47 protein-coding genes and 1 pseudogene (1 of these 48 running past the window's edge) are annotated in these 56,930 nt (G+C 73.2%); 30 read left to right on the forward strand and 18 right to left on the reverse strand.

Annotated features, from left to right (window positions below):
- Positions 1-223 precede the first annotated feature (223 nt).
- On the reverse strand, positions 224-970 hold the full coding sequence (locus tag ACIRFH_RS07425) for a hypothetical protein (RefSeq protein ID WP_403517800.1): 747 nt from the start codon (positions 968-970) through the stop codon (positions 224-226).
- A 60-nt stretch (positions 971-1,030) separates the two neighbouring features.
- Between ACIRFH_RS07425 and ACIRFH_RS07430 the strand changes: the two genes are divergently transcribed.
- On the forward strand, positions 1,031-1,813 hold the full coding sequence (locus tag ACIRFH_RS07430) for an adenosylcobinamide-GDP ribazoletransferase (protein ID WP_403517802.1): 783 nt from the start codon (positions 1,031-1,033) through the stop codon (positions 1,811-1,813).
- Positions 1,814-1,816: 3 nt separating this feature from the next.
- Here ACIRFH_RS07430 and ACIRFH_RS07435 read toward each other — a convergent pair whose 3' ends face one another.
- A complete protein-coding gene (locus ACIRFH_RS07435) occupies positions 1,817-2,602 on the reverse strand; it encodes an endo alpha-1,4 polygalactosaminidase (RefSeq protein ID WP_403517804.1) in 786 nt (261 codons plus the stop codon).
- Between the two features lie 241 nt (positions 2,603-2,843).
- Here ACIRFH_RS07435 and ACIRFH_RS07440 point away from each other — a divergent pair, with 241 nt between their 5' ends.
- The 7 genes from ACIRFH_RS07440 to ACIRFH_RS07470 all read left to right on the forward strand — a co-directional run bounded on the left by ACIRFH_RS07440 (position 2,844) and on the right by ACIRFH_RS07470 (position 13,572).
- Complete coding sequence (locus tag ACIRFH_RS07440) at positions 2,844-4,382, forward strand: leucyl aminopeptidase (RefSeq protein WP_403517806.1); 1,539 nt, start codon at positions 2,844-2,846, stop codon at positions 4,380-4,382.
- A 279-nt stretch (positions 4,383-4,661) separates the two neighbouring features.
- Positions 4,662-6,050: a dihydrolipoyl dehydrogenase gene (gene lpdA, locus ACIRFH_RS07445; protein WP_403517808.1), complete on the forward strand. Its 1,389-nt coding sequence runs from the start codon at positions 4,662-4,664 to the stop codon at positions 6,048-6,050.
- A gap of 64 nt (positions 6,051-6,114) precedes the next feature.
- Positions 6,115-7,905 (forward strand): 2-oxoglutarate dehydrogenase, E2 component, dihydrolipoamide succinyltransferase, encoded by a 1,791-nt coding sequence (sucB, locus tag ACIRFH_RS07450; RefSeq protein WP_403517810.1) that lies wholly within the window; start codon positions 6,115-6,117, stop codon positions 7,903-7,905.
- Between the two features lie 260 nt (positions 7,906-8,165).
- A complete protein-coding gene (locus ACIRFH_RS07455) occupies positions 8,166-8,789 on the forward strand; it encodes a GntR family transcriptional regulator (RefSeq protein WP_403517812.1) in 624 nt (207 codons plus the stop codon).
- Between the two features lie 371 nt (positions 8,790-9,160).
- Positions 9,161-11,863, forward strand: coding sequence for a pyruvate dehydrogenase (acetyl-transferring), homodimeric type (aceE, locus tag ACIRFH_RS07460; protein ID WP_403517814.1), 2,703 nt, complete (start codon positions 9,161-9,163; stop codon positions 11,861-11,863).
- Between the two features lie 67 nt (positions 11,864-11,930).
- Positions 11,931-12,911, forward strand: a complete 981-nt coding sequence (locus ACIRFH_RS07465; RefSeq protein WP_403517816.1) for a helix-turn-helix transcriptional regulator — start codon at positions 11,931-11,933, stop codon at positions 12,909-12,911.
- A gap of 127 nt (positions 12,912-13,038) precedes the next feature.
- On the forward strand, positions 13,039-13,572 hold the full coding sequence (locus tag ACIRFH_RS07470) for a DUF4240 domain-containing protein (protein ID WP_403518249.1): 534 nt from the start codon (positions 13,039-13,041) through the stop codon (positions 13,570-13,572).
- Positions 13,573-13,622: 50 nt separating this feature from the next.
- On the opposite strand, the gene ACIRFH_RS07475 is transcribed toward ACIRFH_RS07470, so the two are convergent.
- Positions 13,623-14,429 carry a peptidoglycan recognition protein gene (locus ACIRFH_RS07475; RefSeq protein WP_403517818.1) on the reverse strand — a complete coding sequence of 269 codons (807 nt, stop codon included), beginning with the start codon at positions 14,427-14,429 and terminating at the stop codon, positions 13,623-13,625.
- A gap of 78 nt (positions 14,430-14,507) precedes the next feature.
- Positions 14,508-15,005, reverse strand: a complete 498-nt coding sequence (locus ACIRFH_RS07480) for a GNAT family N-acetyltransferase (RefSeq protein ID WP_403517820.1) — start codon at positions 15,003-15,005, stop codon at positions 14,508-14,510.
- A gap of 60 nt (positions 15,006-15,065) precedes the next feature.
- On the opposite strand from ACIRFH_RS07480, the gene ACIRFH_RS07485 reads away from it, so the two are divergent.
- Together ACIRFH_RS07485 and ACIRFH_RS07490 are read left to right on the forward strand one after the other, a co-directional pair.
- Positions 15,066-15,968: a TIGR01777 family oxidoreductase gene (locus ACIRFH_RS07485; protein ID WP_403517822.1), complete on the forward strand. Its 903-nt coding sequence runs from the start codon at positions 15,066-15,068 to the stop codon at positions 15,966-15,968.
- Positions 15,969-16,390: 422 nt separating this feature from the next.
- Positions 16,391-17,773, forward strand: coding sequence for an NAD(P)/FAD-dependent oxidoreductase (locus ACIRFH_RS07490; protein ID WP_403517824.1), 1,383 nt, complete (start codon positions 16,391-16,393; stop codon positions 17,771-17,773).
- Between the two features lie 9 nt (positions 17,774-17,782).
- Here the strand turns inward: ACIRFH_RS07490 and ACIRFH_RS07495 are convergent, their stop codons facing one another.
- On the reverse strand, positions 17,783-19,246 hold the full coding sequence (locus ACIRFH_RS07495) for a regulator (RefSeq protein WP_403517826.1): 1,464 nt from the start codon (positions 19,244-19,246) through the stop codon (positions 17,783-17,785).
- Positions 19,247-19,503: 257 nt separating this feature from the next.
- On the opposite strand from ACIRFH_RS07495, the gene lipB reads away from it, so the two are divergent.
- The 4 genes from lipB (at position 19,504) to ACIRFH_RS07515 (ending at position 22,667) form a co-directional block, all read left to right on the forward strand.
- Positions 19,504-20,304, forward strand: coding sequence for a lipoyl(octanoyl) transferase LipB (gene lipB, locus ACIRFH_RS07500; RefSeq protein WP_403517828.1), 801 nt, complete (start codon positions 19,504-19,506; stop codon positions 20,302-20,304).
- A gap of 151 nt (positions 20,305-20,455) precedes the next feature.
- The gene (lipA, locus tag ACIRFH_RS07505; protein ID WP_403517830.1) at positions 20,456-21,421 is read left to right on the forward strand and encodes a lipoyl synthase; all 966 of its coding nucleotides are present in this window, start codon (positions 20,456-20,458) and stop codon (positions 21,419-21,421) included.
- 272 nt (positions 21,422-21,693) lie between these two features.
- Positions 21,694-21,897, forward strand: a complete 204-nt coding sequence (locus ACIRFH_RS07510) for a hypothetical protein (RefSeq protein WP_403518251.1) — start codon at positions 21,694-21,696, stop codon at positions 21,895-21,897.
- Positions 21,898-21,965: 68 nt separating this feature from the next.
- Complete coding sequence (locus ACIRFH_RS07515; protein WP_403517832.1) at positions 21,966-22,667, forward strand: DUF4191 domain-containing protein; 702 nt, start codon at positions 21,966-21,968, stop codon at positions 22,665-22,667.
- A 313-nt stretch (positions 22,668-22,980) separates the two neighbouring features.
- Here the strand turns inward: ACIRFH_RS07515 and ACIRFH_RS07520 are convergent, their stop codons facing one another.
- Entirely contained in the window at positions 22,981-23,448 is a 468-nt protein-coding gene (locus tag ACIRFH_RS07520; RefSeq protein ID WP_403517834.1) for an RDD family protein, read from the reverse strand.
- Positions 23,449-23,691: 243 nt separating this feature from the next.
- Here ACIRFH_RS07520 and glnA point away from each other — a divergent pair, with 243 nt between their 5' ends.
- The 5 genes from glnA (at position 23,692) to ACIRFH_RS07545 (ending at position 28,380) form a co-directional block, all read left to right on the forward strand.
- Entirely contained in the window at positions 23,692-25,101 is a 1,410-nt protein-coding gene (glnA, locus tag ACIRFH_RS07525) for a type I glutamate--ammonia ligase (protein WP_403517836.1), read from the forward strand.
- Positions 25,102-25,251: 150 nt separating this feature from the next.
- A complete protein-coding gene (locus ACIRFH_RS07530) occupies positions 25,252-25,512 on the forward strand; it encodes a hypothetical protein (protein ID WP_403517838.1) in 261 nt (86 codons plus the stop codon).
- 102 nt (positions 25,513-25,614) lie between these two features.
- Complete coding sequence (gene htpX, locus ACIRFH_RS07535) at positions 25,615-26,532, forward strand: zinc metalloprotease HtpX (RefSeq protein ID WP_403517840.1); 918 nt, start codon at positions 25,615-25,617, stop codon at positions 26,530-26,532.
- A 5-nt stretch (positions 26,533-26,537) separates the two neighbouring features.
- On the forward strand, positions 26,538-27,116 hold the full coding sequence (locus tag ACIRFH_RS07540) for a hypothetical protein (RefSeq protein ID WP_403518253.1): 579 nt from the start codon (positions 26,538-26,540) through the stop codon (positions 27,114-27,116).
- 79 nt (positions 27,117-27,195) lie between these two features.
- Positions 27,196-28,380, forward strand: a complete 1,185-nt coding sequence (locus ACIRFH_RS07545; RefSeq protein ID WP_403517842.1) for a winged helix DNA-binding domain-containing protein — start codon at positions 27,196-27,198, stop codon at positions 28,378-28,380.
- A gap of 282 nt (positions 28,381-28,662) precedes the next feature.
- On the opposite strand, the gene ACIRFH_RS07550 is transcribed toward ACIRFH_RS07545, so the two are convergent.
- From ACIRFH_RS07550 to ACIRFH_RS07575, 6 genes are all read right to left on the reverse strand, one after another.
- The gene (locus tag ACIRFH_RS07550) at positions 28,663-31,242 is read right to left on the reverse strand and encodes an FtsX-like permease family protein (RefSeq protein WP_403517844.1); all 2,580 of its coding nucleotides are present in this window, start codon (positions 31,240-31,242) and stop codon (positions 28,663-28,665) included.
- Positions 31,239-32,006 carry an ABC transporter ATP-binding protein gene (locus ACIRFH_RS07555; protein ID WP_403517846.1) on the reverse strand — a complete coding sequence of 256 codons (768 nt, stop codon included), beginning with the start codon at positions 32,004-32,006 and terminating at the stop codon, positions 31,239-31,241. The genes ACIRFH_RS07550 and ACIRFH_RS07555 overlap by 4 nt, the downstream gene beginning before the upstream one ends.
- 23 nt (positions 32,007-32,029) lie before the next feature.
- Positions 32,030-32,470: a hypothetical protein gene (locus ACIRFH_RS07560; RefSeq protein ID WP_403517847.1), complete on the reverse strand. Its 441-nt coding sequence runs from the start codon at positions 32,468-32,470 to the stop codon at positions 32,030-32,032.
- Positions 32,471-32,640: 170 nt separating this feature from the next.
- Positions 32,641-33,315, reverse strand: a complete 675-nt coding sequence (locus tag ACIRFH_RS07565; RefSeq protein WP_403517849.1) for a response regulator — start codon at positions 33,313-33,315, stop codon at positions 32,641-32,643.
- Positions 33,315-34,547, reverse strand: a complete 1,233-nt coding sequence (locus ACIRFH_RS07570) for a sensor histidine kinase (RefSeq protein ID WP_403517851.1) — start codon at positions 34,545-34,547, stop codon at positions 33,315-33,317. Before ACIRFH_RS07570 ends, ACIRFH_RS07565 begins: the two co-directional genes overlap by 1 nt.
- Positions 34,548-34,742: 195 nt before the next feature.
- Positions 34,743-35,057 (reverse strand): hypothetical protein, encoded by a 315-nt coding sequence (locus ACIRFH_RS07575; protein ID WP_403517853.1) that lies wholly within the window; start codon positions 35,055-35,057, stop codon positions 34,743-34,745.
- Positions 35,058-35,230: 173 nt separating this feature from the next.
- On the opposite strand from ACIRFH_RS07575, the gene ACIRFH_RS07580 reads away from it, so the two are divergent.
- Positions 35,231-35,590 carry an arsenate reductase family protein gene (locus ACIRFH_RS07580; RefSeq protein ID WP_403517855.1) on the forward strand — a complete coding sequence of 120 codons (360 nt, stop codon included), beginning with the start codon at positions 35,231-35,233 and terminating at the stop codon, positions 35,588-35,590.
- Positions 35,591-35,640: 50 nt separating this feature from the next.
- Here ACIRFH_RS07580 and ACIRFH_RS07585 read toward each other — a convergent pair whose 3' ends face one another.
- Entirely contained in the window at positions 35,641-36,537 is an 897-nt protein-coding gene (locus ACIRFH_RS07585; protein ID WP_403517857.1) for an alpha/beta fold hydrolase, read from the reverse strand.
- A gap of 100 nt (positions 36,538-36,637) precedes the next feature.
- On the opposite strand from ACIRFH_RS07585, the pseudogene ACIRFH_RS07590 reads away from it, so the two are divergent.
- From ACIRFH_RS07590 to ACIRFH_RS07620, 7 genes and pseudogenes are all read left to right on the forward strand, one after another.
- Positions 36,638-37,078, forward strand: a pseudogene (locus ACIRFH_RS07590) (MarR family transcriptional regulator); the annotation flags it as partial.
- Positions 37,079-37,347: 269 nt separating this feature from the next.
- A complete protein-coding gene (glnII, locus tag ACIRFH_RS07595; RefSeq protein WP_403517859.1) occupies positions 37,348-38,379 on the forward strand; it encodes a glutamine synthetase in 1,032 nt (343 codons plus the stop codon).
- Positions 38,380-38,769: 390 nt separating this feature from the next.
- Positions 38,770-39,378 carry a winged helix-turn-helix domain-containing protein gene (locus ACIRFH_RS07600; protein ID WP_403517861.1) on the forward strand — a complete coding sequence of 203 codons (609 nt, stop codon included), beginning with the start codon at positions 38,770-38,772 and terminating at the stop codon, positions 39,376-39,378.
- Positions 39,379-39,438: 60 nt separating this feature from the next.
- Entirely contained in the window at positions 39,439-40,470 is a 1,032-nt protein-coding gene (locus ACIRFH_RS07605; protein ID WP_403517862.1) for an SDR family oxidoreductase, read from the forward strand.
- A 39-nt stretch (positions 40,471-40,509) separates the two neighbouring features.
- Complete coding sequence (locus tag ACIRFH_RS07610) at positions 40,510-41,772, forward strand: sensor histidine kinase (protein WP_403517864.1); 1,263 nt, start codon at positions 40,510-40,512, stop codon at positions 41,770-41,772.
- Positions 41,757-42,410, forward strand: coding sequence for a LuxR C-terminal-related transcriptional regulator (locus ACIRFH_RS07615; RefSeq protein ID WP_403517865.1), 654 nt, complete (start codon positions 41,757-41,759; stop codon positions 42,408-42,410). The genes ACIRFH_RS07610 and ACIRFH_RS07615 overlap by 16 nt, the downstream gene beginning before the upstream one ends.
- 294 nt (positions 42,411-42,704) lie before the next feature.
- On the forward strand, positions 42,705-44,183 hold the full coding sequence (locus tag ACIRFH_RS07620; protein ID WP_403517867.1) for a DUF1996 domain-containing protein: 1,479 nt from the start codon (positions 42,705-42,707) through the stop codon (positions 44,181-44,183).
- A gap of 72 nt (positions 44,184-44,255) precedes the next feature.
- Here ACIRFH_RS07620 and ACIRFH_RS07625 read toward each other — a convergent pair whose 3' ends face one another.
- Positions 44,256-44,684 (reverse strand): hypothetical protein, encoded by a 429-nt coding sequence (locus ACIRFH_RS07625; RefSeq protein WP_403517869.1) that lies wholly within the window; start codon positions 44,682-44,684, stop codon positions 44,256-44,258.
- A 136-nt stretch (positions 44,685-44,820) separates the two neighbouring features.
- Here ACIRFH_RS07625 and ACIRFH_RS07630 point away from each other — a divergent pair, with 136 nt between their 5' ends.
- From ACIRFH_RS07630 to ACIRFH_RS07640, 3 genes are all read left to right on the forward strand, one after another.
- Entirely contained in the window at positions 44,821-46,749 is a 1,929-nt protein-coding gene (locus tag ACIRFH_RS07630) for a hypothetical protein (RefSeq protein ID WP_403517871.1), read from the forward strand.
- A gap of 85 nt (positions 46,750-46,834) precedes the next feature.
- Positions 46,835-47,923, forward strand: coding sequence for a PDR/VanB family oxidoreductase (locus ACIRFH_RS07635; protein WP_403517872.1), 1,089 nt, complete (start codon positions 46,835-46,837; stop codon positions 47,921-47,923).
- 65 nt (positions 47,924-47,988) lie between these two features.
- Positions 47,989-48,705 carry a TetR/AcrR family transcriptional regulator gene (locus ACIRFH_RS07640; protein ID WP_403517874.1) on the forward strand — a complete coding sequence of 239 codons (717 nt, stop codon included), beginning with the start codon at positions 47,989-47,991 and terminating at the stop codon, positions 48,703-48,705.
- A gap of 1 nt (position 48,706) precedes the next feature.
- On the opposite strand, the gene ACIRFH_RS07645 is transcribed toward ACIRFH_RS07640, so the two are convergent.
- The 4 genes from ACIRFH_RS07645 to ACIRFH_RS07660 all read right to left on the reverse strand — a co-directional run.
- Positions 48,707-49,060 carry a 5-carboxymethyl-2-hydroxymuconate Delta-isomerase gene (locus ACIRFH_RS07645; protein WP_403517876.1) on the reverse strand — a complete coding sequence of 118 codons (354 nt, stop codon included), beginning with the start codon at positions 49,058-49,060 and terminating at the stop codon, positions 48,707-48,709.
- 49 nt (positions 49,061-49,109) lie between these two features.
- Positions 49,110-54,536: a pullulanase-type alpha-1,6-glucosidase gene (gene pulA / locus ACIRFH_RS07650; protein WP_403517879.1), complete on the reverse strand. Its 5,427-nt coding sequence runs from the start codon at positions 54,534-54,536 to the stop codon at positions 49,110-49,112.
- Between the two features lie 210 nt (positions 54,537-54,746).
- Positions 54,747-56,429, reverse strand: coding sequence for a glycoside hydrolase family 13 protein (locus ACIRFH_RS07655; protein ID WP_403517881.1), 1,683 nt, complete (start codon positions 56,427-56,429; stop codon positions 54,747-54,749).
- Between the two features lie 147 nt (positions 56,430-56,576).
- Positions 56,577-56,930 carry the final stretch of a sugar ABC transporter permease gene (locus tag ACIRFH_RS07660; RefSeq protein WP_403517883.1) on the reverse strand. 555 nt of this gene lie beyond the right edge of the window, so the window shows 354 of its 909 coding nt (coding positions 556-909); its start codon lies beyond the right edge, outside the window; its stop codon occupies positions 56,577-56,579.

The raw sequence follows: 56,930 nt of genomic DNA on the forward strand, positions 1-56,930 counted from the left end.
GGTACTTCTGCGGCCGACCGATTCCGCGCCGTTCCGAGGACGGACACCCCCCGGCGCGGCCCCGACCCACAGCCCACGCACCGCGCCACCCGCACAGGCCGCCGCAGGCACCCCGCACCCCCACCGAACCCGCACAGGCCGCCGCAGGCACCCCGCCCACGCGCCGCAGGCACCCGCAGGCACCCGCAGGCACCGCCCCACCACCGCCGGAGACATGACGCCGCTACAGCTGCGGCGGGTCCGGACGGCCGCCGATCCAGTTCTGGAGGGTGCGGCGGGGTACGGTCCAGCGGCGGTCGTGGCGGTAGGCGCGCAGGCGGGACTTGGCGCGGGCGCGCGGGCGGCGGCCGTAGAAGCGGCGGGCCCAGAAGGAGCCGGGGCGGGCCAGGCGGACGGCGCCGATCACGGCGATGAACGGGACGATCACGCCGAAGACCGCGAGCCGTACCTTGCCCTTGGCCAGGGAGAGGAGGGAGAAGCCGAAGTTGCCCGCGACGGTCGCGATGACGTTGGCGCGGTCCTGCAGCTCGCTCTGGGAGACGTTGTCGACGCCGAACGGCGTGAATCCTGCGAGGACCAGGCCGACCAGGGCCGCGGTGACCACCACGACCTCCACGCTCTTGCGGCCGGCCTCGGTCCAGTAGACGTCGTCGAGGTGCAGGATCAGCGCGAACTCGTCCAGGACGAGACCCGTCCCGATGCCGAAGACCACCGCCGCGAGGGCGGGGCCGAACCCGTGCCGGTCGCCGGCGACCGCGCCGAAGCCGCCGACGACGGTGAGGACGATCCCGGGGACCACGTGGTGGATGTGCACCCCGCCCGCCTTGACGTTCCCGAACGGGCCCTTGCCCGCCCGGATCAGGCGGGTGACGACGCGGGTGATCACGAACGTCAGCACGAAGGCGCCGAGGGCGAGGAGCAACGGCAGCTTGCCCGGTTCGACGATGTTCCGCTGCCACCAATCTCCCATATGCGAACTTTAGTCCCGGGCCGCGGAAGCGCCCCGGTGACCGCCGGGTAGTCTGCGCCGGTGTTCAGGACCCCTTCCTCCCACGGCCTCCGGTTCGCGTTCGGCACCCTCACCGTGCTCCCGGCCCGGGTGACCCGCTGGGACCGTGGGGCGGCGCGCGGCGGCATGCTGTGCGCCCCGCTGGCCGGGCTGGTCGTCGGTGCCGTTTCCGCCGCCGTCGGGCTCGCCCTGCTGTTCCTCGGCGCCGGCAGCCCGCTCGCCGCGGTCGCCACCGTCGCCGTGCCCGCCGTCCTCACCCGGGGGCTGCACCTGGACGGGCTGGCCGACACCGCGGACGGCCTGGGCAGCGGGAAGCCCGCCGAGGACGCGCTGCGGATCATGAAGCAGTCGGACATCGGGCCGTTCGGCGTGATCGCCCTCGTCCTGGTGCTGCTGGCCCAGGTGGCCGCGCTGACGCAGGCGTACGACGACTCGTGGGCGCGGGGCGCGCTCGCCGCCGTGGTCTCGGCGACCGCCGCCCGGCTGGCGCTCACCCTGGCCGCCCGGGCCGGGGTCCCGGCCGCGCGCCCGGAGGGGCTGGGCGCCGCGGTCGCCGGGGTGGTCCCGGCGGGCGGGGCACTGGGCGCGGCCGTCGCCGTCACGGCCGCCGGGGCGGCGGCGGGAGCGTCCCTCGGGACGTGGGACGCGGTCCGTACGGCGCTCGCCGTGCTGGGCGCCGTCGCCGTCGCCGAACTGCTGCTGCGGCACTGCGTCCGCCGCTTCGGCGGGGTCACCGGTGACGTCTTCGGCGGGGTCGCGGAGGCGGCGGCCACGGCCGCGCTGGTCGCCTCGGTGCTGGGCTGACGCTCAGCAGGCCTCGCGCCACGCCCCCAGTTCGTACTTCTTGAGCATCGAACTCAGCCGCAGCTCACGGGACTCGGCGCAGAAACGGTCGGTGGGCAGCTCGTACTCGACATGGAAGACGGCCTTGTCCGCGTCGGTGAACGGCTTGTTGGCGGCGCACTCGCCGTGCTGGGCGCACTGCTCGTTGACCGCGAAGTCGAAGTCGTCCACCAGCTCCGGGATCTGGTCGAGGTCGTTCTTCAGGCCGACGGCCATGCCCCGGTCGTGGGCGAGCTTCGCGATCAGCCGGTTGTAGCGGAGCTGGTCGTCGGCGGTGAGCGGGAAGCCGGTCTCGTTCTCGTAGCCGTCCATGTTGTCCGGCTCGACGGCGTCGAAACCCTTGTCGCGGCACATGTCGAGGCGTTCGGCCATCAGCGGCTCCAGGACGTCCGTCGCCCGGATGTCCAGCCAGCGTTCGCCGTCCCAGCCGTTGCCCTCGCCCAACACCGACTCGGGGAACTCCGCCGCGTCGGGGCGGAAGTCCTCCCAGGCGCCGGTGGACACGTAGCAGACGACCTTGCGGCCGTCGTCGTGCAGGGCGGCCACCGTGGACGCGGTGTGGTCGAAGCCGTCGATGTCGTAGACCGGCACGTCGACGGTGGTGTCGAGCCTGCCGCTGAGCTGCCACTGCCAGGCGGTGCCGGGGCGCGGCTGCCAGGGGCCGGCGGCGCCCCGCCCGTCGTCGGGGGGCGACGACGAGCAGCCCGCGAGCAGCAGGAGCAGGGCCGTCAGCAGGGCCGGGCGTCTCATGGGGCGTACTCCAGGGATGGGGGCGGCATACCCCGCGATGATCTCGTACGTCCTCGGGGGCGCGGGAAACGCGGGGCGCGGGAGCGAGCGGACGGGGGTGCGAGCGTAGGCTCGTGCCGGGTGTTTGCCCGCCCGGGCAAAGACCGCCTCGCAGGAGGGATCTAGGGTCGGTTGTCGGGCCCGGTCGACCCACCCGCATTCGGCCATACAAGACTTCGTACGGAAGCGAGATTTCACCACCGTGACTGCTCTCACTCTCTCCACCGCAGCGGTGCCCGGCCTGCGGGCCGACGCCATCGTGATCGGTGTCGCCAAGGGTGCCCGCGGCCCCGTCGTCGCACCGGGTGCCGAGGCCGTGGACAACGCGTACGACGGCAGGCTCGCCGACGTGCTGGAGACCCTCGGTGCCTCCGGTGCCGAGGGCGAGGTGACGAAGCTGCCCTCGCCGTCCGGCTTCAAGACCCCCGTCGTGGTGGCGGTGGGCCTGGGCGCCGAGCCCGAGAAGGACGCCGGTTTCGACGCCGAGGCGCTGCGCCGGGCCGCCGGCGTGGCCGCCCGCGCGCTCGCCGGCGCCAAGAAGGCCGTCTTCGCGCTGCCGTTGACCGAGGCCGCCGACGCCGGCGCCGTCGGTGAGGGCGTGCTGCTCGGCGCGTACTCCTTCGACGCGTACAAGGAGAACGGCCGTCAGACGCAGGGCGCCGCGAAGGCGAAGAACGGCAAGGCGCCGCTCGCCGAGGCCGCGCTGCTCGGCGGCAAGCCCCGCGACAAGGCGTACAAGGCCGCGATCGAGCGTGCCGCCGCCGTCTCCGAGGAGCTGAACCGCGCCCGCGACCTGGTCAACACCCCGCCGAACGACCTGAACCCCGAGGCGTTCGCGGCGATCGCGCAGGCCGCCGCCAAGGAGCACGGCATCAAGGTGCAGGTGCTCGACGAGAAGGCGCTGACCAAGGGCGGCTACGGCGGCATCCTCGGCGTCGGCGCCGGTTCGGCGTCGGGGCCGCGGCTGGTGAAGCTGTCGTACACCTCGTCCAAGGCGACGAAGTCCCTCGCCTTCGTCGGCAAGGGCATCACCTACGACTCGGGCGGCATCTCGCTGAAGCCGGCCGGGCACAACGAGACGATGAAGTGCGACATGGCCGGTGCCGCCGCCGTGTTCGCCGCGGTCGTCGCCGCCGCGCGTCTCGGCCTCGACGTCAACGTCACCGGCTGGCTGGCGCTGGCCGAGAACATGCCGTCCGGCTCCGCCACCCGCCCGGGTGACGTGCTGCGCATGTACAGCGGCAAGACGGTGGAGGTCCTCAACACCGACGCCGAGGGCCGTCTCGTCCTCGCCGACGCCCTGTGGGCGGCCTCGCAGGAGAAGCCCGACGCGATCATCGACGTGGCGACCCTGACCGGTGCGATGATGCTGGCGCTGGGCAGCCGTACGTACGGGATCATGGCGAACGACGACGCGTTCCGCGCCGCGGTGCACGAGGCGGCGGAGGAGGTCGGCGAGCCGGCGTGGCCGATGCCGCTGCCCGAGCACCTGCGCAAGGGCATGGAGTCCGCGACCGCCGACATCGCCAACATGGGCGAGCGGATGGGCGGCGGTCTGGTGGCCGGCCTGTTCCTGCGCGAGTTCGTCGGCGAGGGCATCACCTGGGCGCACCTGGACATCGCGGGTCCGGCGTTCAACGAGAGCGGGCCGTTCGGGTACACGCCGAAGGGCGGCACGGGTACGGCGGTGCGGACGCTGGTGCGGGTCGCCGAGCTGACGGCCGCGGGCGACCTGGGCTGACGTTCGCCCGAGGGCTCGGGGGTGCGGGGAGTTGTGCGGCAGCGGGTCCGTCGTTGCCCGCGCAGTTCCCCGCGCCCCTGACGGCGTCGCCCCACCGTCCCTCTCGAAGGAACGTGGGGCGTCTCACACACCGGCCCCACGTCTCGTCGGCCCCCGACAAGTGCGAAGATGGGGCTCGGCAGGACAGGGCCCCAACCAAGGGCCGAAGAACGAGCGGCCGGACACCAGCCGCCAGCCGGTCACCGACGACCGGCGGCGCACATGCATGGAGGACGTGACGTGGCGAACGACGCCAGCACCGTTTTCGACCTAGTGATCCTCGGCGGTGGTAGCGGTGGTTACGCCGCGGCCCTGCGCGGGGCGCAGCTGGGCCTGGACGTCGCCCTGATCGAGAAGGACAAGGTCGGCGGCACCTGCCTGCACAAGGGGTGCATCCCCACCAAGGCCCTGCTGCACGCGGGCGAGATCGCCGACCAGGCCCGCGAGAGCGAGCAGTTCGGTGTGAAGGCCACCTTCGAGGGCATCGACGTACCGGCCGTCCAGAAGTACAAGGACGAGGTGATCTCGGGCCTGTACAAGGGTCTGCAGGGTCTGATCGCCTCGCGCAAGGTGACCTACATCGAGGGTGAGGGCCGGCTGTCCTCCCCGACCTCGGTGGACGTCAACGGTCAGCGCATCCAGGGCCGCCACGTCCTGCTGGCGACCGGCTCCGTGCCGAAGTCGCTGCCGGGCCTGGACATCGACGGCAACCGGATCATCTCCTCCGACCACGCGCTCGTCCTGGACCGCGTGCCGAAGTCCGCGATCATCCTGGGCGGCGGCGTCATCGGCGTCGAGTTCGCCTCGGCGTGGAAGTCGTTCGGCACCGACGTCACGATCATCGAGGGCCTCAAGCACCTCGTGCCGGTCGAGGACGAGAACAGCTCCAAGCTGCTGGAGCGCGCCTTCCGCAAGCGGGGCATCAAGTTCAACCTGGGCACCTTCTTCGACAAGGCCGAGTACACCCAGGACGGCGTCAAGGTCACCCTCGCCGACGGCAAGGAGTTCGAGGCCGAGGTCCTGCTCGTCGCCATCGGCCGCGGCCCGGTCTCGCAGGGCCTGGGCTACGAGGAGGCCGGGGTCGCCATGGACCGCGGCTACGTCCTGGTCGACGAGTACATGCGGACCAACGTCCCGACCATCTCCGCCGTCGGCGACCTGGTCCCGACGCTCCAGCTCGCGCACGTCGGTTTCGCCGAGGGCATCCTGGTGGCGGAGCGCCTGGCCGGTCTGAAGACCGTCCCGATCGACTACGACGGCGTGCCGCGGGTGACGTACTGCCACCCGGAGGTCGCCTCCGTCGGCATCACCGAGGCCAAGGCCAAGGAGATCTACGGCGCGGACAAGGTCGTCGCCCTGAAGTACAACCTGGCCGGCAACGGCAGGAGCAAGATCCTGAAGACCGCGGGTGAGATCAAGCTCGTCCAGGTCAAGGACGGTGCCGTGGTCGGCGTCCACATGGTCGGCGACCGCATGGGCGAGCAGGTCGGCGAGGCGCAGCTGATCTACAACTGGGAGGCGCTGCCGGCCGAGGTGGCCCAGCTCATCCACGCCCACCCGACGCAGAACGAGGCGCTCGGCGAGGCCCACCTGGCGCTGGCCGGCAAGCCGCTGCACTCCCACGACTGACCTTCCCTCGGTCACTGGGCGCGACGACACAGACTTCCGCAATTCGTAAGGAGCAACCGAAACCATGGCGGTTTCCGTAACCCTTCCGGCGCTCGGCGAGAGCGTCACCGAGGGCACCGTCACCCGTTGGCTCAAGGCCGAGGGTGAGCGCGTCGAGGCCGACGAGCCGCTGCTCGAGGTCTCGACCGACAAGGTCGACACCGAGATCCCGGCCCCCGCCTCCGGCGTGCTGTCCTCCATCAAGGTCGCCGAGGACGAGACGGTCGAGGTCGGCGCCGAACTGGCCCTGATCGACGACGGTTCCGGCGCCCCGGCCGAGGCCCCGGCCGCCGAGGCCGCCCCGCAGGCCCAGCAGGTCGCCGAGCCGGCCCCCGAGCCCGCACCGGCCGCTCCCTCCACCGAGCAGGCCGCCCCGGCCCCGGCTCCGACCGCCGAGGCCGCCTCGGGCGGCGGTTCCGCCCAGGGCACCGACGTGGTCCTGCCCGCGCTCGGCGAGTCCGTCACCGAGGGCACCGTCACCCGCTGGCTGAAGTCGGTCGGCGACAGCGTCGAGGCCGACGAGCCGCTGCTCGAGGTCTCGACCGACAAGGTCGACACCGAGATCCCGGCCCCCGCCTCCGGCACCCTGCTGGAGATCGTGGTCGGCGAGGACGAGACCGCCGAGGTCGGCGCCAAGCTGGCCGTCATCGGCGAGGCGGGTGCCGCCCCGGCCGCCCCCGCGCAGCCGGCCGCCCCCGCGCAGCCCGAGCCCGCCCCGGCCCCGCAGCAGGCCGCCCCGGCATCGGCCGCTCCGGCCGCCCCCGCCGCTCCGGCCGCCCCCGCCGCCCCGGCTCCGCAGGCGCCCGCGCCGGCCCCGGCCGCACCGGCCCAGCCCGCCGCTCCGGCTGCTCCGGCTGCTCCGGCCGCCGCCCGGCCGGCGGACGACGGTGCCTACGTCACCCCGCTGGTGCGCAAGCTCGCCGCCGAGAACGGCGTCGACCTGTCCACCGTCAAGGGCACCGGCGTCGGCGGCCGTATCCGCAAGCAGGACGTCACCGCTGCCGCCGAGGCCGCGAAGGCCGCCGCTCAGGCTCCGGCCGCCGCTGCCGCCGCCGCGCCCGCCGCGAAGAAGGCCCCCTCCCTGGAGGCCTCCCCGCTGCGCGGCCAGACCGTCAAGATGCCGCGCATCCGCAAGGTCATCGGCGACAACATGGTCAAGGCGCTGCACGAGCAGGCCCAGCTGTCGTCGGTCGTCGAGGTCGACGTCACCCGCCTGATGAAGCTGCGCGCCAAGGCGAAGGACTCCTTCGCGGCGCGTGAGGGCGTCAAGCTCTCCCCGATGCCGTTCTTCGTCAAGGCCGCCGCCCAGGCGCTGAAGGCCCACCCGGTCATCAACGCCAAGATCAACGAGGCCGAGGGGACCATCACCTACTTCGACACCGAGCACGTCGGTATCGCGGTGGACTCCGAGAAGGGCCTGATGACCCCGGTCATCAAGAACGCCGGTGACCTCAACATCGCCGGCATCGCCAAGGCCACGGCCGAGCTGGCGGGCAAGGTCCGCGCCAGCAAGATCACCCCGGACGAGCTGTCCGGCGCGACCTTCACCATCAGCAACACCGGTTCGCGCGGCGCGCTGTTCGACACGATCATCGTGCCGCCGGGCCAGGTCGCGATCCTCGGCATCGGTGCCACGGTCAAGCGTCCGGCCGTCATCGAGACGGAGGAGGGCACGGTCATCGGCGTCCGCGACATGACGTACCTGACCCTGTCCTACGACCACCGCCTGGTGGACGGCGCCGACGCCGCCCGCTACCTGACGGCGGTCAAGGCGATCCTGGAGGCGGGCGAGTTCGAGGTCGAGCTCGGCCTGTAATCCCCCTGCCAGTGGGCCCCCACGGTGCCCCCGCCCGGAGCTTCCCGGGCGGGGGCACCGTCGCGTTCCGGCGGCAGCACGCTGTGTAAGTCTCGTCTCACCTGCGTAAAAGCGCGCCTGCGCGCCCCTCCCGGGCGCCGCGACGGCCGTATTGTCTAAACGTCAACGCCCCGGGGTCCCGCCCGCCGCCCGACCACCGCCCCTCAACGAGACCCTTCGGGCCGCAGCATAGAATCCGTGCCCCCTCCGAAGGAGCCCTCATGACCGCGCCCGTCGTCCACTCGCTGCGGGAACAGATCCGTGAGCACATCCTGGAAGGGATCATCAGCGGACGCTGGCAGCCGGGCGAGCGGATCGTGGAGCGGCGGATCGCCACCGAGCTGGAGGTCAGCCAGACCCCGGTGCGGGAGGCGCTGCGCGAGCTGGAGTCGCTGCGGCTGATCGAGTCGGCGCCGAACAAGGGCGTGCGCGTACGCAATCTGACCGCCGCCGACCTGGAGGAGAGCTACCCGGTCCGGGCGGGTCTGGAGGCCATCGCGGCGGAGCTGGCGGCGGACCGGCTCGCCGAGGACTGCTCGGTCCTGGAACCGCACGTGGCCGCGCTCTACGAGGCCGACCGGGTGGCCGACGGGACGGCCCAGGTGCGGCACACGGTGGGCTTCCACCGGGAGCTGGTGCGGGCGGCCGGCAACTCGGTGCTGCTGCACACGTGGGAGGGGCTGGGCATCGAGGTGTTCACGGCGCTGTCGATACGGTGGCTGGGAACGGTGCAGCAGTCGTACGCGGAGGAGCACGAGGAGCTGGTCGCGGCGTTCCGGCGCCGGGACCCGCGGATCGCGGACCTGGTCAAGTCCCACGTCCTGGGCTGCGCCCCCCGCGCCTGACACTCCGTCCCCGCCGCCCCTTCCCGGCCCTTGGGGTGCGCCCCCAGCTCCCGGTCCGCGCGGGTCCCCGCGCCTTCGGAGGGGCGGGGACCCGCGCGGTCGGCCACGGCGCGACCACTCGAGCCGTACCACGCTCACCTGCACAAACACCCACCGGACAAGGTCACCCGGTGCCACCACCGAAGGCACCCCGTGCCGACTTTCTCGAGATCGAGAGGTTTTAGCCCTCAACCCTTTGATCGATCATCGATCAGGGAGTTACAGTCACCGACGGGCTTGCATCCGAGCTCCAGCCCTGTCCTGCCAAAGACCTAGGGCACCCCCGAACCCTTGACTTGAGGGAACCCCCTTCGACTGAGGAAGGCGGCGACATGACCGACCCCAACGCCATCCAGCCGAGCGAGCTCGACCAGCTCCCGGACCGCGACCCCGAGGAGACCGCCGAGTGGCGGGCCTCCCTGGACGCCGTCACCAAGGCGGCCGGGCCGCACCGTGCCGCGTACCTGATGCGCCGCACACTGGAGCGCGCCGAGGGCGCCGGCATCGCCCTGCCGAAGCTCCTCGAGACGGACTACGTCAACACCATCCCCACCTCCGCCGAGCCCACCGTGGACGGCGACGAGGAGATGGAGCAGCGGATCACCGCCTGGAACCGCTGGAACGCGGCGGCGATGGTGACCCGCGGGAGCAAATACGGCGTCGGCGGCCACATCGCCACCTTCGCCTCCGCGGCCTGGCTGTACGAGACCGGCTTCAACCACTTCTTCAAGGGCAAGGAGGCGGACGGCTCCGGCGACCAGCTCTACATCCAGGGCCACGCCTCCCCCGGCATCTACGCCCGCGCCTTCCTCGACGGCCGGCTGAACGAGGAGCAGCTCGACAACTTCCGCCGCGAGGCCGGGGGCAACGGCCTGCCGTCCTACCCGCACCCGCGCCGCCTGCCCTGGCTGTGGGAGTTCCCCACCGTCTCCATGGGCCTCGGTCCGATCTCCGCGATCTACCAGGCGCGGTTCAACCGCTACCTGACCAGCCGCGGCATCAAGGACCTGACGAACTCCCACGTGTGGGCGTTCCTCGGTGACGGCGAGATGGACGAGCCCGAGTCCACCACGGCGCTCACCCTCGCCTCCCGCGAGGGCCTGGACAACCTGACCTTCGTCATCAACTGCAACCTGCAGCGCCTCGACGGTCCGGTCCGCGCCAACTTCAAGATCGTGCAGGAGCTGGAGGCCCAGTTCCGCGGCGCCGGCTGGAACGTCGTCAAGACGCTGTGGGGCACCGCCTGGGACGAGCTGTTCCAGCTCGACACCACGGGCGCGCTCGTACGCCGGCTGCGCGAGGTACCGGACGCGCAGGTGCAGACGTACCAGACGCGCGACGCCGCCTACATCCGCGAGGACTTCTTCGGCAAGGACCCGGCGCTCGTCGAGATGGCGAAGCTCCTGTCCGACGACAAGATCCTCGAGTGCTTCCACTACTCGCGCGGCGGCCACGAGTCCCGCAAGGTCTACGCCGCGTACCGGGCCGCGCTCGCCCACAAGGGCGCGCCGACCGTGATCCTGGCCCAGACGGTCAAGGGCCACACCCTCGGCTCCGGCTTCGCCTCCAAGAACGCCAACCACCAGATGAAGAAGCTCTCGGTGGACGAGTTCAAGGACATGCGCGACCTGCTCGGCCTGCCGATCAAGGACAGCGACTTCGTCGACGGCGTGGTCCCCTACGGCCACCCGGGCGCCGACTCCCCCGAGGTCCGCTACCTCCAGGAGCGCCGCGCCGCCCTCGGCGGCCCGGCCCCGGCCCGCCGCGTGCACCCGGTGGCGCCGCTGCCCGCGCCCGCCGACAAGGCGTTCGCGTCCTTCGACAAGGGTTCCGGCTCCCAGAACGTCGCCACCACGATGGCGTTCGTCCGCCTGGTCAAGGACCTGGTCCGCGACAAGGAGACCGGCAAGCGCTGGGTGCCGATCGTCCCCGACGAGGCGCGCACCTTCGGCATGGAGTCGCTGTTCCCGTCGCTGGGCATCTACTCGCCCAAGGGCCAGACGTACGAGCCGGTCGACCGCGACCAGCTGATGTACTACAAGGAGGCCAAGAACGGCCAGATCCTCAACGAGGGGATCACCGAGGCCGGTTCGATGGCCGACTTCATCGCCGCTTCGACGTCGTACGCGACGCACGGCGAGGCGATGATCCCGTTCTACATCTTCTACTCGATGTTCGGCTGGCAGCGCACGGCCGACCAGATGTGGCAGCTCGGCGACCAGCTCGGCCGCGGCTTCCTGATCGGCGCGACGGCCGGCCGCACCACGCTGACCGGCGAGGGCCTCCAGCACGCGGACGGCCACTCCCCCGTCATCGCCGCCACCAACCCGGCCGCGCTGACGTACGACCCGGCGTTCGCGTACGAGGTCGCCGCCATCGTCAAGGACGGTCTGCGCCGCATGTACGGCGAGACGGCCCCGGGCGAGGACCCGAACGTCTTCTACTACCTGACGGTCTACAACGAGCCGCTGCCGCAGCCGGCCAAGCCGTCGGTCCCCGGCGTCGACGAGGGCATCGTCAAGGGCCTGTACCGGTTCAACACGGCGGAGTCGGCCGGCCTCACCCCGGTCGCGAACGCGCCGCGCATCCAGCTCCTGGGCTCCGGCACGGCGATCCACTGGGCGCTGAAGGCGCAGCGGATGCTGTCCGAGGAGTGGGGCGTGGCCGCCGACGTGTGGTCGGCGACGTCGTGGGGCGAGCTGCGCCGCGACGCGCTGGAGGCCGACGAGGCGCTGCTGCGCGGCGAGGAGCGGGTGCCGTACGTCCGCCAGGCGCTCCAGGGTGCCGAAGGTCCGGTGCTGGCCGTCTCCGACTACATGCGCCAGGTCCCGGACCAGATCGCGCAGTGGGTCGAGCAGGACTGGTCCTCGCTGGGCGCCGACGGCTTCGGTCTGTCGGACACCCGTGAGGCCGCCCGCCGTCACTTCGGCGTCGACGCCGAGTCCATCGTGGTCGCGGCCCTGGCCCAGCTCGCCAGGCGCGGCGAGGTCCAGGCGACGGCCGTGAAGGAGGCGCGCGAGCGCTACGGCATGTGAGGCTCTGACCCGAGATGGTCTGTGAGGAGGCCCCCGCTTCGGCGGGGGCCTCCTGCATGATGTGGGCATGCGCGCTGCCCGCCTCATCAAGATGGTGCTGCTGCTCCAGTCCCGTCCGGCCATGACCGCCGCCGAGCTGGCCCGGGAGCTGGAGGTGTCGGAGCGGACCGTGACGCGGGACGCGCAGGCGCTGTCGGAGGCGGGCGTGCCGGTGTACGCCGAGCGGGGCCGGGCCGGGGGGTACCGGCTGATCGGCGGGTACCGGACGCGGCTGACGGGTCTGGCGCGCGGCGAGGCGGAGGCACTGTTCCTGTCCGGGGTGCCGGGGGCGCTGCGCGAGATGGGACTGGAGGACGCGGCGTCGGCGGCCCGGCTGAAGGTGTCGGCGGCGCTGCTGCCCTCGCTGCGGGACGCCTCCCGCACGGCGGCGCAGCGGTTCCACCTGGACGCGCCGAACTGGTTCCGGGAACCGGAGACGCCCGGGCTGCTGCCGGCGGTCGCGGACGCGGTGTGGGACGACCGGCCGCTCACCGCGCGCTACCGGCGCGGCGAGGAGGAGGTCGTCCGGGAGCTGGAGCCGTACGGACTCGTGCTGAAGGCGGGCGTCTGGTACCTGTGCGCGCGGGTGCCGGACGGCGGCTCGTTCCGGGTGTACCGGATCGACCGGTTCACGGCGGTGGAGCCCGGCGGGGAGCGGTTCGAGCGGGACCGGGAGTTCGACCTGCCCGCGTTCTGGGCGGAGCGTGCCGAGCAGTTCGCGCGCTCGATCCTGCGGGCCGAGGTCGTGGTGCGGCTGTCCGAGCGGGGACTGCGCGCGCTGCCGCACGCCGTCGAGGCGCTGTCCGCCCGGGCGGCCCTGGCGGCCGCCGGTGCGCCGGACGCGGACGGGTGGGTGACGGTGACCCTGCCGGTGGAGTCCGAGGAGGTCGCCCTCACCCAGCTGAGGACGCTGGGACCGGAGGTGGAGGTGCTGGCCCCCGGGGAGCTGCGGGAACGCTTCGCCCGGGACGCCCGGCGGCTCGCCGCGCTGTACGGGGACGAGCCCTGACCGGACCCGGCGACCCACCACGCCGTACGCGGACGAGCCCTGACCGGACCCGGCGACCCACCCGGACATGACGATCCGCTCCGCTCCACGTGCGGGGCACCCCTTCAGGGCCGATGCTGGACCCGTGATGGACGAGACGGAGTTCTGGGAGCTGATCGACGCCGCCCGGCGGGGCGCCGACGGTGATCCCGAGGAACAGGCCGACCTGCTCCTGGAGCGGCTCCTCGGGCTGGACCCGGACCTCGTCCTGGACTTCGCCCGCCACTTCGAGGCCCGCTACAACCGGGCCTGCACGTGGGACCTGTGGGCCGCCGCGTGGGTGCTGCTCGGCGGGGCGAGCGACGACGCCTTCGACTACTTCCGGTGCTGGCTGATCGGCCAGGGCCGCGAGGTGTACGAGGGCGCGGTGCACGATCCCGACTCGCTCGCCGAGCTGCTGGACGACTTCGACGAGGAGCTGGACGGCGACGGGGAGGAGCTCGGTTACGCGGCCGACGAGGCCTACGAGCAGCTCACCGGCACCGTCGCCCCCGACCTCGGCATCGCACCCGCGCCCGCGGAACCGCGGGGCACCCCGGTCGACCTGGAGGACGACCGGGTCCTCGCCGAACGGCTCCCGCGGCTGTGGGAGCGCTTCGGGGAGCGGTCCCGGGAGGGCTGAGACGCCCCGCCGCCCGGACGGTGCGACGGGGCCGCCCGTCCGCGGCCGGGTCAGCCGGTCCTGCCCTGGAGGCGGGCGGCGAGTTCCCTGATGTGCGGGAGGCGGGCGATGAGGGCCTCTCCGGGGCAGCTCGTCCGGTACCCCTCGCCGTGCCCCGCGACGGCGGGCAGGGTGGCGGTGGTGCCGGCGGCGTACCGGCTGAGGCCGTTGCTGGAGACCAGGCGGACCGTTCCGCGCGGGTCGGTGTCGGCCGGGCCCAGTTTCCAGGCGGCCAGCGCGGCGATCGCGTCGGTCAGCGCGTCCGGCACGGGGACGCCGGCGGTGAAGGTGCCGAGGGCGGCGATGCCGGTGGTGCGGTGGTTGAAGCCCTGGGTGTGGGCACCGGTGACGGGACGGTCGATGCCGCCGGCGCGGCCCTCGTAGACGGTGCCGCAGCGGTCGACGACGAAGTTGTAGCCGATGTCGTCCCAGTCCCGGGCACCGGTCTGGCCCGTGTAGATCCCGCGGAGGATGGCCGGCACGTCGGCGCAGTCGTAGCCGTTCGGCGTGTCGGTGTGGTGGACGAAGACGGCGCGGACCTCGTCGTCGTAGCGCGGGGCCGGCTGGGCGCGGGCGTCGTCGCCCAGCCAGACCGAGCGGGGCACGACGGGCGGCCGGGGGGCGGTGTGCCGGGGGGCGGCGCCGGGGACGGCCGAGCGGGCGTCCGGCCCGGCGGCCCGTTCCTCGTCGCCCGCGCACAGCGCCAGCGCCGCGACGGCGACGAGGCCGGGCAGGCAGCCGGACAGCACCCGGGCCGGGACCGGTATGCGGTCCGCACGCCGTCCCCGGGGGTCGCGCGGACCTCGCAGGACACGCATGGTCCCACTGTCCGGTGGATCCGGTCCGTCCGCGACGCGAGCCGTGCCGGCCGATGGAACCGTCCGCGCCCCGGGTCCTCAGTGCAGCGGCTGCCCCATCAGCACGTCGTCGACGTACGCGCCGTCGAGGAAGAACTCCTCCGGATGGACGCCCTCGACGGTGAAGCCCTCGGACTCGTAGAGCCCCCGGGCCGCGGTGTTGTGGCCGAGGACGCGCAGGGTGATGCGGCGGGCGCCCAGGCGGCGGGCCTCCTCGACGGCGGCGCGGACGAGGGCCCGGCCGACGCCGTTGCCGCGGGCCGCCTCGGCGACGGCGAGGCCGCGGATCTGGCGGACGTGGGCGTTGGAGGCCAGGGGCGTGGGGAAGCCGAGGCGGACGTAGCCGACGAGGGTGCCGTCGAGCTCGGCGACGAGGTGGTCGGCGGGGCCCGCGTGCTCCCGGAAGAAGGGGTCGTCCGGTCCCGGCGGGGGCGCGACGGCGTGCTGGTAGGACCAGGTGGTGCGGTCGAGCACGCGCAGCGGCTGCTCGTCCTCGGGCCGGGCGGGACGTATGTGCGGAACTGGCATGGCGGTCACTGTACGGCGCGTGTCCGCGGTCGGACCGCGATTTTCCGGTGGGCCGGGCAGGATGGGCGCATGGACTCGGAACGTTCCCGTATCGCGGTGGCCGGCGCGTCCGGTCTCATCGGCAGCGCGCTGGTGCGGTCCCTGGCCGCGGACGGCCACGAGGTGGTGCGCCTGGTGCGCCGCGCCCCGCGGGGCGCGGACGAGGTCCGGTGGGATCCCGCCGCCGGACGTGTGGACGCGGCCGGGCTCGAGGGGTGCGACGCCGTGGTCGACCTGGCCGGGGCGGGGGTGGGCGACCACCGCTGGACCGAGGCGTACAAGGCGCGGATCCGCGACAGCCGGGTGCGGGGCACGAGGGTGCTCGCCGAGGCCGTCGCCTCGCTGGAGCGACCGGTGCGGGTCTTCGTGAGCGGCAGCGCGATCGGCTACTACGGGGACACCGGCGGGCGGGCCGTGGACGAGAGCGCGCCCGCGGGCGAGGGTTTCCTGCCGTCGCTGTGCGTGGAGTGGGAGGGCGCGGCGGCACCCGCCCGGGAAGCGGGCGTGCGGACGGTGTTCGCCCGGACCGGACTGGTCGTCGCCCGGCACGGCGGGGCCTGGGGGCGGCTCTTCCCGCTCTTCCGGGCGGGGCTCGGCGGACGGCTGGGCGACGGCTCGCAGTACTGGTCGTTCGTGGCGCTGCACGACGAGGTGGCGGCGCTCCGGCACCTGCTGGACCGGGACGACCTGTCCGGTCCCTTCAACCTCACCGCCCCGCACCCGCTGACGAACCGTGAGATCACCGCGGCGATGGGTCGGGTGCTGCACCGGCCGACGCCGTTCGCCGTGCCCGCGCCGGTGCTGCGGGCCGTGCTCGGCGAGATGTCCGGTGACGTCCTGGGCAGTGCCCGCGTGCTGCCGGCCCGCCTCCTGGAGTCGGGGTTCCGCTTCGCGTTCCCGGAGATCGACGGGGCGATCCGGGCGGCGCTGTGAGGCGGAGCCGGACCCGAACCCCCGTGTGACCGTTTGCTGTCCGAACGGTGTCCCCATGCGACCGTCGTGCGACCGTGCCCTGCCCCTGTGCGACTCCCGATGACCGATACCGGTCCTAATCTCGACGTGAACTCGGGTATCCCTCAAGGCGGTTGGGGGCATGACGTCTCCAGCGGCCGCGCGGCCTCCGGGAGGTGCCGTGTGGATCGGATCGCAGGACATCGGCGGTTCCCCGGCAGCGCCGGTGGTCGGGGGCGTCGGAGGTCCCCCGCGCGAGCTCGTCGGCGCGTGGGGGAACGGCGGACGCGAGGCGGAGGAGGGAGCCGGCGCGGAGCGCCGGCGAGTGACGACAACGCCGCAGGCGGGCGTGGAAGGCCCCGTGTCTGCGGCACGATCCGAACGACACCCCCTAGGAGGGGCACGTGCTTGAGCCCGCGTACCAGGCGGACGTCGTCGTCGTGGGGGCCGGGATCGCCGGACTCGCCGCGGCGCATCGGCTGACCAGCGCAGGAGTGACGACCACGGTCCTGGAGGCCGCCCACGGGGTGGGCGGCCGGATGGCGACCGAGAAGGTCGACGGATTCCGGCTCGACAGAATCGGACAGCTGCTCTCCACGGCGTACCCGGAACTGCGTCTCACCCCCGCCCTGGACGGCCTCGCTCTGCTGCCGTTCGCGCCCGGGGTGCTGCTGCACAGCGAGGGACGCCACCACCGCGCGGGCGCTCCGGCCGGCGCGCGGGGCGCACGGGGCGCACTCCATACGGTGCGCGCCCTGGCGAGCGCCCCCCGGTCGGTTTCCGCGCCCCGGGTGCCGGGACGGCCCGCACCCGTCCCCCGGCCCCGGACGGGCGCCCCGCTGGGCACCGCCGTCGACCAGGCCCGGCTCGGCGCCGCGCTGACCCGTCTGGCGAGCACCCCGGTCGAACGGCTGCTGGCCCGCCCGGAGCTGCCCGCCGCCCAGGCGTTGACGGCCCGCGGGCTGCCCGCCCGCACGATCGACGGTTTCCTGCGTCCGCTGCTCGCCGCCCTGCTGCACGACCCGGACCTCACCACCTCCAGCCGGTGCGCCGACCTCGCGCTGCGCGCCTTCGCGAGCGGGCGGCCGGTGCTGCCCGAGGGCGGGGCGGAGACCGTGCCGGAGCTGCTGGCGCGGACGCTGCCGCCGGGTACCGTGCGCACCGGCGTCCGGGTCACCTCGGTCGCCACCAACGCGGTGACCACCGCCGAGCACGGCGTCGTCCGCTGCCGGGCCGTCCTGGTGGCGACCGACGCCCGCGCGGCGGCCGAGCTGCTGCCGGGCCTGCGGGTGCCGGACTTCCATCCGGTGACGGTGGTGCACCACACGACCGACGAACCCCCGGCGACCGGCGCGTCCCTGCTGCTCGACGCGGGCCGCGGCGGCCCGGTCGCCCACACGGCGGTGGTCAGCCACGTGGACCCGTCGCGCGCGCCGGCCGGCCGCGCCCTGGTCTCGTCGACGGTCCTCGGCCCCCTCCCGTCCGGTGTCGACGCGGCCGTACGCATCCACCTGGCCCGCCTCTACGGCACGTCGACCAGCCGCTGGGAGACCCTGGCCGTGCACCACACCGCCGAGGCGGTGCCCGCCATGCGCCCGCCGCACGATCCGCACCGGCCGGTGCGGCTGCTGGCGGGCCTGTACGTGTGCGGCGACCACCGCGACACCAGCACCGTCCAGGGCGCGCTGCACTCGGCCCACCGGGCCTCGACGGCGATCCTGACGGACCTGGGGGCGGGCCGGCCGATGCACACGGCCGAGACCCTGTCCACGGCGCACGCCGCCTGACCCGCGCCGTCACCCCAGCGCCGCCACCTTGTCCCGGTAGCCCCGCACGGGTGCCGCGTCCCGGTACGGCTCCAGACGCCGTTCGAAGTCGCGCACGTACTCCACCGCCCGCACCGACCTCATCTCGGCCGCCTGTCCGGCGGCCTCGGCGGCCAGCTGGCAGGCCTGGTCGAGTTCGCCCAGGCCGAGGCGGGCGGTGGCGAGGACAACCCGGCAGAACAGCCGGCTGCGGGCGTAGGCGGGGGCGCGCAGGAGCAGTGAGCGTTCGGCGTGCTGGGCGGCGGTGCGGTACTGCTGGAGGTCGCGGTGGCAGTGCCCGAACTCGTCGGCGAGCTGGGCCTCGTCGAAGAAGCGCGCCCAGTGCGGCACCTCGTCCCCGGGCCGGGCGGCCTCCAGGGCGCGCTCGGCGCGCACCAGCGAGGCCGTGCAGGCCCGCACCTCGCCGAGGACGCCGTGCGCGCGCGCCTCGGCGGCGTGCAGCAGCGTCTGCACGACCGGCGGCGCCGAGGTGCCGACGCCCTGCTGGGCGACGCGCGCGAGCTGCACGGCCTCGCGGCCGTGGCCGAGGTAGACGGCCTGGCGGCTCATGGTGACCAGCACGTACGCGCCGAACGCCCGGTCGCCGGCCGCCTGGGCGAGCCGCAGCGCCTGCACGAAGTAACGCTGGGCGAGGCCGTGGGCGGCGATGTCGTACGACGTCCAGCCCGCGAGCCGGGTCAGGTCGGCGGCGGCGGCGAACAGCCGGCGGCCGGTCTGCTCGCCGTAGGTGCCGCGCAGCATCGGCTCCAGCTCGTGCTCCAGGTAGCGCACGAGGGCCTGACGGGCGTGACCGCCGCCGTACCGGTCGTCCAGGCTGCGGAACAGCTCGCCCACCGAGCGCAGCGCGGCGAGGTCGCCGCCGGTGACCTTCTGGCCGGGCCCGCGCTCGGCCGGTGCCCGCCTGCGGGAGGGGGCGAGCGGCGCAGGGCCGCCGCGGAACGCCGGACGGCCCTGCGCGGGGATGCGGACGGGCGCCTCGGCGCGGGCCACCTTCTCGTCGGCACGGCCGATCAGCCAGTCCCGGCTGGGCACGACCAGGCCGGCCGGGGTGAAGGCGATCTTGCGCAGCTCGGCGTGGCTGCCGGAGTCCTTGCGCCACAGCCCGCCGACGATGTCGACGGCCTCCTCCGGGGTGGCGGCGAACTCCAGGCCCGCGTAGACGGGGGCGCAGGCGTCCAGGCCGAGGTCCTGGGCGGTGAGGCGGCGGCCCAGGCGCCGGGTGAAGACCTCGGCGATCAGGGCGGGGGTGGTGCCGCGCGGCTGCTGGCCGCGCAGCCACCGGGTGACGGATGTCTTGTCGTATCTCAGGTCCAGGCCGTGTTCGAGTCCGAGCTGGTCGACGCGACGCGCGAGACCCGCATTGGAGAACCCCGCTTCGGCGATGAGCGCGGCGAGCTGACGGTTGGGGGTGCGCTGCGCGGGTCGTTCCGTCATGGTGCGGTGCGGTCTCCTGCCTTCCGGGCCCTTCGATGTGCCCGGAGCGCCTGTGAGCAGCCCTTATGGCTATGCGAACGGCGCGAATGTAGCGGAGAGTGAACACCCGGTCGCACGCTTCCCCAGGCATTCATCCGATCGTGTGAGGAATTCGTGGGGAGCTGACGTCAGCGGCCTCCCGACAGCGGTCCGACGGCCGGTCGTACAGTGGCGTGGGCACGGTTCGTGCCTTACGACCTTCCAGGGAGGCTCTTGCCGTGAGTGAGCTCCGGTTCATCCGCATGGGGTTCGGTGCCGAGCGCGTCGAGTACCAGGAGGCGTGGGACGAGCAGCGCCGGGTGCATGCCGCGCGGTTCGCCGACGAGGTCCCCGACACCGTGCTGCTCCTCGAACACCCGCCGGTCTACACCGCCGGCCGGCGCACCGCGGACGACGAGCGGCCCCTCGACGGCACCCCGGTCATCGACGTGGACCGCGGCGGCAAGATCACCTGGCACGGGCCGGGCCAGCTGGTCGGCTACCCGATCCAGAAGCTCCCGCGTCCGGTCGACGTCGTGGCGCACGTACGGCGACTGGAGGAGGCCCTGATCCGCACCTGCGCGGAGTTCGGCGTCGAGACCACCCGGGTCGAGGGCCGCAGCGGGGTCTGGGTCCTCGGCGACCCGGTGGACAAGCGCCCGGCGCTCGGCGGGCTCTCCCTGGACTTCGACCCGCGCCTGACCGACGAGGAGTTCGACCCCCGCCTCAACGGGCCGGAGTACGCCCCGTCCAACGCGGGTCAGCGCCGCGAGGACCGCAAGATCGCCGCGATCGGCATCCGGGTGGCGAAGGGCGTCACCATGCACGGCTTCGCCCTGAACGTGAACCCGGACAACAAGTGGTTCGACCGGATCATCCCGTGCGGCATCCGCGACGCGGGCGTCGCCTCCCTCGCGAACGAACTCGGCCGCGACATCACGATCGAGGAGGTCCTGCCGGTGGTGGAGCGCCACCTGCGGGACGTCCTGGAGAACGCGGAGCTCAGGCCGAGGGTGATCGAGAAGACGCCGGCGGCATAAATCCGGCCGGGCCGGCGTTCCACGTCGTGGCCGGGCAGGTCTGCCCGCAGACCCCGGAGCGGCCCCCGTCCAGGCCGCCACCGCCGTCGGCCGACAGAACAACGGGCGTACCCTGGGGCACGCCGAAGAATCGAACGCTAGGGAGCCGGTCGTGTCCGCAGTCGCACCCGACGGACGCAAGATGCTGCGCCTGGAGGTCCGCAACAGCCAGACCCCCATCGAGCGCAAGCCCGAGTGGATCAAGACCCGGGCGAAAATGGGCCCCGAGTACACGAAGATGCAGAACCTCGTGAAGAGCGAGGGCCTGCACACGGTCTGCCAGGAAGCCGGCTGTCCCAACATCTACGAGTGCTGGGAGGACCGCGAGGCGACCTTCCTCATCGGCGGCGACCAGTGCACCCGGCGCTGCGACTTCTGCCAGATCGACACCGGCAAGCCCGAGGCGCTGGACCGCGACGAGCCGCGCCGGGTGGGCGAGTCCGTGGTCACCATGGACCTGAACTACGCCACCATCACCGGTGTGGCCCGTGACGACCTGCCGGACGGCGGCGCCTGGCTGTACGCCGAGACGGTGCGCCAGATCCACGAGCAGACGTCCGGACGCCCGGACGGCCGCACCAAGGTCGAGCTGCTGGCCCCCGACTTCAACGCGGTGCCGGAGCTGCTCCGCGAGGTGTTCGACTCCCGCCCCGAGGTCTTCGCGCACAACGTCGAGACGGTCCCGCGGATCTTCAAGCGGATCCGCCCCGGCTTCCGCTACGAGCGCTCCCTGAAGGTGATCACCGAGGCCCGCGATGACGGCCTGGTCACCAAGTCGAACCTGATCCTCGGCATGGGCGAGACCCGTGAGGAGGTCAGCGAGGCGCTGCAGCAGCTGCACGAGGCCGGCTGCGAGCTGATCACCATCACGCAGTACCTGCGCCCGTCCGTGCGCCACCACCCCGTGGAGCGCTGGGTCAAGCCGCAGGAGTTCGTGGAGCTGAAGGAGGAGGCCGAGCAGATCGGCTTCTCCGGCGTGATGTCCGGCCCGCTGGTGCGTTCCTCGTACCGCGCCGGGCGGCTCTACCGGATGGCGGTCGAGAAGCGCGGCACCGTCGTCGCCGGTCAGGCCGTCTGACAGGACGTCAGCCTCCGCCCGTCCGGCGGGGGCGCGCGGCGTGTGAATTCACGCACAAGACGCTACTCGGCAGTAGTGGCCGATATCCCGCGGCCCCGACCGTCCTCGCAGCTGAGGGCACCGGTCGGGGCCGCGGCGTCGTTCCGGGCCCCGGCACCACCACTTCATGTGCGTTTGACCGGCGGGTCACGCCCTGGTAACACCAATCAGTGACCCTGGAATCACACCACGTGCACCCGCACCCGGATCCGTACCGAGGGGGGACCTCCACGATGCAGGCCGCGCCCGTTCGCGCCACCGCCATCCCGTCGTTCACCGACGCCCTGCGCGCCGTCGAGTCGCTGCTGCTGAGCAGTGGCCAGCGCACCGCCCGGCGCAACGCCTGGACCTCCGTGCTGGAGGACCGCCGCCGGGCCAAGGACCGGATCGAGACCGAGCGGGTCCTGCAGCAGCAGGTCGTCACCGGCAGCCTCTGACCTCCTCCGTACGGCGGCACCGGGCACTGCCGTCGTCGGCGCCTTCCCGGACACGTAGACTTCACGGCATGGCGAGGAAGGAACCTGCAGCGGACGCTGCGAACCCCGGGCGACTGAAGCAGATCGCTCTGACCTACAAGATGACCCGCAAGGCCGACAAGAAGATCGGTCTTGTGCTCGCGGGTGTCGGCATCGTCGTCTTCGGTGTCCTCCTCGCGATCGGTTTCCTGATCGGTCACCCCATCTATCTCGGCATCCTGGGCCTGCTGCTCGCCTTCCTCGCGACGGCGATCGTCTTCGGGCGCCGGGCCGAGCGGGCGGCCTTCGGGCAGATGGAGGGCCAGCCGGGCGCCGCCGCCGCGGTACTGGACAACATCGGCCGGGGCTGGACGACGACCCCCGCGGTGGCCATGAACCGCAACCAGGACGTGGTGCACCGCGCGGTCGGCAAGGCCGGCATCGTGCTGGTCGCCGAGGGCAACCCGAACCGGGTGAAGTCCCTGCTGGCGGCCGAGAAGAAGAAGATGAACCGGATCGTCGCCGACGTGCCCGTCCACGACCTGATCGTGGGCACCGGCGAGGGCCAGGTCGAGCTGAAGAAGCTGCGCACGACCATGCTCAAGCTCCCGCGCGTCCTGACCGGTCCGCAGGTCACCGCGACCAACGACCGGCTGCGCGCCCTGGGCGACCTGATGAGCAACATGCCCCTGCCCAAGGGTCCGATGCCCAAGGGCATGCGCATGCCGAAGGGCGGCAACCCCCGGCGCTGAGCCCGGCGGGACGCGGCACTCGGCACCCCGACCGCGGTACGGCGATGGGGGCGCCCGGATCACTCTCCGGGCGCCCCCATCGCCGTACCGGCACCGTGCCGCGGTGGCCGCAGCCGTACGGACGCCGGTGTCGCGGCAGGCGACGTTCGCCCGGTGAGGAGCGGCGTCCGGTGCGTGCTCTGGGGTCCCCCCGGCCGGAGGCTGGGGGGGTGCCGGCCGGAAGCCCTCGTACTGGACGTGCTCGGGCTTTCGGCCGGTGCGGCGGGAGTGCGTGCCGGGCGTCGCGACGGGGCGAACGTCGCCTGTTGCGGCGCTAGATCCGGACCTCCACGGTGCGCGCCAGCCGGTCGTGCAGCCCGCGGCCGTCCCGGTCCCAGATCAGCGCGGGGACCGCGACGCACAGCAGGACCGACCGCAGCAGCGCGCGCGCCGGGTTGACACGGCCCGTGCCCAGTTCCACCACGCGCAGGCCGAAGAGGCGCTTGCCCGGCGTGAAGCCGACCGTGCCGACGGTCAGGACGCTGAGCGCGAAGAAGATCAGCAGCGCCCAGTTGCCCGCGGTCTGGCCGTAGCTGCCGGTGATCAGACCGTATGCGATCAAGGAGCACAGGGCCCAGTCGACGGCGAGGGCGCCGAGCCTGCGGCCCGGACGGGCGAGGGAGCCCGGCCCCTCCTCCGGCAGCCCGAGCTGCTCGCCCCGGTACCCGAGGTCGGCGCCGGCCCCTTCGACGGCCGCGCGCGGCCCGGAGAGCCACGATCCGATTGCTTGCCTGTTGTCCACCCGTCCACGGTACTGCGCCCCCGTATGTCCCAGGGACGGCGGGGGCACGGCGCGGCGCACGGCGGGGGTGTGCCGCGCCCTCATGGGGCCTAGGCTGGAGGAAAGCCGGTTAACTTCTGCGAAACAAACGGGTCACGCCCGAGAAATCACCCGTCCCTAGGGTCGACGCAGCGTGTGCCACCCGCACTGGCCGCACGAACGATCTACCACCCCGGCGGGACGGTCGGGAGTAGGAGGAGCTGGATGTTCCAGAACGCCGACGAGGCCAAGAAGTTCATCGCGGACGAGGACGTCAAGTTCGTCGACGTCCGGTTCTGCGACCTGCCGGGCGTCATGCAGCACTTCACGTTGCCCGCCGAGGCGTTCGACCCCGATGACGAGCAGGCCTTCGACGGGTCCTCGATCCGCGGCTTCCAGGCCATCCACGAGTCGGACATGTCCCTGCGCCCCGACCTGTCCACCGCGCGCATCGACCCGTTCCGCCGGGACAAGACCCTCAACATCAACTTCTTCATCCACGACCCGATCACGGGCGAGCAGTACTCCCGCGACCCGCGGAACGTGGCGAAGAAGGCCGAGGCCTACCTCGCCTCCACCGGGATCGCCGACACGGCGTACTTCGGTCCCGAGGCCGAGTTCTACGTCTTCGACTCGGTGCGCTTCGCCACCAGGGAGAACGAGGCCTTCTACCACATCGACTCCGAGGCCGGTGCCTGGAACACCGGTGCCCTGGAGGACAACCGCGGGTACAAGGTCCGCTACAAGGGCGGCTACTTCCCGGTCCCGCCGGTCGACCACTTCGCCGACCTGCGCGCCGAGATGTCCCTGGAGCTGCAGCGGTCCGGCCTCCAGCTGGAGCGCCTGCACCACGAGGTGGGCACCGCCGGCCAGGCCGAGATCAACTACAGGTTCAACACGCTGCTGGCCGCGGCCGACGACCTCATGCTCTTCAAGTACATCGTCAAGAACGTGGCCTGGAGGAACGGCAAGACGGCGACCTTCATGCCGAAGCCGATCTTCGGTGACAACGGCTCGGGCATGCACGTCCACCAGTCGCTGTGGAGCAACGGCGAGCCGCTGTTCTACGACGAGCAGGGCTACGCCGGCCTGTCGGACACCGCCCGCTACTACATCGGCGGCATCCTCAAGCACGCCCCGTCGCTGCTGGCCTTCACCAACCCGACGGTGAACTCCTACCACCGCCTGGTGCCGGGCTTCGAGGCGCCGGTGAACCTGGTGTACTCGCAGCGCAACCGTTCCGCCGCGATGCGCATCCCGATCACGGGCTCGAACCCGAAGGCCAAGCGCGTCGAGTTCCGCGCCCCGGACGCCTCCGGCAACCCGTACCTGGCCTTCTCGGCCCTGCTGCTGGCGGGTCTGGACGGCATCAAGAACAAGATCGAGCCGGCCGAGCCGATCGACAAGGACCTCTACGAGCTGGCTCCCGAGGAGCACGCGGGCGTGGCGCAGGTCCCGACCTCCCTCGGCGCCGTCCTCGACCACCTCGAGGCCGACCACGAGTTCCTCCTCCAGGGCGACGTCTTCACGCCGGACCTGATCGAGACGTGGATCGACTTCAAGCGCGCGAACGAGATCGCCCCGCTGCAGCTGCGTCCGCACCCGCACGAGTTCGAGATGTACTTCGACGTGTGATCCGCGCCCGGACCGTGCCGCGCCCCCGTTCCCTGTCCGCAGGGGGGCGGGGGCGCGGCCGTTGGCCGGAAAGCTTCACAGGGCGGCGCCGGGCCGGGATCATGGGGCGCCTGCACGATGGTCCGAGCCGGGAACGGGGAGCGTACGGGGATGTCCGAGCGGGACGACGAGGAACGCGAGTTCGATCTGAAGTGGGCGGAGGGCGCCGCCCACAAGGAGCCCTCCGCACGCGCCCGGATGCTCGCCGCGCGCTGGAAGGAGAATCCGCCCGGCCCGGTCCCCTTCCGCGCCGACCCCGACCACGTCGGGTCCGGCCGCCGGTCGTCGTGGGTGTCCACCGCCGTGGTGCTCGGCTGCGTGGCCGCCGTGATCGTCCTGCTCGGGTACGTCGAGCTCCGGGCGCCCTACTAGGCGTCTTCTTTTTGCCACCTCCGGGGACGGCCGCGACCTCTTCATGGGGCGCCGGATGCACACTGGACATCGGGGCGAGTGCGCGACCGCGGGGTGATGCAGATGCAGAGCCGTTTCCGGAGCGACCGAGGGCTGACCGTGCGCATGGGGGCCACGCTGTTCCTGCTCGGCCTGCTGTACGTCGGCTTCGTCACCGCGCTGATCGTGCTGCTGAGGTCCTGGGTCCTCGGCGTGGTGGTCGTGGCCCTGGTGTTCGGGGCGCAGTACTGGTTCTCCGACCGGATCGCGCTGTTCGCGATGCGGGGGCGGGTCGTGGAGCGGGACGAGTATCCGGAGCTGCACGGCGTGGTCGACCGGCTGTCGGCGCTGGCCGGCATGCCGAAACCGGTGGTCGCCGTGTCGGTGATGGACATGCCGAACGCGTTCGCGACCGGGCGGAACCCGGACAACGCGGTGATCTGCGTGACCACCGGGCTGCTGCGCCGGCTGGAGCCGGCCGAGCTGGAGGGCGTGCTCGCGCACGAGCTGTCGCACGTGGCGCACAAGGACGTCGCCGTGATCACGGTCGCGTCCTTCCTCGGCGTGCTCGCGGGGCTGGTCGTGCGGTTCGCCTTCTACTCGCAGCTGTTCGGCGGCGGACGGCGGGACCAGAACACCCTGGTCGTGTTCGCGGCCGTGATGGGCGTCTCCGCGGCGGTGTACGCGCTCAGCTTCCTGCTGATCCGGTCCCTGTCCCGGTACCGGGAGCTGGCCGCGGACCGGGCCGCCGCCCTGCTCACCGGCCGTCCCTCGGCGCTGGCCGCGGCGCTCACCAAGGTGACCGGCGACATCGCCCGCATCCCGACGAAGGACCTGCGCACGGCCCAGGCCTTCAACGCCTTCTACTTCACGCCCGCCTTCGGCTCCGAGCCCGGACTCGGCCGGTTCTTCGCCACGCACCCCGGTCTGGAGCAACGGCTCGACCAGCTGGGCCGGATCTCCGCCGAACTGGGTGAGGCGGCCACGCCCGGAAAGGCGTGAGCGTCATGGGCCTGCTGGACATCCTGCTCGGTCGCACCAGGCCCGTCACGCCCGACCTGGACCGGCTCTTCGCGCTGCCCTCGGCGGCGGTGGCCCTCGAATCGGCGGCCGGTCTCACGCCGACCGGGCAGGGCGCGGTGTGCTTCGCGACGGTCGAGGGCGCCGCCTTCGAGCAGACCCACCGCGAGGTCCGGGCCCTGCTGGACGCGGACGCCGGGCGGACCCCGGTGGAGCTGAGCCACGACTCCTACGGCTACTCCTGGCTCGTCTCGCACCGCTCCCCCGACGAGCTGCCGCTGCTCGTGAACGACCTGCACGCGGTGAACGGTTCGCTGGAGGCCAACGGCTTCGGGCCGCAGCTGCTGTGCTCGCTGGCCGGTTTCCGCGACGACGACGGGCGGCGGCTCGCGCTCGTCTACCTCTACAAACGGGGCACCTTCTACCCGTTCGCGCCCCTGCCCGGCGACCGGCGGCAGCGGGACAACGCGTTGGAGCTGCGGGTGCGTGCGGTGCTCGACCGGGAGCTGCCGGTCGAGGACGACCTGGGCCGGTGGTTCCCGGTGTGGGGCGCGCCCGGACTGTGACCGGCACGGCCCCGCCGGTTGTCGGTGGGCTCGGGCAGGATGTCCGTACCGAGACGCGACGGGCGGGGCGGAGGCCGGTATGGGCGAGGGACGGCGGCACATCGGGGTGGCGGAGCGGCGGGCGAGGCTCGCGCTGCGGCAGCGGCTGGCGGGCGGGGCCCGGGCGGGGAGCCCGGAGGAGGTCGCCGGCTCGCTGGTCGCCCTGCACGGCACGGACCCCGCAACGGTGTTCCTGGCCGTCGGCGCACGGCTCGCTGACCCGGCGAAGACGGTGGGCGAGACGGAACGGGCGCTGTACGAGGACGGGACGCTGGTCCGGATGCACGGCATGCGGCACACCGTGTTCGTCTTCCCGGTCGGCCTGACGGCCATCGTGCACGCCTCCACCGGTCTCGCGGTGGCCGCCCGGGAGCGGTCCTCGCTGCTCAAGCAGATGGCGGCGGCCGGGGCCCCGGACGCGGCCTGGCTGGCGGAGGTCGAGGAGTCGACGCTGGCGGCGCTGGCGCGGCGCGGGCAGGCGACGGCGGCCGAACTGGCCCGGGACGAGCCGCGGCTGAAGGAGCGGTTCGTGTACGCGGCCGGGAAGAGCTACGAGGGCGTGCACACCGTCTCCACCCGGCTGCTGAAGGTGCTGGGGGTCGAGGGCAAGGTCGTGCGGGGCCGGCCGCTGGGGTCGTGGACGTCCGGTCTGTTCCGCTGGGCGCCCGCGCCCGAGCAGCCCGGGCCGGACACCGCCGGGGCGCAGGCGGAGCTGCTGCGCCGGTGGCTGGCGGCGTGCGGGCCGGCCACCGAGGAGGACCTGAAGTGGTGGACGGGGTGGCGGGTGACGGAGGTGCGCCGGGCGCTGGCCGCCGTCGGCGCGGAGGAGGTGTCGCTGGACGAGGGCACGGGGTACGTGACCGCCGGTGACGCCGGTCCGGTGGCGGTGTCCGCCGGCCCCTGGGCCGCGCTGCTGCCCGCCCTGGATCCGACGGCGATGGGCTGGCGGCACCGGGACTGGTATCTCGCACCGGAGCTGCGCCCGGTGCTGTTCGACCGCAGCGGCAACGTCGGGCCGACGGTGTGGTGGGACGGCCGCGTGATCGGCGGCTGGGCCCAGCGGGCCGACGGGGAGATCGTCTGGCGGATCCTGGACCGCACCGGGGTGGGCCGCGAGGCCGAGGCCGCGATCGCCACGGAGGCGGAGAAGCTGCGGAGCTGGGTGGGGGCGACCCGGGTGACGCCGCGATTCCGGACACCGCTGGAGAAGGAGCTGTCGGCGTAGCGCCGGGCAGGCCCTCCCTCGAGGATGCCGCCGGCGCGTCCCGGCGCAGGACGGCGGGTCACGGCGGATCCCGGCGCAGGATGCCGAGGGGAGCGGATGTCCCGGCGACACGCCGCCTGCGCGGTGCTCCACCGGGACATCCGCTCCCCTCGAGGGCCTGGGGAAGGGCCCTGACAGCCGCGTCGAGTGGATCCGCCGACAGCGTCCGCGCGGGCGGGGTGCCCGGCGCCCCGCCCCGGCCCGACCCGGCCCCCTGGTGGGAACCGCCCGCCCGTGCACCGACTACTCGGTCTGGGCGACGGCGACCGTCGGTGAGGTCCGGGAGGCGCGGAGGGCGGGCACCGTTCCCGCGGCGGCGGTCACCAGGACGAGGGCGGCGAAGACCGCCACGAGCTCCCCCGTGGGGACGCTGAACGGGGCGCTCGTCTGCGCGACACGGACCACCAGCCAGGAGTACGGCAGGCCGAGGGCCAGACCGAGGACTCCGCCCAGTACGCCGTACAGCGCGCACTCCACCGTGACCATGCGGTGCACGGCCGCCCCGCCGAGCCCCAGGGCCCGCAACAGTCCGAACTCACGCCTGCGTTCGACGACGGTGAGACTCGCCGTGGTCGCGACTCCGGCGACCGCCACCAGGACGGTCAGGCCCAGGACCATGATCACTGTCGTGGCCGTCGTCCGCAGGTCGTCCGACTCTCCGGCCTGTCCGGCCGAGTCCTCGGCGATGACGCGGCCGTCACCGCGCTCCGGGCCGGTCAGCGTGTCGGTGATGGCCCGCTGTGCGCGTATCCGCCCCTGAGCGCCGTCCTCCGAGGCGTTGGCGGTGATCATGGTGGGCGCGGTGCCCGCTCCCATACGGGTGAGATCCGCGGCGGGGACGAAGAAGTTCCCTCCGTAGGGGCCGGCTCCGGGCAGCGTCGCCGCCACGGTGAGGTCGACGGGGCGGCCCTCGAACGTCAGCGTCACCCGGTCGCCCGCCCGGACGCCGAGCCGGTGGGCGTTGTCGGCGTCCACGACGACGTGGGCGGGTCCGAGGCCGTCGAGGGAGCCGGTACGGGCGGTCAGGCCCGCACCGGAGCGGACGGTGCCGAGGTCCAGGTCGGAGATCGTCGCGCTGCGGGTGCTCTCGACGACCTCCGCCGTGCGGAACGCGGTCACGTCGGCGAGTTCGGGGTGAGAGGTCAGGTCGGCGGCCAGCGACCGGTCCAGCGACTCGCCGTCCCTCGCGTGCAGGGAGAAGTCGGCGGGTGCCTCCACCGCCTGCCGGTACCGCTCGTAGGCGTTCAGGGAGGCGAGGCAGGTCAGGGTCGAGCCGACCAGACAGACGCCGAGGGCCACGACGACCGAGACCGAGGCCGCCCTGCCCGGCGCGCCGCCGACGCCCGCGACCGCGAGCCGGCCGGCCGCGCCGGTGCGGCGCAGGGGGACGGCGACGGCCGACAGCACCGGCCGGACCAGACGGGGGCCGAGGGCGATCAGGGCCAGGAACGCCAGTCCGCCCGAGAGCACCACGGCGGTCAGCGCCGCGAACCGGTCGTACTCCGTGTCGCCCGGCTGGGGCAGCCCGCCGTACTGCTGCCGGGCGAGGAGCGCGGCGCCCGCCGCGCACAGCAGGCCCAGCAGGGTCCGGCCGATGCCGCTCGCCGTGTCCTGACCGGACGCCGCGCTGCGCAGGGCCTGCAGCGGGGAGACCCGTGAGGCGGTCAGGGACGGGGCCAGGACGGCCAGGACCGCCAGGAGGCCGGTGCCGGCGACGGTGAGAACGGTCTCCGTCAGCGGGAGGTGGGAGGGGGCGGACAGATCGTGCCCGAAGTGCCGGGCGATCGGGGGGACGAGCCGCCCGCAGCCCCAGGCCGCCAGTACGCCGATCACGCCGGCCGACAGGCCGACCACCGCCCCTTCGGCGACGAGCGCGGCGGCGAGCCGTCGCGAGGTCGCCCCGATGGCGCGCAGCAGCGCCAGCTGGCGTACGCGCCGGGCGAAGACGATGCGGAAGGTGGAGGTCGCGACGAGGACGGCCGCGCCGACGGCGACGGCGAGGAAGACCGTGACCAGCTCCAGGGTGTCCTTCGCCGCCGCCACCGCCTCGCGGGCCTCCTGGTCGCGCACCTCGTCCCCGGACCGCACCTGCGCCCCGGGCACCGCCTGCCGGATCCGTTCCGTCAGCTCCGCCGACGCGGAACCGGACGCGGAGGACGCGGCGTGCGCGCCGTCGGTGCGGATGTCGATGCGGGAGTAGCCCCTCACGCCGAGCAGCTCGCCGATCCGGGGGCCGGGGGCGTACCCGGTGGGTCCCGCGTCGTTCGTGGCGGTGCTGCGGACGATGCCGCTGACCTCGACTGTCACCCGTCGGGTGCCGTCACCGTCGGATCCGGGCCGTAGCAGGGTGAGCGACGATCCCGGAGCGAGACCGTACTCCCGCGCGGCCCGCGTGTCGACGGCGAGCCGGCCCGGGCCGGAGGGGTACGTGCCGCGGAGCAGCCGGACTTCCGTCAGGGCGCCGGTGCCCGGGTCCGCGGACAGGGCGAGGTAGCGTTCGACGGCGCTGCCGTCCAGTGGGGCGCCGCCGTCGATCCGGCCGACGGCCTCGGTGACCGAGGGCGTCCTACGGATCTCCCGGAGGCGGTCCTCGCCGATGTCCGCCCCGCCGTCGCCGGGTGTGACCACCAGCGACACCGCTTCGGGCGTGCCGCGGAACGTCTCGACGACGGTCGCGGTGACGATCTGCTGGGCCATGACGGCCCCGAAGACGACGAACGCCGCGATCAGCAGCGACAGTCCGGTCGCCGCGAACCGTCCGGGCCGCCTCAGCAGTTCGGCCACCTGGGAGCCCAGGACGGTCGCACGCCACGGGGTGCTCATCGCCGCCTCCCCAGGACGTCGGGGGCGAGTGCGACGGCGCGTCCGGAGGGGGTGACGTGCTCGTCGTCCACGAGGCGTCCGTCCGCGAGGGTCAGTATCCGGTCCGCGTACCGCGCGGCCGCCGGGTCGTGGGTGACCATCACGACCGTCTGGCCGAGGTCGTCGACGGACCGGCGCAGCATGGTGAGGACCTCGGCGCCGGCCCGGGAGTCGAGGTTGCCGGTGGGTTCGTCGGCGAAGACCACGGCCGGCCGGGCCACCAGCGCCCGGGCCACGGCGACCCGCTGCTGCTGGCCCCCGGACAGCTCGGCGGGGCGGTGCGACAGCCGGTGGGCGATGCCGAGGACTTCGCAGAGATGGTCCACCAGCTCACGGTCCGGGCGCCCGCCGGACATGGTGACGGGCAGCACGATGTTCTCGTGGGCCGTCAGCTGCGGCAGCAGGTTGAACGACTGGAAGACGAACCCGATCCGCTCCCGGCGCACCCGGGTCAGCTGCCGGTCGGACAGTCCGGTGATCTCCGTTCCGTCCAGGACGATGCTGCCGGAGGTGACGGTGTCGAGTCCGGCGACGCAGTGCATCAGCGTCGACTTCCCCGACCCGGAGGGGCCGACGACGGCGGTGAACCGGGCGCGCCGGACACCGACGGACACCTCGTCGAGGGCCCGCACCTCGGCGGTGCCCTGACGGTAGGTCTTCACCAGGGCGGTGGCGGTGATGACGTCGTCCGGTGCCTGGCCGCGGGCGGCGGTGTGGAGAGTCATGGGGACGGTTCCCGCGATCCGGGTCAGGAACCGAGCGGCGGCATGGTCAGGGTGACGCCGGCGTCCGAGCAGTGTCCCTGTGCCTCCTCCTGGAGGTTCTTCACGTCTTTCGCGGACGGCGCTTCGGGGGACTTCCTGGCGGTCTCGACCGCCCACCCCTCGTACCGGGAGATCTTGGCTCCGAGGTAGCCGTCCTTCATCTTCGCGCGGCGCTCGGCGCCGATCTCCCGCCACCACCTCTCCGCGGCCGGCACGGGGCCGGTGGAGATCTCCCCGCCCTCGGTGACGATGCGCTGCGCCAGCCGGCAGTCCTCGGCGGACGCCTGGCTGAGCTTGTCGCGGTCCTGCCACCAGTACCCCGCCCCGGCGACCAGGGCCGCGGCGGTCACGGCCGTGACCGCGCCGATGACGAGGCGGTTCCGCTTGCGGTTCTGCGGGGTGGGCGTGGTGGGCGTGGTGCTCATCGGGTCCTCCGGTGTCTTCTCGGCCGCGTTCGGCGACAGTGAGAAGTCTGGAGTTCGGCGGCCCTGCGGACATCGGCCACGAATCCGAGATCACCGGCGGCGGATCTGGCCCGCCGGACGGGGTGGTCCCTGCACCCCCGGGGGCAGAGCCCGGGGGCGCTTCTGCACCCTCAGGGGGAGGGACGGACCAGTCCGGACTCATAGGCGAACGCGACGGCCTGGGCACGGTCGCGCAGGTGCAGTTTCGCCATGAGGTTGCCCAGGTGCGTCTTCACCGTGGCCTGCGCGACATACAGGTCCGCCGCGATCTCGGCGTTGGACAGTCCCCGGGCGACCAGGGCGAGCACGTCCCGCTCGCGCCCGGTGAGGACGTCCAGCCGTTCGTCCTGTCCGTTCGCCGGTCCCAGCCGGTCCGAGACCCGGTCGAGGAGCAGCCGGGTGATGCGCGGCGCCACCACCGACTCCCCCGCGGCCAGGACCCGGATGGCGTTCACGACCTCCGCGGCGGGGGCGTTCTTCAGCAGGAAGCCGCCGGCCCCGGCGCGCAGCGCCGCGAAGGCGTCCTCGTCGTTGTCGAAGGTGGTCAGCACCAGCACCCCGGGCGGATCGTCCAGCTTCATCAGCTGCTCCGTGGCCTGGATGCCGTCCATGACGGGCATGCGGATGTCCATGATGACGACGTCCGCCTCGACCGTGCGCAGCAGGTCGAGGGCGTCCGCCCCGTTCTCCGCCTCACCGACGACCTCGATGTCGTCCTGACCGGCCAGCACCATGGAGAAACCGGCCCGGATCAGCGGCTGGTCGTCCACCACGGCCACCCGGATCGGCCTGTCCGCCTGCGTCATCACTTCGTCCTTGTCGGAATCGAGGCACGTACGTGCCATCCGCTGCCCAGTCGGGGACCGGCCTCGAAGCTGCCGCCGGCGAGCTCCACCCGCTCCCGCATCCCCACGAGTCCGTTCCCTCCGGATCGCCCGCCGACGCCGCGGCCGGCGAGGGTGCCCGCTCCGTCGTCGACCACGCTGATCAGCAGTGTGCCCTGCTCCTCGTGGAGCCGGATGTCGACCCCCGCCCCGGCTCCGGCGTGGCGGAGCACGTTCGTCAGGCACTCCTGGACGATGCGGAAGGCCGTCATCTCCTCCGCCGGCGACAGCCGTCCCTCGCCGACCTCGACCGACACGTCCACGCTCAGTCCGGCGGCCCGTGCGCGTTCGGCGACGACCTTGATCTCGTCGAGGGTGACCAGGCGCCGTGGCGGGCCGCCGTCGGCGGAGTCCGGGTTCCCCTCGCGCAGCACCCGGACGATGCGGTGCATGTCGTCGATCGCGTCCCGGCCCGTGGCGGCGATCGTCTTCAGCGCGGACTCCGCCATGTCCGGCGACTTCCGCAGCACCGACCCGGCGCCGTCGGCCTGGAGGATCATCACGGCCAGGCTGTGCGCCACCACGTCGTGCAGTTCGCGGGCGATCTCGGCCCGCTCCCGGGCCGCGGCCAGCCGGATCCGCTGTTCCTGTTCCCGCTCGGCGTGCCGGGCGCGGGCCTCCTGGCTCTCGGCGTACAGGCGCCGTGTGTGCAGGGCGAAGGCCGTCAGCCAGACCGTCAGCGTCAGTCCCCAGAAGATCAGGAGCGTTTCGAGGTCGACGAACGGCTCGATGCCGAGGTCCGGCATCCCCACCGTCCCGGCCGCCGCGGCCAGCAGCACCGCGGCGCCCGCGAGGTACGGCATCCAGGTGGTCCGGGAGTGGTGGACGACCGACAGCATGGCGAACAGCACGGCCACGTCGTACGAGGCGGGCGCCGACGCCAGCGGCTCGCCGGGCAGGTCGTCCAGGGCGAGCTGGACGGCGGCCAGCGCGAGGACGACCGCCATCACCGTGCCGGGCAGCCGTCTGCGGGCCAGCAGGGGCAGGGCCATCAGCCCGCCCAGGATCAGGTCGTACTCGGCGTCGTAGTAGTCCGCCGCCACCAGGACGACCAGTGCCATGCCGATGTCGCACGCTCGGGCGACGACGTGTCCGTACCGGCCGGACAGCGCCGTCCAGGACGGCGGGACGGGGTCCGTCCTCTCCTTGGTCAACCGTCGTGCCCTTCTCCTCCGGCAGCGCCGCGTCCCCGCGGCCCGGCGGCACAAGTGCCGCCGGGCCGCGGGGACTTCGCGGTGAGGGCGGTACCCTCACGCGCCCATACTGCCTCAGTGCGGAGCCGGTGTGCGGCGCAGCGGCGCCGGGCGCCCCATGGACCGAGAGCGCCCGGCGAGGTGACGGTGACGGACTCAGCGGTTGTAGCGCATGAACGCCCGCACCATGCGGCACGTCGTGTCCGACGGCGGGTGCACGCCGATCGTCTCCGCGGTGCTGCGTATCGTCTCGTCGCGGGCCTGGTCGGGCAGGTAGACGCCGGAGTCGAGCAGGGCGATGGCGAGGCGCATCGCCTTGAGCCGGCGGTTGTGCGTGACGTACCACTCGCGGGGGCGGCCCGCCGGCAGCGGGCGCTTCTCCACGGGCGCGTACGGCCGGTCGAGCAGGACGGGTCGCTTGGTGGTCGACTGGGTGGGCAACGGCTTCTGCTTCAGTGCGGCAGCGGGCACGGGCATCCTCCTGTCGCGGTCAGGGCACCGTCCGGAGATCCCGGCGACACCCTCGAACACTGCTTCAATTTTACCGCCCCCCACTGACAAAGCCCCTGGCCACAAGGGCTCTCGAGGTTGCTGGGGCGGGCGGGGAGAACGGGTTTCGCACCCCTCGGGCTACCGTGTGCGGCATGGAGATCTGGATCAACCCGGCCTGTTCCAAGTGCCGCAGCGCCATCAGCCTGCTCGATGCCGAGGGCGCCGACTACACCGTCCGCCGCTATCTGGAGGACGTGCCGAGCGAGGACGAGATCCGCGAGGTCCTCACCCGCCTCGGCCTCGAGCCGTGGGACATCACCCGCACCGGCGAGGCCGACGCCGGGGAACTCGGGCTGAAGGACTGGCCCCGCGACGAGGCGTCACGCGACCGCTGGATCGCCGCGCTCGCCGCGCACCCGAAGCTGATCCAGCGCCCGATCATCACGGCGGACGACGGGACGGCCGTCGTGGGCCGCTCCGAGGAGGCGGTCCGGGACGCCCTGTCCCGTTGAGCACCGCGGGGACGGTCGCCGGGGCTCCCCCGGCCCGACTGCGACGCGGGTCACCCAGGCGAATCCTCGTGACCGCCGACTCCCGACGGGGCGAGGAACCCGCTCAGGAGCCGGCCCAGTCCGGGCGGTGCGGACTGCGGCAGCCCGTGATGGGACACGTCCGGCACGACGGTCACCGTGACGCGCGGCAGCAACGCCTGCGCCCGGGCCGCCACCCCGGAGGGGTCATGGGTCCTGCTGTTCCCCGCCAGGAGCAGCAGGACCGGCACGTCCAGACCGCGCAGCGCCTCCGGCGCCGGGCGCGGTCCGGTCACCGGCCTGCGGGAGGGGAAGCCGACGGCCGCCTCCTGGAGGGCGAGCCAGTCGGGGTCGAGGGGGACCGCTCCGGTCTCCCAGTCCAGGAAGGCGCGGACCCGGCGGGGCGTGGGCCGCAGCAGCATCGGCAGCGCGTGCAGCAGGTAGGCCGCCTTCAGCCCGGCGAAGCACTGGGTCGGGTCCAGGAGGAACAGGCGGCGCACCCGGCCGGGTGCGTGCAGGGCGTGGTGCAGGGCGATCCAGGCGCCGTAGGAGTGCCCGCCGAGGTCCGTCTCCTCGATGCCGAGGCCGTCGAGGAGCGCGTCCAGCCAGGCGGTGAGGTCGGCGACCGTACGGGGGTGGCGGTCACCGGCCGGCGTGCTGCGGCCCGGGGCGCCGATGAGGTCGGCCGCGTGGACGCGGTGGGTGCGGGACAGTTCGGCGGCCTGGGCGTACCAGGAGGCGGAGGTCGCCGCGCCGCCGCCCGGGAGGAGGACGAGCGGCGGTCCGTCGGCCGGGCCGGTCACGTTGACGTGCGTCTCGCCGAAGGGCGTGGACACGGTCACCGCCTCCCGCGGTGCGGGCCATCCGGCCATGACCCGGTCGTACGCGGCGTGGAAGCGGCCGGCGTCGTACGGACCGCGAGCGCTCATGAGTGGTTCCCCCTGTGTCTCCGGTGTCTCTCCCGCACGGAGTATTATCTCGCCCGGCGAGATGCTTGTTGAGCGAGATGATAACCGGAGGCGTCACCTCATGTCCGATCAGGGACCGGAGATGGAGATCGTCCATCTGCTGCGCGCGGTCGCCGTGGAACTGGGTGCGCACAGCGCACGGTTCGCGCAGCGCAACGGCATGCACCCCACCGACGTCCGCGCGCTGATCGCGCTCATGGACGCGGCACGGGCGAACGAGGTGATGACCGCCGGGCGACTGGGCGCCGTGCTCGGACTCAACTCGGCCGGGACGACGGCACTGGTCGACCGGCTGGAACGGGCCGGCCATGTGCGCCGGGTGCGCGACGAGCGGGACCGGCGCAGGGTCGCCGTCGAGGTGGACGAGCGGGCGGTCGCCCTCGGCCGGGCCCACTTCGGGCCGCTGATAGGGCGGGCGGTGGAACTGCTGGGGAGCTACGACGCGCGGGAGCTGGCGGCGATCAGGTCCTTCCTGACCGGAGTCCGGGAGGCGGCGGCCGGGGACGGACGGGAGCCGGACGGGCGGGAGCCGGACGGGCGGGAGCCGGACGGGCGGGAGCCGGACGGGCGGGAGCCGGACGGGCGGGAGCCGGACGGGCGGGAGCCGTGAGAGACGCGCCACACCACCCCCAGGTAACACGGGGTTCACATACGGGCAACGGACGGGAAATCGCCCGTTGGCACGCTGCACGGCAGTAGACGCGGCGTCCGGTGCCGCAGCGCCGCAGCACCCGCAAGTGCGCCCAGACCCACCCCGAAGGATGTGGCCCCGTGACCTTCAAGGCTGAGTACATCTGGATCGACGGCACCGAGCCGACGGCCAAGCTCCGTTCCAAGACGAAGATCATCACGGACGCCCCCGCCGGCCTGGACGCCCTGCCGCTGTGGGGTTTCGACGGCTCCTCCACCAACCAGGCCGAGGGCAGTTCCTCGGACTGCGTGCTCAGGCCGGTCTTCTCCTGCCCGGACCCGATCCGCGGCGGTGACGACATCCTGGTGCTGTGCGAGGTCCTCGACACGGACATGACGCCGCACCCGACCAACACCCGTGCCGAACTGGCCGCACTGGCCGAGCGGTTCGCCGCGCAGGAGCCGATCTTCGGCATCGAGCAGGAGTACACCTTCTTCAAGGGCTCCCGCCCGCTCGGTTTCCCCGAGGGCGGCTTCCCGGCCGCGCAGGGCGGCTACTACTGCGGTGTCGGCTCGGACGAGATCTTCGGCCGCGACGTCGTCGAGGCCCACCTGGACAACTGCCTGAAGGCCGGCCTCGGCATCTCCGGCATCAACGCCGAGGTCATGCCCGGCCAGTGGGAGTTCCAGGTCGGCCCGCTGGCGCCGCTGGAGGTCTCCGACCAGCTGTGGGTGGCCCGCTGGCTGCTCTACCGCACCGCCGAGGACTTCGGCGTCTCCGCCACCCTCGACCCCAAGCCGGTCAAGGGCGACTGGAACGGCGCGGGCGCGCACACCAACTTCTCCACCAAGGCGATGCGCGAGGGTTACGACGCGATCATCACCGCCTGCGAGTCCCTCGGCGAGGGCTCCAAGCCGATGGACCACGTCAAGAACTACGGCGCCGGCATCGACGACCGCCTGACCGGCCTGCACGAGACCGCCCCGTGGAACGAGTACTCCTACGGCGTCTCCGACCGCGGCGCCTCGGTGCGCATCCCCTGGCAGGTCGAGAAGGACGGCAAGGGGTACATCGAGGACCGCCGCCCCAACGCCAACGTCGACCCGTACGTGGTGACCCGCCTGCTGGTGGACACCTGCTGCTCCGCGCTGGAGAAGGCCGGACAGGTCTGATCCGCACCGCCTCGGGAAGGGGCGTCCGCCACGGTGGCGGGCGCCCCTTCCGGCGTCGGTCTCCCGCCGACGAGGCGTCAACAGGCGCCGGAACGCGTCCAAGCAGTGAGAGGAGTCTCCTGTCCCGCGCGGCCGTCTGCTTCAATGGACCCATGTCCGCCTTCCAGAAGTACGCAGCGACGGGTCGCCACGACCTCGAGCCCTTCTGGCCTTCCCGTCAGCACCACGACTTCGACCGGGTGTGTTGCCGCGCGACGAACGCGCCGGCCCTGTGAAGCCGTAGTCCCGGCCTCCCGCCGACGCGCACGACGTACGTCCCCGACGCCCCCGGCCAGCGTGCCGCGGCGTCGTCCTCCCGACGAACTCCTCGCGCGAAAGAGCTGACCTCTCATGGCGACCACCCGTTCCCTCTCCACCGCCCCCCTCACCGCCTCCGCCCCCTCCTCCGCCCCGGCCCGTCACCGGCTGCGCGCCGTGGACCGGGACGAGGTGGTGGACGTCACGGACCTCCTGCCGCCGGGCGCCACCTGGCTGCCCGCTCCCCCGCACACGCTGCCCACCCTGCCGGGCCGCCCGCCCATGGTCGGCTACCTGGTGCTCGTCCCCGCCGACCAGCAGCCGCCCTTCCCGCCGGTGGCCGTGCCCGGCACGGGGCGGCAGGGCACCACGGACGCCGAGGACGCCGAGAACGCCGGCGTCCTCGGCGACCCGCTCGTCCGGATCGACCCGGTGCGCCGGACCGCGGCCGTGGAGGGTCGCGAACTCGACCTGACCTACCTCGAGTTCGAGCTGCTCGCCCATCTCGTCGCGCACCCGCACCGCGTCCACACCCGCGACCACCTCGTCACCACGGTGTGGGGCTACGGCCACGTCGGCGACGGCCGCACCGTGGACGTGCACATCGCCCGGCTGCGCCGCAAGCTGGGCGCCGAACACCGGCGGACGATCCAGACCGTGCGGCGCGTCGGCTACAAGTACACGCCACCCACCGCGCGCTGAGGCTCTGCTGTCGGCGGAGAGCGGTTCCCCCGCGCCACCGCGCCGGGCACAGTGGCCCGCATGAGGCTACTGGTGCTGGGCGGTACGGAGTTCGTGGGGCGGGCCGTGGTGGAGGCGGCGCTCGGGCGCGGCTGGGAGGCGACCGTCTTCCACCGGGGGCGGCACGCGCCACCGCCCGGGGCGCGGTCGCTGCACGGCGACCGCACCGCGCCCGACGGACTCGCCGCCCTGGCCGAGGGCGCCTGGGACGCCGTCGTCGACACCTGGTCGGCGGCGCCCCGCGCGGTGCGGGACGCGGCGCGGCTGCTGGCCGGCCGCGCCGGACGGTACGTGTACGTGTCGAGCTGCTCGGTGTACGCCTGGGCCCCGCCCGCCGGGTACGCCGAGGACGCCCCGCTGGTCGGGGGCGCCGCGGCCGACGCCGGGCGGAGCGACTACGCCCGGGACAAGCGGGGCGCGGAGCTGGCCGTCCTGGACGCCTTCGGCGCGGACCGCTCGGTGCTCGTGCGGTGCGGACTGATCCTCGGCCCGTACGAGAACATCGGGCGGCTGCCGTGGTGGCTGAACCGCGTCGCGCGGGGCGGCCCGGTGCTCGCCCCCGGGCCCCGGGACCTGCCGGTGCAGTACGTCGACGTCCGCGACCTCGCCGAGTGGGCCCTCGGCGCGGTGGAGCGGGAGCTGAGCGGGCCGTACAACCTGGCCTCCGCACCGGGCCACACCACCATGGGCGCCCTGCTCGACGCCTGCGTCCGGGTCACGGGCGGCGCGGCCGAGCTGCGCTGGACGGACCCCGGGACCGTCCTCGGCGCCGGCGTGCGGCCGTGGACGCAGCTGCCGGTGTGGGTGCCGCCGGGCAGCGACCTGCACGACGCCCTGCACACGGCCGACGTCTCCCGGGCGCTGGCGACGGGACTGCGCTGCCGGCCGGCCGCCAAGACCGTCTCGGACACGTGGACCTGGCTGCGGGCCGTCGGCGGCACGGCGCCGCAGCGCCCGGACCGCCCGCCGGTGGGGCTGGACCCGGAGACGGAGGCGAAGGTGCTCGCGGCGGGCGGAGGTGTACCTGGCACCACCCCCCGGCCGGGGGCCTGACCCCGTGACCCGTTCCACCGGCTCCGCGAGACTGGGACCATGAGCTTCGAGACGACGAGCGACGACGGCGGTACGCGGGTGCGGGACGTGGGCCTGGCTGCCGTGCGGGGGCTGGGCCTGGCGCTGATCTGCCTCCCCGGCGCGGTGCTGTGCTTCTGCCTGACCCTGGTGTCGATCGCCCTCATCCCGATCGGCGTCGGCATCGTCACCACCCCGTGGGTGCTGACCGGGGTGCGGGAGTTCGCGGACCGGCGGCGGCTGCTGGCCGCCGAGTGGGGCGGGGTGCGCATCCCGCGGACGTACCGGCCGCTGCCGGCGGACGCCAATCCGTGGGCCCGCACCTTCGGCATGCTCGGCGACCCGGCGACCTGGCGAGACTTCCGCTGGCTGCCGGCCGACATGACGGCGGGTTTCGTCCTCGCGCTGCTCGCCTTCGCGCTGCCCCTGTACCCGCTGGAGGGTCTGGTGATCGCGGCCGGGCTGTGGCGGGTGCTGCCCGACGGCTACTGGTACGGCTTCGTGCACGTCACCGACCAGACCTCCGCGTTCTTCGCCGCCGCGCTGGGCGTCGCGCTCCTCGTCCCGGCCCTCTGGCTCGCCCCGCGCATGCTGCACGCCCACTTCCGGCTCACCGCCGACCTCCTCGGCTCGGAGGACCAGCTGGCCGAGCGGGTGCGCGTGCTGACCGAGACGCGCCGCGACGCCGTCGACACCTCCGCCGCCGAACTGCGCCGCATCGAACGGGACCTGCACGACGGGGCGCAGGCGCGGCTGGTCGCCATGGGCATGGACCTGGGCACCGTCGAGGCGCTCATCGAGAAGGACCCGGCGAAGGCCCGCGAACTGCTGGCGCAGGCCCGGCAGTCCTCCGCCGAGGCGCTGACGGAACTGCGCGAGCTGGTGCGCGGCATCCACCCGCCGGTCCTCGCCGAACGCGGACTCGGCGACGCCGTACGGGCACTGGCGCTGCGGCTGCCCGTACGGGTCGAGACCGCCGTGGACCTGCCCGGTCGCGCGGAGGCGCCCGTGGAGGCGGCCGCGTACTTCGCGGTCAGCGAGCTGCTCACCAACGCCGTGAAGCACTCCGGCGCCGACCGGATCTGGGTCGACGTGCACCACTCCGAGGGGCGGTTGCGCGTCTCCGTCACCGACAACGGCAAGGGCGGCGCGGTGGCCGGCGCGGGGTCGGGGCTGGCCGGGGTGGAGCGGCGGCTGGGTACATTCGACGGCGTCCTGGCCGTCAGCTCCCCGGCGGGCGGCCCCACCATGGCCACCATGGAGATCCCTTGCGCGTTGTCCTAGCCGAAGACCTGTTCCTGCTGCGCGACGGACTGGTCCGGCTCCTTCAGGCCCACGACTTCGAGATCGCCGCGGCCGTCGAGTCCGGCCCCGAGCTGACCCGGGCGCTGGCCGAACTGGAGCCGGACGTCGCCGTGGTCGACGTCCGGCTGCCGCCCACGCACACCGACGAGGGCCTGCAGTGCGCGCTGGCCGCCCGCCGGGAACGGCCGGGGCTGCCGGTGCTGGTGCTGTCCCAGCACGTGGAGCAGCTGTACGCGCGGGAGCTGCTCGCCGACGGCACCGGCGGGGTGGGGTACCTGCTCAAGGACCGGGTGTTCGACGCGGAGCAGTTCGTGGACGCCGTACGGCGGGTGGCGGCGGGCGGTACGGCGATGGATCCGCAGGTCATCCAGCAGCTGCTCAGCCGGCGTGCGGCTCAGGACCGGCCGCTGGAGCGGCTGACGCCCCGGGAGCTGGAGGTGCTGGAACTGATGGCGCAGGGGCGGACCAACGCGGCGATCGCGGGCCGGCTCGTCGTCACGGAGCGGGCGATCGCGAAGCACACGGCGAACATCTTCGCCAAGCTGAGCCTGGAGGTCTCGGACGACGACAACCGCCGTGTGCTGGCGGTTCTGGCGTATCTGGACCACGGCCGCTGAGTCCCACCGGCCCCACCGGTTCCGGCGATTCCCGGGACGGCTGAACACCCTTGGAACGGCTCCCGTAGTCAAGGGAGCCGCTCCCCTCTGGCGGGGCGCCTCAACGCCCGGCGCTCCTCGACGAAGCCGGAGGAGTTCCGTGACTCCGCCCGCCACTGGGGCGGCAGGCTTCCAGCCTGAACGGCTGCGGTCCAGCCCGAACCGACCCCTTGCGGGGCGAAGGAGAAAGCACCAGAGCACAGGGAAGCGATTCCCCCCCTCGACCGTGACCGAGGGCCCCTCGCTAGGAGACTGATGGGACGCAACACGAGAAAACGCCGTACGCCGCCGGCCACCAAGGTCATAGCCGGGGCGGCGGCCCTGGCGCTCGGTGGGGGCGGGCTGGTCTGGGCGGACTTCTACGCCTCGGCCCACGAGGAGCACTCGCCGCACAACCGGACGAGGTCGGCCGCGGCGCAGGTCGCGACCATCAGCTGCCCCGACGTCGGCCAGCGGATCGCCGGCGTGCCGGACCGCGCCCGCGGAGAGGTGGACGGCGAACTGGCCACGCTGGACAGCCAGATCACCGAGGCCTACCAGCGGCTCACCACCACGCGGCGCGCGCAGGAGGGGGACGCCCGGTTCGTGGACAACGCCGTTCTGGGCCCCCTCCGGGAGCGACGGAAGGTGATCATCGACCGGATCCAGCTGGAGATCGACCGGGCCGGCGGCCGGGCGGACGACGGCCTGGACGACCTGGCCGCCTGCCAGGGCCGCCCCACGGACCAGCAGCAGGGCGGCGGAGGTCGGGGTGACGGTGGCCGGGGCGGTGACGGCCAGGATCAAGGGGGCGACAACGGCAACGGTGCCGCGGGTCCGGTGGCCGCCGACTTCATCGACATCGGCGACGTCCGGCCGAACTCGCGCGACAGCCGCAACGGCCTCGCCGCCGACGGCGACGGCGGCTCCACCGGCACCTTCACCACCGACTGCGGCGTCAACGAGGACAACCTGTTCAACAGCGACAACCTGATCGCCGCCCCCGGCGTCGACAACGGCGCGCACCACACCCACGACTACGTCGGCAACCAGGACAACGACGCCTTCTCCAGCGACGACGACCTGGCGAACGCCGGCACCTCGTGCCGGAACCAGGGCGACAGGTCCACCTACTACTGGCCGGTGCTGCGCCTGCAGGACGGCACGCGGGAGTTCGACGCGGGCGACCGGGGCGGCGGCGCCGAGGGCAACATCGGCAAGATCCTCAAGCCCGTCCAGGCCCAGCTGAGGTTCGTCGGCAACCGGCGGGGCGACGTGGTCGCGATGCCGAAGTTCCTGCGCATCATCACCGGCGACGCCAAGTCCTTCACCAACGGCGACGCGAACGCCAACAGTTCGTGGAGCTGCACCGGCTTCGAGGACCGGCAGGTCACCGACAAGTACCCGGTGTGCCCCGGCGGCAGCCAGGTGGTGCGCACGGCCGACTTCCAGAGCTGCTGGGACGGCCGGAACACCGACAGCGCCAACCACCGCACCCACACGGCGTTCGTCGACGAGGACGGCGCCTGCCCGGACGGCTTCCGGGCCGTCCCCCAGCTCCGGGTCCGCCTGGTGTACGACGTCCCCGCCCCGGTCGTCGAGAACGGCCGGGTGCGGAACCCGTACGCCGTGGACGGCTTCCCGGAGCAGCTGCACAAGCCGATCACCGACCACAACGACTTCATCAACGTCATGGACGAGGACCTGATGAACAAGGTGGTCGACTGCATCAACAACGGCGAGGACTGCACGTAGACCGACCGGTGACGGGCCGGGGAGGGCCGGCGGCGGGCGTCCGCCGCCGGCCCTCCCCGGCCCGCGGGACGGTCAGCTCCCGTGGCCGCCGTGCCCGGCCGGGTGCGTGCCGCCCCCGTGCCGTGCCCCCTGCTCCAGGGTGCCGCCGAGCCGCCCGCGCAGGCCGGCCACGACGTCCTCGTGGCCGACGGCGACCCACTTGCGGCCGACGAGGTAGTGACCGCCGTAGTCCTCGGCCGTGTCGATCCACTCGCGCTGTCCGCGGTCGGTGGCGAAGGTGGCGAGGACGTACTTCTCGTCGCCCTCGGCGCAGAGGGCCTGGCGGATGGTGTCCGCGTCGGTCTGCAGGTCCGGCTCGCAGCCGGCCTCGGCGGCCAGGTGCTCCAGGCTCCCGGTCGCCGTCTCCGGTACGGCCTCGCCGTTCCCCTCGGACGCGCAGCCCGTCAGCGCCAGTACCGTCACCGTTCCGGCCAGCGCGAGCCTCGGTCGGGTCAGCCTCATGCGTTCCTCCGGTCCCTTCCGGCGACATGCCGCACGGAGCCCCGGCGCGGGGCCCCGGTCACCGGTACGGCGGCGGAGCGCGGAGCGCTCAAAGGTCGCCGGGTGACCACGGGCCGACTGGCTCGTTCTGCTGGACGTGCAGTCACAGGATGTCGCCAAACGCCCCGCACGGTCCGCCGGAGACCCGGTCGTCGACGTCGAGCAGGCCGAGGCCGCGCTCGTCGAGCACTATCCGGGTCTGGTCCGGCTCGCCTACCTGGTGCTGCCGCCGGATCTCGGCCGCAGCCGCCGGGTGCTGACCGCGCACGCCCTGACCCAGCGCGCGCTGCCCCGGAACCGGACGGTGACGCCCGTGATCCCGGCCCAGTCGAGCGGCCGTGAGGGCGATCCGGGGTACGCCCTGGTGCGTCTGCGGGTCGTGCGTACGGCGCTGGAGGCGGGGCTGCCGCTGCGGCGCCGGGCGTGGCCCAGGCGGTCCCAGCTGCCGCCGCTGCTGCCCCAGGTGTGGGGGCTCACGCTCTTCCCGCGCTCGGGCGGCGCCGACGAACTCGCCCTGGACCAGAGGCTGTCCGCCCTGTCCGGCCCGGCCCGGGCGGCGTACGCGCTGCGCGGTCTCGACCGGCTCCCGGACGGCGACGTACGGCGCGTGCTCACGGCCGCCGGGGTCGCCGAAGCCGACGCCGACGCCGCGCTGCGTGAGGCCGACGAGGTGGCGGACCGGTACGCGCTGCTCGGCTCCCCCGGGTTCGACCCCTGCACGTTGCAGGCCCGGCCCACCGATCTGATGCGCCGCCGCCGGCACACCAAGGCCGCGCTGGTCGCGGGGGCGGCGCTGGTGGTGTGCGGGGCGCTGCTGGGCCTGCCCGGGGGCGGCTGGGGGCCGGACGGCGCCGCCGCCCCGGTGTACGCCCGCAATCCGGCGGCCGAGGCGGCCCTCGACCCCGGCAAGCTGACGCGGGCGGCCCCCGCCGCCTGGAAGACGTCCGCGCGCACCGACTTCTCGGTGTGGCCGGCGCGCGGCGCCCTCACCGGCGACGAGGAACTGCTGCGCCGGGCCCTCGCCGTCTGGGCCCGCCCCGGCGGGAGCGTGCGGGTCTCGGCGACGGCGGGCACCGCGGCAGGCGGGCCGGCCGGACCGCCGCAGCTGCTGTACGCCGGGACCGTCGACGCGGCGCGTGTGGTGATCCTCTACGACGGTCTGCGCGTCGTCCGGTACGCCGAGCCGAAGGACGGCACGGCGGGCGCCGCCCTCGACCTCGCGCGGGCCGACGGGGCCGGCCGGGCGGAGGCGAACGCGGTGGTGCTGGGCCGGACCGACGGCAACGTGCGCTATCTGACGGCGCCCTGGGTGACGAAGGCGGCCGAACGGGACCTGGCGAAGCCGAATTCCGGCGCGATGGACCTGACGCTGACCGACGGGGTGACCTCGCCGCTGGCCTCTCCGGTCCTGCGCTCCGGCGCCTGTACGTCGTGGAACGTGCTCCAGGTGACCGACGGCTCGCGCACCCGCCTGATGAGCGACCTCGGCGAGCTGGTCCCGGCCCACCTCACCGCCGGGCGGCCCGGCAGGACCAAGGAGGTCTCCGGTGCCGGGGCGCTGCACGCCTGGGCGCCGTACGCCTGCTCCCTGGGCGCCGTGCGCGGGCAGGGGGTGCGGTCGGTGAACGCGTGGGAGTTCGCGAGCCAGCCGCTGCCCGACGACTCGGGCGGTGCGGGCGAGTGGGTGTGCACGCGGGCCGAGACCTGGCGGGGGGCCGGGGCGCGGGTGATGGCGCAGTTCCGGACGCCGGGCGGGGCGCGGGGCGCGGTGGCCGCGAAGGCCCAGGACGTACCGGCGTGCGGCAAGCGCGATCCGCACGTGCTGGCCGGGGTGCTGTGGAAGTCGGAGGGCGGGCGCTGGTACCTGCTGGCCGCCGGCAGCCGGGACACGAAGTCGATCGAGGCGACGGGCGGCGTCAGCGGCTCCGCCGACGGCAACCTGCTGACGGCCGGGGCCGAGCAGGGCGCGCGGGCCGAGCTGAAGGGCACCCTGGAGGACGGGCGGACGATCGGCGGGCTGCGCTAGGCACCGGACACCCTTGTTGACATCAGCGTCAACAAGTGGCCGCACAAGGGTTCCCGGCGGACCTACTCGTCAGTACATTGACGCCATGTCCAACAAGCATGTCTTCACGTGGAGGACCCTGGCGATCGTGGCCGGTGCCGCGCTGGTCGTCCGGCGGGTGGTACGGGGCCGGATCCCGGCCCCGGTCCCGTCGCCGGACTCCGGGCGGTCCGGGGCCCGCGGCCTGAAACTGCTGGTCACCGCGCACGAACGCCTGGCCGACGGGGTGGCCGGGATCCGCCTGGAGGGGCACGGCCTGCCGCGCTGGGAGCCGGGGGCCCATGTGGACCTGGTCCTGCCGTCGGGGCTGGTCCGGCAGTACTCGCTGTGCGGCGATCCCGAGGACACCTCCTCGTACACCGTCGCCGCGCGGCTGGTCGAGGACGGGCGGGGCGGCTCGCGCGAGGTGCACGAGCAGGTGCAGGAGGGGACGGAACTGGAGGTGCGCGGACCGCGCAACCGTTTCCCGCTGGTCGAGGCCCCGTCCTACGTCTTCGTCGCCGGCGGCATCGGCATCACCCCGATCCTGCCGATGCTGCGGGCACTGCCGGAGGGCACCGAGTGGCGGCTGCTGTACGGCGGGCGGACGCGGGCCTCGATGCCGTTCCTGGAGGACGTCGAGAAGCTGGACGCGGGCCGCGAGCGAAGCGGGACGGGGGTGCCCCCGGCCGAAGGTCGGGGGAGGGTCACCGTGGTCGCCGAGGACGAGGACGGGCTGCCGGACCTGGACGCCTTCCTCGCGGATCTCCCCGAGGGCGCGGCCGTCTACTGCTGCGGCCCCGAGGGCCTGATGGCGGCCGTCGGGGAACGGCTCCCGGAGGGCACCGCCCTCCACCTGGAACGGTTCGCGCCGCGTACGACGGCGGGCGGGGACGGGGAGTTCGAGGTCGAGCTGCACCGCAGCGGGCGCACCCTGACCGTGCCCGCCGGCTCGTCCGTGCTGGCCGCCGTGCGCACCGAGCTGCCGAACACGCCGTACTCCTGCGAGCAGGGCTGGTGCGGTACCTGCCAGCAGCGGGTGCTGGAGGGCGAGATCGATCACCGCGACGAGCTGCTGACCGACTCGGAGCGCGGCGACTCGATGCTCATCTGCGTCTCGCGCGCCAGGAGCGCGCGGCTGGTGCTGGATCTGTGAGTCCGGTGAACACCCTGGCCGGTCCGGCCCGTTGAGAGGCCGGATCCGATCGGTAAGGTGTTCGTATGACTACCGGGGTACGCCGCAGGATGGGCGTCGAGGAGCGACGGCGGCAGTTGATCGACGTCGCGCTCGAGCTGTTCAGCCGTCGCTCGCCCGACGAGGTCTCCATCGACGAGATAGCGTCGGCGGCGGGCATCTCGCGCCCGCTGGTCTATCACTACTTCCCCGGCAAACTCAGCCTGTACGAGGCCGCGTTGCAGCGCGCCTCCAGTGATCTGGCCGCCCGGTTCGCGGAGCCCCGGGAGGGTCCGCTGGGGGCGCGGCTGCTGCGGGTGACGGGGCGCTACCTCGACTTCGTCGACGAGCACGGCCCCGGGTTCTCGGCGCTGATGCGCGGGGGCCCGGCCGTCTCCGCGGGCGGACCCTGCTCGCTGAGCACGGCGCCCGCGGCGAACGCGCTCGTCGACTCCGTGCGGCAGGCCGCGTACGTCCAGCTCCTTTCGCACCTGGGCGTCACCGAGCCGTCCGCGCGTCTGGACCTGGTCGTCCGCTCCTGGATCTCGCTCGCCGAGTCGACGGCCCTGATCTGGCTGGACGGCCGGCGCATCCCGCGCGCCGAGCTGGAGGTCCAGCTCGTGCACGACTTCGCCGCGCTGCTGGCGGTGGGCGCCGCCCACGACGAGGAGACGGCCGCCCTGCTGCGCGGCATCCTGCGGGACGAGCCGGCCGACGGCCCGTTCACGGACCTGGCCGGCCGGCTGACCGGGCTGACGTCGTAGCTCAGACCTCGGCCTTGCGGTAGGACGGGTCGAGGTCGCGGACCTCGGCCGACAGGTGCAGGGTGACCCCGTCCCTGGGCTCGACGTGCTTGCGCAGCAGCTCCACCACGGCCTCGGTGAGTCGCGCCTTCGTCTCGTCGGACCGTCCGGCGAGCAGGGCGATCGACACGTTCACGATGGCGTGCCGCCCCTTCTCGGCGCCGACGACGTCCTCCTCGCCGCGCAGGACCCGCGTCTTGCACGCCTCCAGCCGCGCGGCGGCCGTCTCGACGACCACCGGGTGCAGGGCGACCGCCAGCTCCTCCCAGTCGATGTCGTCCAGCCAGGAGGAACGCTGGATGGTGATCTGCGGCATGGGTGCTCCTGTTCTCGGGCGGACAGGAGCACCCTAACCGCGGGTTCCGCTAGCCCGCGCGGGTGAAGACCGCCACGGTGCGGGCCGGGACCGTGAAGGTGCCCGATTCCTTCGCGTAGGCGGCCTTCTTCACGACGGAATCCGCTCCGGACGCCTGCACCGGGTGCAGCCGGTAGCCGGTCCCGGCCGTCTCGCTCACCCGCTGCCGCTGCTCCTCGGGGGTCGCGTTGAAGACCACGACCAGGTCACCGAGGCGCATGGTGATCACGCCGGGTGTCTCGTCCTTCCCGGAGAGCGGGAAGGCGAGCCGGGACTGCACCTGGCCGGCCGTGGCGAGGGAGAAGTCCTTCTCGCCCGTACGGATCCTCAGCAGGTCCCGGTAGGCGGCCGAGGCGCCGGTGATCTGCGGGCAGCCCACCTTCACCGTGCTCAGCAGGGGCTTGGCGTAGGGCCACTTGTCCTTGTTGTCGGCGGCCGGCGGCAGCCCGCGGCCGAAGCCGTTGCCGTCGGCGCAGTTCCAGTGGACGGCGTTGAACCAGTCGCCGCTGTCGAAGGAGTTGCGGTCCAGCGACTTGGAGCGCAGCAGGTCGGTGCCCGCCTGGGAGAGCGCCGGGCCCTGCGAGAGGGCGGCGGTGGCCATGGCGAGGACCTGCATGCGGGCCCGGTCGTCGGCGGAGGTGTCCTTCGGCAGCTTGAAGGCGAGCGCGTCGAACAGGGACTCGTTGTCGTGGGCGTCGGCGTAGGCGAGGGCGTCGCCCGGTGCCGCGGCGTATCCGGCGGGGGCGCCGTTGTAGTCGACCTCGGAGCCCTTGACCTCCTTGCCGTCGGTGTCCGTGAAGCGGTACCCGGCGAGGTTGCCGGTCAGGCCGACCTTGATCAGGTCCTGGTAGTGCAGCAGGCGGGCCTTCTGCTCGGCCTCGGTGCCGTTCTCCTTCGAGGAGTTGGGGTCGGTGTAGAGGCCGGAGGCGAAGCCCTGGACGCCGGGGTCGGCGTCGAAGGGGCCGCCGCCGCGCACGGCGTCGCGGGCGCGGTCGGAGAAGGTGGCGATGCCCGTGCCGGCCATGTTCTTCTGGGTGGCCTGGACGAAGCGGGCGTCGTCGGCGACCTCGCCGAAGTTCCAGCCCTCGCCGTACAGGATGATCTTCTTGCCGTCGACGCCGTCCTTCTCGACGGTCAGGGCGTCCAGGGCCTTGCGGACGGCGAGGATGTTGGCCTTCGGGTGGTGCCCCATGAGGTCGAAGCGGAAGCCGTCGACCTTGTACTCCTTGGCCCAGGTGACGACCGAGTCGACGACCAGCTTGCCCATCATGGCGTTCTCGGTGGCGGTGTTCGCGCAGCAGGTGCTGTTCGCGACCGAGCCGTCCGCGAGGAGCCGCTGGTAGTAGCCGGGCACGATCCGGTCCAGGACGCTCGTCGCCGCCTGGCCGCTCGCCGCCGTGTGGTTGTAGACCACGTCCATGACGACCCGCAGGCCGTCCTCGTTCAGCGCCTTGACCATGCGGCGGAACTCGACCGTGCGGGCGGTGCCGTCGGGGTCGGTGGCGTAGGAGCCCTCGGGGACGGTGTAGTGGTACGGGTCGTAGCCCCAGTTGTAGGCGTCCTTCGCGGCGGCCTTCGCCACGCACTCCTGCTGCTGGTCGGAGTCGGCGGGGAGGGCGGCGAGGTCGCAGTCGACGGTCGTCTGGCCGGACTTCTTCTCGGGGACGGTGGCGATGTCGAAGGCGGGCAGCAGGTGCACGTACGACGTGCCGGCCTTCGCCAGCTCGCGCAGATGCTTCGAGCCGTCGCTGTCCTTGTCGGTGAAGGCGAGGTACGTGCCCCGGTGGTCCGGGGCGGTCGTGCGGTCCGCGACGGAGAAGTCGCGGATGTGCAGCTCCTGGATCTGGGCGTCCCGCAGCGGCACGGCCTTCGGCTTGGTGTAGCCGTCCCAGCCGCGCGGGGCGAGGGCGCGGTCGTCGAGGTCGGCGACGAGGCTGCGCTCGGAGTCGGTGGTCAGGGCGACCGAGTAGGGGTCGGTGACCTTGTTGGTGACGACCTCGCCGGCACCGGGCGCCCAGACCCGGACGGCGTACCGGTAGGGCTTGCCCTTCCAGGACTTCGGGCCGGTGACGGACCAGACGCCGGTGGCGTCGTCGCGCCGCATGCCCACGGTGCGGCCGTCGATCTCCAGCTTCACGTCCTGCGCGGTCGGCGCCCACACGGACAGCGTGGGACGGCCGTGGTGGAAGACCGGGCCGAGGGCGGCCTTGGCGGCGCCCGGGTAGAGGTCGTCCAGGGCGCCGGCGGCCTGCACGCCGGTCGCGGCGAGCACGGCGCCGGTGGCGGTGCGCTGGGAGGCGACGACCTGGCCGCGCAGGGCCTCGCGGACCCGGTCGCGGTCGCGCGGGTCGACGGACCAGGCGGTGTACGCCTTCAGGTGCGGGTACTTCGCCTTCTGGGCGTCGGTGAGGGTCGTCCTGGTCAGGCGGAGCCATTGGGCGTCGTCGCCGGTGAGGGTGCCGTTCGCGGCCTTGACCGAGCCGGTGCGGGAGGCGAGGAGCTGGGTGGAGGCGGCGCCCTCGGAGCCGTTCCAGGCGACGGTGTTCCGGTCGATCCAGACCGCCTCGGAGGTGGTGAGGTCGACGGCGGCGGCCGAGCCCGCGGGCTGCGGCAGCAGGTGCTTCTCCTGGCCGCTCAGCAGCCACACCTCGTGGCCGTCGGTCTTGAGGTCCAGGGACTGGTCGGTGGGCAGGTCCTTCTCGTCGCCCTTGTGGAGGATGTAGCCGAGGCTGGTGGCGCCCTCGGTGAGGGGCACCTCGAAGACCGCGCCGTAGGGGTCGGTCCGCACCGGGGCGAGCGGCTTCGCCCAGTCGGTCGGGTTCGCGGCGCCGCCCCAGACGTGCAGGCCCCAGCCGTCGTAGTTCCCGTCGGCCCGGTGGTAGTGCAGGACGGCCTTGGTGGTGTCCTGCGCCGGGTACTCGGGCCGTTCGGTGACGACCTGTTCCTTGCCCTGTTCGACCCAGACCTCGCCCGTCTTCGTGACGTCGATGGTGCGGTCGGCGGCGACGTCCTTGTTTCCGGCCTTGTCGATGACGAGGAAGGAGACGTTCGACGCGCCGGGCTTGAGCTTGACGTAGGCGAAGGCGCCGTAGGCGTCGCGGCCGGTGAAGGGGTGGCTCTTCGGCCACTCGGTGGCCTCGCCGTCGGCGAGGTCGCCCCAGGAGTACAGGCCCCAGTCGTCGTAGTTCCCGTCCGCGCGCTTGTAGTGGACGATCGCGTGGTCGCGGGAGGCTGCGGTGGGCGGCTGCTCGACGGGCGGGGTGCCGGTGACCGAGGCGGCCGTGGCGCTCGCGGTGCGGCCCGCCGAGTCGACGACGACCGCCTTGTAGCGCAGGACGGTGCCGGCCGGGGTGCCCTCGCCGATGGTCTGGGTGACCTTGTAGGGGGCGTGGTCGGCGGAGCCGAGGGTGTGCCACTTCCCGTTGCCGGTCTGGGCGGCGAAGACGACGCGGTTCAGCTGTCCGCCGGAGACGTCGGCCGTCAGCTCGACGGTGCCGGTGGCGCCGGGCTCCGGGGCCTTGAGGGTGATCGTCGGCGCGGTGGCCGGCGCGGCGGGCCGGCCGGCTGCCTTGAGGACGATCGCCGAGCCGGCGGGCACGGTGACGGTGATCTTCGTGTCGGCGCCGGAGCGCACGGTGGCGTCGGTGCCGTACAGGCCGCGGAAGGTCATGCCGGCGGAGCCGGTGGCGAAGGTGGCCGTCCTCGCCCCGTCGGCGTTGTTGAGGGCGACGACGTACTCGGTGCCGGTCCTCGCGTCGGTGCGGGAGAAGGCGTAGACGCCGGGTCCGTCGGCGGCGTAGCGCTCGGTCTGGACGCCGTCGGCGAGGGCCGGGTGGTCCTTGCGGAGCTTCGCCAGGGCGCTGATCCGCCGGTAGAGCGGTGCTCGCGTGTCGTAGGCGTCGACGGCGTGGGTGCGGTCGGTGCCGAGCTGGTCGTCGTCCAGGTAGTCGGCGGTGCGGGAGGCGAACATCGGCTGGCGGGCGTCCTTGTCGCCGCCGGCGCCGGTGAAGCCCTGTTCGTCGCCGTAGTAGACCACCGGGTTGCCGCGGCTGAGGAACATCAGCTCGTTGGCGAGCCCGTCCTTCTTCAGCAGTTCGGCGTCGGTCGCCTTCGGGTCGTCCTGCTTGAGGAAGGTGCCGAAGCGGCCCATGTCGTGGTTGCCGAGGAAGGTGACCTGCTCGTAGGCGTTGGCCTTGTCGGTCGTGTACTTCCAGTCGTCACCGAAGACGGCGGCGAGCCTCTTGGCGCTGCCGCCCTGGGAGACGTAGGCGCGGGCCGCGTCCTGGAAGGGGAAGTCCAGCGTGGCGTCCAGGCGGCCCCGGGTGACGTACGGGGCGGTGACGGAGGTGTCGGCGGAGTAGACCTCGCCGAACATGAAGAAGTCCTCGCGGCCCTTCTTCGCCGCGTAGGCGTCCAGCGCGGTGGCCCACTGGGTCCAGAACTCCATGTTCACGTGCTTCACGGTGTCGATCCGGAAGCCGTCGACGGCGAAGTCCTTCACCCACCGCTCGTAGATCTTCTCCATGCCGCTGACGACCTCGGGCCGTTCGGTCCACAGGTCGTCGAGGCCGTTGAAGTCGCCGTAGGTGGCGGACTCGCCGGCCCAGGTGGAGTCGCCCCGGTTGTGGTACATCGCCGGGTCGTTGAGCCAGGACGGGACCTTGAGGTTCTTCTTCGCGGCCGGGACGACCGGCGTGCGCGGGAAGGAGCCGGTGTCCACGCGGGGGAAGCGGCGGGCGCCGTCGGCGTAGTCGGCGTCGTCGAAGGGCTCGCCGTCCTTCGTCAGGTAGGGGAAGGCGCCCTTGGAGAGGTAGTCGTAGGACTTCTCCTCGTAGTCGACGACGTCGGCGGTGTGGTTGGTGATGACGTCGAAGAAGACCTTCATGCCCTTGGCGTGGGCCTTGGAGATGAGGTCCTTCAGGTCCTGGTTGGTGCCGAAGTGCGGGTCGACCTGGGTGAAGTCGGTGATCCAGTAGCCGTGGTAGCCGGCGGAGGCGTCCTTGCCGGTGCCCTGGACGGGCTGGTTCTTGAAGAGGGGCGCCATCCAGAGGGAGGTGGTGCCCAGGCCCTTGATGTAGTCGAGTCGCTCGGTCAGGCCCTTGAGGTCACCGCCCTGGTAGAAGCCCTTGTCGGTGGGGTCGTAGCCGGTGACCGTGCGGGTGCCGGTCAGACCGCCCTGGTCGTTGCGGGGGTCGCCGTTGGCGAAGCGGTCCGGCAGGACGAAGTAGAACTGCTCGCGGGTCAGGTCGTGGCGGGCGGCGGTCTTCGCCAGCGTCGCGTCCGACGGGGGTGCGGGCGGGGCGCCGGCCCGCGCGGCGAGGGGTGTCAGGAGTGTCGCCGCGAGCGCGGCGACGGTGACGGCCGCGATCCGTGGGGCCGCGGCCCCTCCGGGTGCGGCGGTGCGGCGCTTCACAGGCGCCGGCCATCTCGGTATCACCGGTGTGAACTCCTTGCGATTACGGCTCGTTCGGGTCCGACCCCGGCGTGACCGTAGCGCCGACGCAAGTCTTGCGGCAAGGGTCGTGAAAGTAACGGTAAGAACTTTCACGGCCGTTGGGGCGCGTCCCGCCCGCCGGTGACCGCGGGAACGGCAGGGCCCCTCCGTTCCCGTCGGGGAACGGAGGGGCCCTGCGGCCGTTTCTCCCGGTCAGGCCGTCGTCCACCACACGGTGGTGTCCGCGGGCACCTGCGCCTCGCCGTTCGCCTCGGTCACCTCGCCGCTGGACAGCAGCATCCGGCCGTAGGCGGGCACCGTCACCGGCTCGCCGGTGGTGTTGGCCACGCACACGAACTCCCCGCGCCGGAAGGCGAGGACGCCCTCGGGCGCCCGCAGCCACTCCACGGCGTCGCCCGCGCCCAGGTCGGCCTGCTCCCGGCGGACGGCCAGCGCGCTGCGGTACAGCTCCAGGGTCGAGCCGGGCCGGCCCGTCTGGGCCTCCACGCTCAGCTCGCCCCAGTCCGCGGGCTGGGGGAGCCAGCTGCCGCCGGCGCCGAAGCCGTACGACGCCCCCGTGCGCGTCCACGGGATCGGCACCCGGCAGCCGTCGCGGAAGCCGTCCTGGCCGGCGCCGCGGAAGTACGCCGGGTCCTGGCGCACCTCGTCGGGCAGGTCGACGACGTCCGGCAGGCCGAGCTCCTCGCCCTGGTAGACGTAGGCCGAGCCGGGCAGCGCCAGCATCAGCAGGGTGGCCGCGCGGGCCCTGCGCAGGCCCAGCTCGCGGTCGCCGGCCAGGCGGAGCTGGGTGCCGAGGCCGGGCGGGTTGGCGAAGCGGGTGGCGTGCCGGGTGACGTCGTGGTTGGACAGCACCCAGGTGGCCGGGGCGCCGACCGGGCGCATGGCGTCCAGGGTGCGGTCGATGACCGTGCGCAGCTCCTCGGCGTCCCAGTGGGTGCCCAGGTACTGGAAGTTGAACGCCTGGTGCAGCTCGTCGGGGCGGACGTAGTTGGCGGTGCGCTCGACGGTCGGCGTCCACGCCTCGGCGACGAAGATGCGCTCTCCGCTGTACTCGTCGAGGATGAGCCGCCACTGGCGGTAGATGTCGTGGACGCCGTCCTGGTCGAAGAACGGCATGACATCGTTGCCCAGCAATTTCAGCTGCTCGTGCGATCCCAGGTCGGGCAGGCCCTCGGCCTTCACCATGCCGTGGGCGACGTCGATGCGGAAGCCGTCCACGCCCATGTCCAGCCAGAAGCGCAGGATGGAGCGGAACTCGTCGCCGACGGCCGGGTGCTCCCAGTTGAAGTCGGGCTGCTCGGGGGCGAACAGGTGCAGGTACCACTCCCCCGGCGTGCCGTCGGGCTCGGTGACCCGGGTCCAGGCGGGGCCGCCGAAGATGGACTCCCAGTCGTTGGGCGGCAGTTCGCCGTTCTCGCCCTTGCCGGGGCGGAAGTGGTAGCGGTCCCGCGACGGGGAGCCGGGGCCCTCGGCGAGGGCGCGCTTGAACCACTCGTGCTGGTCGGAGGAGTGGTTCGGGACCAGGTCGACGATGATGCGCAGGCCCAGCCCGTGGGCGTCGCGGATCAGCGCGTCCGCGTCCAGGAGGGTGCCGAACATGGGGTCGACGGCCCGGTAGTCGGCGACGTCGTAGCCGGCGTCGGCCTGCGGGGAGGCGTAGAAGGGGCTGAGCCACACGGCGTCCACGCCCAGGTCGCGCAGGTACGGCAGACGGGTGCGGACACCCTCCAGGTCGCCCATGCCGTCGCCGTTGCTGTCGGCGAAGCTGCGCGGATACACCTGGTAGATGACCGCGTCGCGCCACCAGTCGCGGCGCCGGGTGACGGTGGCGGTGGCGGAGGTGGGGGCCGGTGCGGCGGAGTGCTGCTGGCTCATGGCGTCCTTGTACGTAACGGGGCGGTTCGGGTCATGGGGTCGTGGTGGTGTCCGGCGACGGGGGACGAGGCGGCCGCGGTGACAGCGGGGTCGGATGGGCACCGCGGCCGCCACCCGCGCGGTGAGGCGCGGGAGTCGGTGGGGGCGTCAGCCCTTCGTGCCGCCGGCGGTGAGGCCGGTCACCAGGTTCTTCTGCACCAGGTAGAAGAACGCGGAGACGGGTATCGCGACGAGCACGGCGGTGGCCGCCATCAGGTTGCGCTGCGCGTCGTGCTCGCTGACGAAGCTCTGCAGCCCGACGGCGAAGGTGTACTTCGTGTCGCTCAGCATGAACGTCGAGGCGAAGGCGACCTCGCCGAAGGCCGTGATGAAGCTGTAGAAACCGGCGACCGCGAGGCCGGGCCTGGCGAGCGGGAGGATCAGCCGGAAGAACGTGCCGAAGGGGCTCAGTCCGTCGACCCGGCCGGCCTCGTCGATCTCGAACGGGATGGTGTCGAAGTA

The organism is Streptomyces sp. NPDC093586, assembly GCF_044764905.1.
Taxonomy (GTDB): Bacteria; Actinomycetota; Actinomycetes; order Streptomycetales; family Streptomycetaceae; genus Streptomyces.

What these genes read in the sequence shown, in the direction of transcription:
- sucB (WP_403517810.1), top strand. Translation starts at nt 6,115, where the DNA reads ATGGCGGTTTCCGTAACCCTTCCGGCGCTCGGCGAGAGCGTCACCGAG.
- aceE (WP_403517814.1), top strand. Translation starts at nt 9,161, where the DNA reads ATGACCGACCCCAACGCCATCCAGCCGAGCGAGCTCGACCAGCTCCCG.
- ACIRFH_RS07585 (WP_403517857.1), bottom strand. Translation starts at nt 36,537, where the DNA reads ATGAGCGCTCGCGGTCCGTACGACGCCGGCCGCTTCCACGCCGCGTAC.
- ACIRFH_RS07425 (WP_403517800.1), bottom strand. Translation starts at nt 970, where the DNA reads ATGGGAGATTGGTGGCAGCGGAACATCGTCGAACCGGGCAAGCTGCCG.
- ACIRFH_RS07510 (WP_403518251.1), top strand. Translation starts at nt 21,694, where the DNA reads ATGCAGGCCGCGCCCGTTCGCGCCACCGCCATCCCGTCGTTCACCGAC.
- ACIRFH_RS07635 (WP_403517872.1), top strand. Translation starts at nt 46,835, where the DNA reads ATGTCCAACAAGCATGTCTTCACGTGGAGGACCCTGGCGATCGTGGCC.
- ACIRFH_RS07540 (WP_403518253.1), top strand. Translation starts at nt 26,538, where the DNA reads ATGGGCCTGCTGGACATCCTGCTCGGTCGCACCAGGCCCGTCACGCCC.
- ACIRFH_RS07580 (WP_403517855.1), top strand. Translation starts at nt 35,231, where the DNA reads ATGGAGATCTGGATCAACCCGGCCTGTTCCAAGTGCCGCAGCGCCATC.
- ACIRFH_RS07640 (WP_403517874.1), top strand. Translation starts at nt 47,989, where the DNA reads ATGACTACCGGGGTACGCCGCAGGATGGGCGTCGAGGAGCGACGGCGG.
- ACIRFH_RS07545 (WP_403517842.1), top strand. Translation starts at nt 27,196, where the DNA reads ATGGGCGAGGGACGGCGGCACATCGGGGTGGCGGAGCGGCGGGCGAGG.
- ACIRFH_RS07465 (WP_403517816.1), top strand. Translation starts at nt 11,931, where the DNA reads ATGCGCGCTGCCCGCCTCATCAAGATGGTGCTGCTGCTCCAGTCCCGT.
- ACIRFH_RS07600 (WP_403517861.1), top strand. Translation starts at nt 38,770, where the DNA reads ATGGCGACCACCCGTTCCCTCTCCACCGCCCCCCTCACCGCCTCCGCC.
- ACIRFH_RS07610 (WP_403517864.1), top strand. Translation starts at nt 40,510, where the DNA reads ATGAGCTTCGAGACGACGAGCGACGACGGCGGTACGCGGGTGCGGGAC.
- ACIRFH_RS07645 (WP_403517876.1), bottom strand. Translation starts at nt 49,060, where the DNA reads ATGCCGCAGATCACCATCCAGCGTTCCTCCTGGCTGGACGACATCGAC.
- ACIRFH_RS07565 (WP_403517849.1), bottom strand. Translation starts at nt 33,315, where the DNA reads ATGACGCAGGCGGACAGGCCGATCCGGGTGGCCGTGGTGGACGACCAG.
- ACIRFH_RS07470 (WP_403518249.1), top strand. Translation starts at nt 13,039, where the DNA reads ATGGACGAGACGGAGTTCTGGGAGCTGATCGACGCCGCCCGGCGGGGC.
- ACIRFH_RS07555 (WP_403517846.1), bottom strand. Translation starts at nt 32,006, where the DNA reads ATGACTCTCCACACCGCCGCCCGCGGCCAGGCACCGGACGACGTCATC.
- ACIRFH_RS07550 (WP_403517844.1), bottom strand. Translation starts at nt 31,242, where the DNA reads ATGAGCACCCCGTGGCGTGCGACCGTCCTGGGCTCCCAGGTGGCCGAA.
- ACIRFH_RS07625 (WP_403517869.1), bottom strand. Translation starts at nt 44,684, where the DNA reads ATGAGGCTGACCCGACCGAGGCTCGCGCTGGCCGGAACGGTGACGGTA.
- ACIRFH_RS07605 (WP_403517862.1), top strand. Translation starts at nt 39,439, where the DNA reads ATGAGGCTACTGGTGCTGGGCGGTACGGAGTTCGTGGGGCGGGCCGTG.
- ACIRFH_RS07515 (WP_403517832.1), top strand. Translation starts at nt 21,966, where the DNA reads ATGGCGAGGAAGGAACCTGCAGCGGACGCTGCGAACCCCGGGCGACTG.
- ACIRFH_RS07495 (WP_403517826.1), bottom strand. Translation starts at nt 19,246, where the DNA reads ATGACGGAACGACCCGCGCAGCGCACCCCCAACCGTCAGCTCGCCGCG.
- htpX (WP_403517840.1), top strand. Translation starts at nt 25,615, where the DNA reads ATGCAGAGCCGTTTCCGGAGCGACCGAGGGCTGACCGTGCGCATGGGG.
- ACIRFH_RS07620 (WP_403517867.1), top strand. Translation starts at nt 42,705, where the DNA reads ATGGGACGCAACACGAGAAAACGCCGTACGCCGCCGGCCACCAAGGTC.
- ACIRFH_RS07530 (WP_403517838.1), top strand. Translation starts at nt 25,252, where the DNA reads ATGTCCGAGCGGGACGACGAGGAACGCGAGTTCGATCTGAAGTGGGCG.
- ACIRFH_RS07475 (WP_403517818.1), bottom strand. Translation starts at nt 14,429, where the DNA reads ATGCGTGTCCTGCGAGGTCCGCGCGACCCCCGGGGACGGCGTGCGGAC.
- ACIRFH_RS07455 (WP_403517812.1), top strand. Translation starts at nt 8,166, where the DNA reads ATGACCGCGCCCGTCGTCCACTCGCTGCGGGAACAGATCCGTGAGCAC.
- ACIRFH_RS07560 (WP_403517847.1), bottom strand. Translation starts at nt 32,470, where the DNA reads ATGAGCACCACGCCCACCACGCCCACCCCGCAGAACCGCAAGCGGAAC.
- ACIRFH_RS07655 (WP_403517881.1), bottom strand. Translation starts at nt 56,429, where the DNA reads ATGAGCCAGCAGCACTCCGCCGCACCGGCCCCCACCTCCGCCACCGCC.
- ACIRFH_RS07485 (WP_403517822.1), top strand. Translation starts at nt 15,066, where the DNA reads ATGGACTCGGAACGTTCCCGTATCGCGGTGGCCGGCGCGTCCGGTCTC.
- ACIRFH_RS07435 (WP_403517804.1), bottom strand. Translation starts at nt 2,602, where the DNA reads ATGAGACGCCCGGCCCTGCTGACGGCCCTGCTCCTGCTGCTCGCGGGC.
- glnA (WP_403517836.1), top strand. Translation starts at nt 23,692, where the DNA reads ATGTTCCAGAACGCCGACGAGGCCAAGAAGTTCATCGCGGACGAGGAC.